Annotated in this window: 45 protein-coding genes; 11 read left to right on the top strand and 34 right to left on the bottom strand. The window is 36.5% G+C overall.

Annotation, left to right across the window (positions count from 1 at the left end):
• The first annotated feature begins 91 nt into the window (after positions 1 to 91).
• Both JF259_RS10525 and JF259_RS10520 read left to right on the top strand, forming a co-directional pair.
• Positions 92 to 586: an RNA polymerase sigma factor gene (locus tag JF259_RS10525; RefSeq protein WP_199115285.1), complete on the top strand. Its 495-nt coding sequence runs from the start codon at positions 92 to 94 to the stop codon at positions 584 to 586.
• 4 nt (positions 587 to 590) lie between these two features.
• Positions 591 to 1,226 carry a hypothetical protein gene (locus JF259_RS10520; protein WP_199115284.1) on the top strand — a complete coding sequence of 212 codons (636 nt, stop codon included), beginning with the start codon at positions 591 to 593 and terminating at the stop codon, positions 1,224 to 1,226.
• Here JF259_RS10520 and JF259_RS10515 read toward each other — a convergent pair.
• The 27 genes from JF259_RS10515 to JF259_RS10390 form a co-directional block, all read right to left on the bottom strand.
• Positions 1,223 to 1,804, bottom strand: a complete 582-nt coding sequence (locus JF259_RS10515) for a pseudouridine synthase (protein WP_199115283.1) — start codon at positions 1,802 to 1,804, stop codon at positions 1,223 to 1,225. The genes JF259_RS10520 and JF259_RS10515 overlap by 4 nt on opposite strands.
• A 1-nt stretch (position 1,805) precedes the next feature.
• Positions 1,806 to 4,112, bottom strand: a complete 2,307-nt coding sequence (locus tag JF259_RS10510) for a type IA DNA topoisomerase (protein WP_199115282.1) — start codon at positions 4,110 to 4,112, stop codon at positions 1,806 to 1,808.
• Positions 4,113 to 4,213: 101 nt separating this feature from the next.
• Positions 4,214 to 4,402 (bottom strand): hypothetical protein, encoded by a 189-nt coding sequence (locus JF259_RS10505; RefSeq protein ID WP_199115281.1) that lies wholly within the window; start codon positions 4,400 to 4,402, stop codon positions 4,214 to 4,216.
• 228 nt (positions 4,403 to 4,630) lie between these two features.
• Positions 4,631 to 5,896 (bottom strand): T9SS type A sorting domain-containing protein, encoded by a 1,266-nt coding sequence (locus tag JF259_RS10500; RefSeq protein ID WP_199115280.1) that lies wholly within the window; start codon positions 5,894 to 5,896, stop codon positions 4,631 to 4,633.
• A gap of 10 nt (positions 5,897 to 5,906) precedes the next feature.
• Positions 5,907 to 7,340 carry a cellulase family glycosylhydrolase gene (locus tag JF259_RS10495; protein ID WP_199115279.1) on the bottom strand — a complete coding sequence of 478 codons (1,434 nt, stop codon included), beginning with the start codon at positions 7,338 to 7,340 and terminating at the stop codon, positions 5,907 to 5,909.
• A gap of 15 nt (positions 7,341 to 7,355) precedes the next feature.
• A complete protein-coding gene (locus tag JF259_RS10490; RefSeq protein ID WP_199115278.1) occupies positions 7,356 to 7,700 on the bottom strand; it encodes a hypothetical protein in 345 nt (114 codons plus the stop codon).
• A 152-nt stretch (positions 7,701 to 7,852) separates the two neighbouring features.
• Complete coding sequence (locus JF259_RS10485; RefSeq protein WP_199115277.1) at positions 7,853 to 8,746, bottom strand: sugar phosphate isomerase/epimerase family protein; 894 nt, start codon at positions 8,744 to 8,746, stop codon at positions 7,853 to 7,855.
• A complete protein-coding gene (locus tag JF259_RS10480; protein ID WP_199115276.1) occupies positions 8,733 to 10,166 on the bottom strand; it encodes a sulfatase in 1,434 nt (477 codons plus the stop codon). Before JF259_RS10480 ends, JF259_RS10485 begins: the two co-directional genes overlap by 14 nt.
• Positions 10,163 to 10,291 carry a hypothetical protein gene (locus JF259_RS17705; RefSeq protein ID WP_262894900.1) on the bottom strand — a complete coding sequence of 43 codons (129 nt, stop codon included), beginning with the start codon at positions 10,289 to 10,291 and terminating at the stop codon, positions 10,163 to 10,165. Before JF259_RS17705 ends, JF259_RS10480 begins: the two co-directional genes overlap by 4 nt.
• A 129-nt stretch (positions 10,292 to 10,420) precedes the next feature.
• Positions 10,421 to 11,890: a sulfatase gene (locus tag JF259_RS10475; protein WP_199115275.1), complete on the bottom strand. Its 1,470-nt coding sequence runs from the start codon at positions 11,888 to 11,890 to the stop codon at positions 10,421 to 10,423.
• A gap of 27 nt (positions 11,891 to 11,917) precedes the next feature.
• On the bottom strand, positions 11,918 to 13,597 hold the full coding sequence (locus JF259_RS10470; protein ID WP_199115274.1) for a sulfatase-like hydrolase/transferase: 1,680 nt from the start codon (positions 13,595 to 13,597) through the stop codon (positions 11,918 to 11,920).
• 9 nt (positions 13,598 to 13,606) lie between these two features.
• A complete protein-coding gene (locus JF259_RS10465) occupies positions 13,607 to 14,449 on the bottom strand; it encodes an alpha/beta hydrolase (protein ID WP_199115273.1) in 843 nt (280 codons plus the stop codon).
• A gap of 8 nt (positions 14,450 to 14,457) precedes the next feature.
• Positions 14,458 to 15,885: a sulfatase gene (locus JF259_RS10460; protein ID WP_199115272.1), complete on the bottom strand. Its 1,428-nt coding sequence runs from the start codon at positions 15,883 to 15,885 to the stop codon at positions 14,458 to 14,460.
• Positions 15,882 to 16,982, bottom strand: a complete 1,101-nt coding sequence (locus JF259_RS10455) for an endo-1,4-beta-xylanase (RefSeq protein WP_199115271.1) — start codon at positions 16,980 to 16,982, stop codon at positions 15,882 to 15,884. The genes JF259_RS10460 and JF259_RS10455 overlap by 4 nt, the downstream gene beginning before the upstream one ends.
• 1 nt (position 16,983) lies before the next feature.
• On the bottom strand, positions 16,984 to 18,414 hold the full coding sequence (locus JF259_RS10450) for a sulfatase (RefSeq protein ID WP_199115270.1): 1,431 nt from the start codon (positions 18,412 to 18,414) through the stop codon (positions 16,984 to 16,986).
• A 43-nt stretch (positions 18,415 to 18,457) separates the two neighbouring features.
• Positions 18,458 to 20,029: a sulfatase gene (locus JF259_RS10445; RefSeq protein ID WP_199115269.1), complete on the bottom strand. Its 1,572-nt coding sequence runs from the start codon at positions 20,027 to 20,029 to the stop codon at positions 18,458 to 18,460.
• Positions 20,016 to 21,671 (bottom strand): sulfatase family protein, encoded by a 1,656-nt coding sequence (locus JF259_RS10440; protein ID WP_199115268.1) that lies wholly within the window; start codon positions 21,669 to 21,671, stop codon positions 20,016 to 20,018. Before JF259_RS10440 ends, JF259_RS10445 begins: the two co-directional genes overlap by 14 nt.
• Positions 21,672 to 21,675: 4 nt before the next feature.
• Positions 21,676 to 24,048, bottom strand: a complete 2,373-nt coding sequence (locus tag JF259_RS10435; RefSeq protein ID WP_199115267.1) for a glycoside hydrolase family 3 N-terminal domain-containing protein — start codon at positions 24,046 to 24,048, stop codon at positions 21,676 to 21,678.
• 8 nt (positions 24,049 to 24,056) lie between these two features.
• Positions 24,057 to 25,739 carry a RagB/SusD family nutrient uptake outer membrane protein gene (locus JF259_RS10430; RefSeq protein ID WP_199115266.1) on the bottom strand — a complete coding sequence of 561 codons (1,683 nt, stop codon included), beginning with the start codon at positions 25,737 to 25,739 and terminating at the stop codon, positions 24,057 to 24,059.
• Positions 25,740 to 25,751: 12 nt separating this feature from the next.
• Positions 25,752 to 28,928 (bottom strand): SusC/RagA family TonB-linked outer membrane protein, encoded by a 3,177-nt coding sequence (locus JF259_RS10425; RefSeq protein WP_199115265.1) that lies wholly within the window; start codon positions 28,926 to 28,928, stop codon positions 25,752 to 25,754.
• Positions 28,929 to 29,142: 214 nt separating this feature from the next.
• Entirely contained in the window at positions 29,143 to 32,958 is a 3,816-nt protein-coding gene (locus tag JF259_RS10420) for a hybrid sensor histidine kinase/response regulator transcription factor (protein WP_199115264.1), read from the bottom strand.
• Between the two features lie 378 nt (positions 32,959 to 33,336).
• Positions 33,337 to 34,527 (bottom strand): DUF1501 domain-containing protein, encoded by a 1,191-nt coding sequence (locus JF259_RS10415; RefSeq protein WP_199115263.1) that lies wholly within the window; start codon positions 34,525 to 34,527, stop codon positions 33,337 to 33,339.
• 10 nt (positions 34,528 to 34,537) lie between these two features.
• Positions 34,538 to 35,929, bottom strand: a complete 1,392-nt coding sequence (locus JF259_RS10410) for a DUF1800 domain-containing protein (RefSeq protein ID WP_199115262.1) — start codon at positions 35,927 to 35,929, stop codon at positions 34,538 to 34,540.
• A gap of 135 nt (positions 35,930 to 36,064) precedes the next feature.
• Entirely contained in the window at positions 36,065 to 36,961 is an 897-nt protein-coding gene (locus JF259_RS10405) for an endonuclease/exonuclease/phosphatase family protein (RefSeq protein ID WP_199115261.1), read from the bottom strand.
• Between the two features lie 105 nt (positions 36,962 to 37,066).
• The gene (recQ, locus tag JF259_RS10400) at positions 37,067 to 39,184 is read right to left on the bottom strand and encodes a DNA helicase RecQ (protein ID WP_199115260.1); all 2,118 of its coding nucleotides are present in this window, start codon (positions 39,182 to 39,184) and stop codon (positions 37,067 to 37,069) included.
• Positions 39,185 to 39,213: 29 nt separating this feature from the next.
• Positions 39,214 to 40,011, bottom strand: a complete 798-nt coding sequence (locus JF259_RS10395) for a lysophospholipid acyltransferase family protein (protein WP_199115259.1) — start codon at positions 40,009 to 40,011, stop codon at positions 39,214 to 39,216.
• Between the two features lie 51 nt (positions 40,012 to 40,062).
• Complete coding sequence (locus JF259_RS10390; RefSeq protein ID WP_199115258.1) at positions 40,063 to 40,704, bottom strand: NUDIX hydrolase; 642 nt, start codon at positions 40,702 to 40,704, stop codon at positions 40,063 to 40,065.
• Between the two features lie 46 nt (positions 40,705 to 40,750).
• Here JF259_RS10390 and JF259_RS10385 point away from each other — a divergent pair, with 46 nt between their 5' ends.
• Positions 40,751 to 41,464 (top strand): peptidylprolyl isomerase, encoded by a 714-nt coding sequence (locus tag JF259_RS10385; RefSeq protein WP_199115257.1) that lies wholly within the window; start codon positions 40,751 to 40,753, stop codon positions 41,462 to 41,464.
• 207 nt (positions 41,465 to 41,671) lie between these two features.
• On the opposite strand, the gene JF259_RS10380 is transcribed toward JF259_RS10385, so the two are convergent.
• Positions 41,672 to 42,283, bottom strand: coding sequence for a trimeric intracellular cation channel family protein (locus tag JF259_RS10380; protein ID WP_199115256.1), 612 nt, complete (start codon positions 42,281 to 42,283; stop codon positions 41,672 to 41,674).
• Positions 42,283 to 42,999, bottom strand: a complete 717-nt coding sequence (locus tag JF259_RS10375; protein WP_199115255.1) for an RDD family protein — start codon at positions 42,997 to 42,999, stop codon at positions 42,283 to 42,285. The genes JF259_RS10380 and JF259_RS10375 overlap by 1 nt, the downstream gene beginning before the upstream one ends.
• A 34-nt stretch (positions 43,000 to 43,033) precedes the next feature.
• Between JF259_RS10375 and JF259_RS10370 the strand changes: the two genes are divergently transcribed.
• Genes JF259_RS10370 through JF259_RS10345 form a run of 6 tightly spaced genes read left to right on the top strand, consistent with a single transcriptional unit; the run spans position 43,034 to position 49,164 of the window.
• On the top strand, positions 43,034 to 44,017 hold the full coding sequence (locus JF259_RS10370; RefSeq protein WP_199115254.1) for a stage II sporulation protein M: 984 nt from the start codon (positions 43,034 to 43,036) through the stop codon (positions 44,015 to 44,017).
• On the top strand, positions 44,001 to 44,873 hold the full coding sequence (locus JF259_RS10365) for a hypothetical protein (RefSeq protein WP_199115253.1): 873 nt from the start codon (positions 44,001 to 44,003) through the stop codon (positions 44,871 to 44,873). The genes JF259_RS10370 and JF259_RS10365 overlap by 17 nt, the downstream gene beginning before the upstream one ends.
• Positions 44,874 to 45,599: a DUF4129 domain-containing protein gene (locus JF259_RS10360; RefSeq protein WP_199115252.1), complete on the top strand. Its 726-nt coding sequence runs from the start codon at positions 44,874 to 44,876 to the stop codon at positions 45,597 to 45,599.
• A gap of 2 nt (positions 45,600 to 45,601) precedes the next feature.
• A complete protein-coding gene (locus JF259_RS10355) occupies positions 45,602 to 46,834 on the top strand; it encodes a DUF4350 domain-containing protein (RefSeq protein WP_199115251.1) in 1,233 nt (410 codons plus the stop codon).
• A complete protein-coding gene (locus tag JF259_RS10350) occupies positions 46,816 to 47,799 on the top strand; it encodes an AAA family ATPase (protein ID WP_199115250.1) in 984 nt (327 codons plus the stop codon). The genes JF259_RS10355 and JF259_RS10350 overlap by 19 nt, the downstream gene beginning before the upstream one ends.
• 33 nt (positions 47,800 to 47,832) lie before the next feature.
• Positions 47,833 to 49,164, top strand: coding sequence for a DUF58 domain-containing protein (locus tag JF259_RS10345; RefSeq protein ID WP_199115249.1), 1,332 nt, complete (start codon positions 47,833 to 47,835; stop codon positions 49,162 to 49,164).
• Positions 49,165 to 49,221: 57 nt separating this feature from the next.
• Here JF259_RS10345 and JF259_RS10340 read toward each other — a convergent pair whose 3' ends face one another.
• Positions 49,222 to 49,701, bottom strand: coding sequence for a Dps family protein (locus JF259_RS10340; protein ID WP_199115248.1), 480 nt, complete (start codon positions 49,699 to 49,701; stop codon positions 49,222 to 49,224).
• Positions 49,702 to 49,805: 104 nt separating this feature from the next.
• Between JF259_RS10340 and JF259_RS10335 the strand changes: the two genes are divergently transcribed.
• Entirely contained in the window at positions 49,806 to 50,765 is a 960-nt protein-coding gene (locus JF259_RS10335) for a LysR substrate-binding domain-containing protein (protein ID WP_199115247.1), read from the top strand.
• Between the two features lie 213 nt (positions 50,766 to 50,978).
• Here JF259_RS10335 and JF259_RS10330 read toward each other — a convergent pair whose 3' ends face one another.
• Both JF259_RS10330 and JF259_RS10325 read right to left on the bottom strand, forming a co-directional pair.
• Positions 50,979 to 51,878 (bottom strand): DUF6252 family protein, encoded by a 900-nt coding sequence (locus tag JF259_RS10330; protein WP_199115246.1) that lies wholly within the window; start codon positions 51,876 to 51,878, stop codon positions 50,979 to 50,981.
• 284 nt (positions 51,879 to 52,162) lie between these two features.
• Positions 52,163 to 52,657, bottom strand: coding sequence for an Lrp/AsnC family transcriptional regulator (locus tag JF259_RS10325; RefSeq protein WP_199115245.1), 495 nt, complete (start codon positions 52,655 to 52,657; stop codon positions 52,163 to 52,165).
• Between the two features lie 135 nt (positions 52,658 to 52,792).
• On the opposite strand from JF259_RS10325, the gene metE reads away from it, so the two are divergent.
• Positions 52,793 to 55,090 carry a 5-methyltetrahydropteroyltriglutamate--homocysteine S-methyltransferase gene (gene metE, locus JF259_RS10320; RefSeq protein WP_199115244.1) on the top strand — a complete coding sequence of 766 codons (2,298 nt, stop codon included), beginning with the start codon at positions 52,793 to 52,795 and terminating at the stop codon, positions 55,088 to 55,090.
• A gap of 149 nt (positions 55,091 to 55,239) precedes the next feature.
• On the opposite strand, the gene JF259_RS10315 is transcribed toward metE, so the two are convergent.
• Positions 55,240 to 56,580: an MFS transporter gene (locus tag JF259_RS10315; RefSeq protein ID WP_199115243.1), complete on the bottom strand. Its 1,341-nt coding sequence runs from the start codon at positions 56,578 to 56,580 to the stop codon at positions 55,240 to 55,242.
• Positions 56,581 to 56,643: 63 nt separating this feature from the next.
• Entirely contained in the window at positions 56,644 to 57,462 is an 819-nt protein-coding gene (locus JF259_RS10310) for a M48 family metallopeptidase (protein ID WP_199115242.1), read from the bottom strand.
• Positions 57,463 to 57,671: the final 209 nt, after the last annotated feature.

Genomic DNA, 57,671 nt, shown 5'->3' with positions numbered 1-57,671 from the left:
CAAGCTTTATTTAGCTTAAAATTTTATATTTACAATTGTTTGTAACATTTTAAACCACCAACATACTAACATTATAGCTAACCCAATTACATTGAACAAAGAACAGGAACATAATTTTATCGCTCTACTAGAAAAGCACCAGAATATTGTACATAAAGTATGTCGCTTATACACCAACAACCAAGACGCTCATAACGACTTATTTCAAGAAATAACCATCCAACTCTGGAAGGCTTTTCCTAAGTTTCGAGGAGACGCTAAATTTAGCACCTGGATGTACCGAGTTAGCTTAAATACAGCAATAACACTGTACAGAAAATCGAAACGTACAATAAGTACGCAAGATTTTAACGGTGTGGCATTTAAAATCAAAACTGAACAATATGACGACACAGAAGAACAACAACTTAAAACGCTTTACAAGGCAATCCATCAACTGAATGATATTGAAAAAGCCCTTGTTTTCTTGTATCTAGAAGACAAAGACTACAGAGAGATTAGTGAAACTCTGGGAATTAGCGAAGTCAATGCACGTGTAAAAATGAACAGAATTAAAACCAAGCTAAAAACCATACTAAACCCTTAATAACATGGATGAATTAGAGTTATTGAAAAAAGACTGGAACAAAGAAAATGGTGGCTTTACAAAAAAGACAACAGCCGAACTATACGCAATGTTGCACAAAAAATCGTCCTCCATTGTTAAAACACTATTTTACATAAGTGTAGCGGAATTATTATTTTGGATCGTTATCAATTCTATACCCTACATGACATCTGAGGAATACCAGAAAAAACTCAACACCATTTACGATAACGAATTCTTGTTTACCGGCCTAACCGTATTAAGTTACGGCATCATCCTTCTTTTTATATACCTGCTCTTTACATCTTATAGATCTATTTCTGTGACAGATAGTGCAAAAAAACTAATGGAAAGCATTTTAAAAACACGTAAGATCATAAAATACTATGTGTTATACAATCTTATTATGGCTGGTTTTTCGTTAATTATAGGTTTTTATTTTGCCTTTAAACACAACCCTGCCGTATCCGGAAAATTCAGTCATCTTGGTAACATGGAACTTATTGTCACAACAATAGTTATCATTGTATTTATCACGGTTTTCATCCTTGTTATCTGGTTTTTTTACAGGATCATCTACGGCCTACTACTAAAACGCCTCAACCGAAATTACAACGAACTAAAAAAACTAGAATTCTAACCAAGATTAGCAAAACCAGCAACCTCAACCACATCGCCCGGTTGCATTTCGCCTATCTTTATATTTCCAACCCGTACCCGCACTAAGCGTAAGGTTGGACATCCAACTGCCGAAGTCATTTTTCTCACCTGACGAAATTTACCTTCGTTGAGCGTTATGGACACCCAAGAAGTAGGACCATGCCTATCATCCCTGATCTTTTGCGGTCGCCCAGGCAAATCTGGCACGCCATTCAGCTTAACCACCGTACAAGGCTTGGTTAAATATTTCTTGCTATTAACACCGATTTCAACCCCGCTTTCCAGCTGCTTTACGGCTTCGTCCGAAATTCTACCGTCCACCTGTGCAAAATACTCCTTGTCCACTTTTTGACTGTTTACAAAATCACTTACCTTCCCATCTGTTGTCACTAGCAACAGTCCTTCCGACTTCTCGTCCAAGCGGCCAATTGCCATAGCTCCTTCAGGAAAATTCGCCAGACTCCCTAACAACTTTTTTGACCGCTGCTGTCTTGAATTTGTTTGAAACTGGCTCAAAAAGCCATAAGGTTTAAAAACAATATAGTGCTTATGTACCACTTTACTTAAGATCTTTTAATAGATTATAAACCAGATCTTTTGTTGCAACCCTATCTCCTATTTTTTGTCTTAAAGTTTCGAAAGCCACCTTAAAGTCGCAACCCAACTTATGGTCACTACACCCATAAGCCGCACGCCCCTTGACCACAGTTCCTTTCTTACATTTTGGACACGCTAAAATATCTGGAACAGCCTCAGTTTTTTTATGGGGTTGCTGTTTGGGCTCTAAAACAAGTTGAAAACTATCATTTAACCGCAATAAACCTTCTACAGTGCCAGAATCAGTTTTAAACCCCTTTAAATTAACGGTAGATCCTTTTTGCAGCAATCTCACAAACTGCTTTTCCGAAACCTTTTTTCCTTTAAATTTAAAAGGCAACACAAAACCACACCCCTGTGCATATTCCGTACAACCGTAAGCTGCCTTTCCTTTTATAAGATGTCCATTCTTGCATTTAGGACATGATTCAGATTCAATCCCTACCTTGCTCTTTACAGGCTTTTTAATAGCTTTTGATTCAACTAATGCTTTATGCGAAATATTAGCCCGTTTGGTCTCGCTTCTTACCTCATACACCAGAGCATCAACCATACGTTTCATATTCTTTATAAAAGCGCCTGCCTTAAAAGCTCCTTTCTCAATATCTTTCAATTGCTTTTCCCATAAACCAGTTAATTCGGCTGATTTTAGTAATTCATTTTGAATGGTATCTATCAGCTGAATACCGGTTTGTGTTGGTAATACCTGCTTTTTATTCCTCTTAATATATTTACGTTTAAATAAGGTTTCTATAATGCTTGCGCGGGTTGAAGGACGTCCGATGCCATTTTCTTTCATCAGTTCTCTTAAATCCTCATCATCTACCTGTTTTCCTGCTGTCTCCATAGCACGTAACAAGGATGCTTCTGTATATTGCTTTGGTGGTTTCGTTTCCTTTTCTAAAAATGACGGCTCATGTGGCCCTTTCTCTCCTTTTGTAAAAACAGGTAAGATACCTGATTCCTTTTCTTTCGTATTAGGTTTTTCAAAAACAATACGCCAGCCTTTATCCAATATTTCTTTACCAGTGGTTTTAAAAGACACATCGTCTGCAACCCCAACAACTGTGGTGTTAGCTACCGAGCAATCATCATAGAATACAGCAATAAAACGCCTCACGATAATATCATAGACCTGTTGCTGATTGTATTGCAGATTGGCCTGGATACCAGTTGGGATAATAGCATGGTGATCGGTTACTTTTTTATCGTTAAAAACCTTGGATGACTTTTTTATCTTTTTCCCTGAAGATAACAAAGGTGTCGTTAGAACCGAATATTTAGTTAATTTTTGAAGGATCCCCGGTACTTTAGGATAAATATCACTAGGCAAAAACGTTGTATCTACCCTCGGATAGGTCACAACCTTCATTTCGTATAGCTTTTGAACAATTTTAAGCGTTTCGTCGGCAGAAAACCCAAACTTTGTGTTACAGTATACTTGCAATCCAGTTAAGTCGAATAACTTAGGCGCATATTCCTTCCCTTTCTTTTTTGCAATGGACACGATCTCGAAATCGCACTTTTTCACTTTTTCAGCAAGCACCTCACCGTCTTCCTTTTTAAAAAAGCGCCCTTCTTCATAACTAAAAAGCGTATCTCGATACAGTGTTTGCAACTCCCAATATGGCTGGGGTTTAAAATTTTCAATCTCTTTAAACCTATTAACTACCATAGCTAAGGTAGGCGTTTGCACCCTTCCAACCGACAATACCTGTTTGTATCCCCCATGTTTAACAGTATAAAGCCTTGTTGCATTAATTCCCAATAACCAGTCGCCAATCGCCCTTGAAAAGCCTGCATAATACAAATTATCATAGTCTTCGGACGGTTTTAAACTCTCAAAGCCTTCTTTAATAGCCTCTGTAGTCAAAGAAGATATCCACAAACGCTTTACAACACCTTTATACCCTGCTTGATTTAACACCCAGCGCTGAATCAATTCTCCTTCTTGACCAGCATCCCCACAGTTTATAACCTCTTCGGCTTTATCAAAGAGGCCTTTTACAATTTTAAATTGCTTTTGGATTCCTGAATTAGCTACCACTTTCGTTTGAAACTTATCTGGCAACATAGGAAGGTTGTTTAAATCCCAGCTTTTCCAATAAGGCTTATAATCGTTCGGCTCGTAGAGTGTACATAAATGACCGAAGGTATATGTGACCGCATAACCGTTACCTTCGTAATATCCATCACGTTTGGTATTGGCCCCCAACACCGTAGCAATCTCACGCGCCACACTTGGCTTTTCTGCAATACATACCTTCACAATTACGAATTGGCTTTTAATTTTGGATGCAAAATAGGAATTTTACCAAATCTTGAAAAATGGACTTATTAGGAGTTATTAACTATCTTGTTATCTCATTTTTAACCACCACGACCACTATTCCCTTTCCAATTTAAATTTTGCCAAAGATAGATAGTAACCTGAAGACTCCTTTTGCTGCTCCAGAAATATATATTTTCTTTAAAAGCACACGCTTGAGGCAGAAGCACAAGATTTTCGTCTGTTTCATTTAGACCTTTTAGGTAAAAAAAAAAACGAAATTCTGTCATTTAGATTCCCGTTTTATTTATATATCCACATCCTTAAATCTTCGTATTCATGAATCTTCGATTCCCACAGTAATGACATTTTAGACGGAACACTGACAATGCGTATTAAGAAGCCCTTTTTGATTCAAAACCATAACATTAATGATGTCTTTGATTAGATTGGCTTTATAAACATATAGTCGATATGTTGTTTTTCTATACCCATATTACGTTCTTCAAGATAAATCACTAGTAAACAATAAGCTTTTTTACTTCTGTATTATTGTTTGCATCTTCAATATGTAACAAATACACTCCCTTCTTAATATTACTGATATTTAGCTGACCGTTATTAAGTTTAACTGTTTCCAAAACTTGCTTTCCTGAAATATCAAATAATTTTATTTTGGTAATTCTGTCTACAGCTTTAATATTTAATATCTCACTAGTTGGATTAGGATATAATGAAAACGTCAACTGATCTAACTTTTTCATGTTTAAAGTTGGTGAATTGTCAAAAACTATTCTAGAAATGGTAATTGGATTCAAATCTACAGCTGCACTTCCACTATTAGAGAATACTATTCTCCAATCTGTAATGTCTGCCGTCCATTCTGCTTTTCCACTTAAATCCATATCTATAGTTGAAGCTCCTAATGCTAAGGATTGATTTCCATAGGTTTGAGTAGCTGAAGCACCATCAACAAATTGAAATTTTATTTGATCTGCATTTGAAGTATTGTTATCTACTACAACATGCACATATTGATAACTTGAAGCATCAATACTAAAAAATTGTTGAGCAAACTTAGGTGCAGTATTTGTATCATCCCCGGTAAAAGATAGTTCTGATCCAGTATAAGAGACACTCCCTCCATTAAGCCCATCAAAACCACTAGCATTATCACTTGAAAAATCATAACTGGTTTTAGAAAGTATACCAGCATTAACGATCTCAATTTTTTTAATTATTACATTGCCATTTGTAGCACTATCGCCTGACAAGTTAGTTGATCCATCAGCTTGTCTAAAACGAATACCAACATATTCCATATTGGCAATATTATCGGTATCATTTAGGGTGCCATCTCCAGGGTCATTAGTGTAATTGTTCGATTGTAATTTGAACACATAGGTTGCCTCAACTCCAGAACCAGGTGAATTAGCTTGAATCATCCCTGTTTGATAACCCAAGAACTGTGTCCCCATATTTCCATTATTTTTATCAAAAAAACCTGAAAAACTTCCCACCTCCGCACTATTGTTTATAAGTGTTACAACCATATGCGTGCCATCAGACACTACAAAAGGATCTGCTGCTCGGGTAATGTCTACCCTTGGGACACCTGCATTAAACTCTAAAACCAAACCTTCGGCAGAAGGTGTTAAGGATGTACCACTCCCAGCTGCAACCCAACTACCTGGATTTGCAGACCCCGTAAAATCATACACTTTCTGTGCGTTTCCAATAAAAGCAAATGCAATAAATGCAAATAACAATGTATTTTTTTTCATAACTTAAAGTTTAAAGATTATTAATTAATAGTTTAGAATTCTTGTGTTGTCCATTTTTAAAAATGGTTTTTAATATATACATCCCGTTATTTACTTTAGGGAGTTTAATTGAGGGATCGCTATTATTGTAATCTAAAGGAAAGATTCTTCCGTTAATATCAACCAAAGCTATATGATCTATAGGTTTTCCAGTTTTTAGCTTTATAAAAGTGGAAGCTGGATTTGGAAAAAGCCTAAACCCTTTGCTAGTTTTAAAACGAGGTGTACCTAAACTGTTTCCTAATAAAGCATCCTTAACATCTTCTACCCAAGTTCGGTCACTTACTTTATAAATGGTTTTATTTGCCTCATCACCAGCATCCCAAGCGGTAAAGGCAAAACCTAAACTGATTGCTTTTTCGGCGAGATACTCATGGTATGCTACACGTGAAGCATTTTCTGGTCCACCAAAGCTTCCATAGGTCATGGTTGAATAATTATATCCGCCTTCGTTATCGGCTCCAAATTCTCCAAGAAATACTGGAATGTTTTTAGACTGTGACCAAGATTGTACGGCTCCAAAATTTGAGTCTATTTCAGATTTATCAGAAGTATTACCCCAATCGAAGTCATTATCATTCTCTCCAGAGGATGCTGTAAAAGCTCTAGGCCAATAATAGTGAAATGTTGCTATTAAATGGTTATCACTATTTATAACAGCATCATCTATTTGCAAAGGCGCTTCATAAGCATTTTTACTCCCTCCAGTAATGATAATATTTCTATCGACATTATTACTGCCAGAATTTCGGATAATATTTATAACATCCGCATTTAACACATCCATTTCTACATCGGTCAGGAAAAAATACGGCTCATTGACAATTTCAAAAAGCAAATTATAAGAGTAGTCCTTAAATCGTTCTGCAATTTGCGTCCAAATAGCCCTAAATTTCTCATTATCCGCTATACGCTTGGCTGAAGTTGGTTCAGTATAATACGCTGCCCATTTATCTTTTGAACTAAAAGTGTACAAAAACTCTTCTTTAAGAATTTTTCCATGAAAATCTAAAACTACAACGAGTCCTTCGTTTAACCCCCAATTAATAACTTCTTCAACTCTATCCAAATAAGTGCTATTAACTACGTAATCGGACATAGTACCTGTATACGAAGCCGAAGTACCCACCGTTTTAGAATATATACTGGTATCACCCGTCGTACGATCTCCAAAAAAATCCATAGGGATTCGAATGGTGGTAAATCCCGCCGCTGCCACATCCTGTATATAGGTAAGATCTAAGGCTGGCGCCCAATTGCCTTCAACAGGAGCACTTAAAACATTTCCCAGGTTTATACCTCTTCCCATTTTAGCAACCATTTGCTCTGGGGTCACCTGAGACATAGCATATTGAAAATTTAATACGATAAACGTCATAAATCCGGAAAATGTTAAGTACTTCATCTGATCGCTATTAATCTATTTTGTCACCTTTCCTTTTAACTCTCTTAGCACTTTTTTCTGCTCCTTTGTCAATACATTACCAAAGATTTGTTGGTAATATTTCTTATTGATTTCTTGATTTTTTTCCTTATTGAAGCCTTCCTTTTTAGCTACTCTCAAGGCTTTCAAACGTCCAATATGAATGTCCTTAATTTGATATTTTTGATTGTTTGTTAAGGCTAAGGATTGATTTACAGAAGCAATGTCTTTGTTTAATTTTTCCACCAAAACACCTGCCTTTTCGGCTAGTTTATCTGACTGCGCAGATGCTGCAAGGGCAAACCCGAAACACAATACACATAGTATTACAATTTTTCTCATATTCATTTAGTTTTGTTAGTGATACAAAAGCTCCAACCCGTTTTACGTTAAATAACACGGCTTTTGATATTGTAAAATTGAAAAAAGGAATACGGATTGAGGTTTAATTTCCGTCAAATAAAGTTTGCTTATCGTAAAAGCAGTAACTTAAATCAATTCTTAAGGTTAAATAATCTATATAAGCCCTTCAGGTTCTGTTCCAAGATAATTTCCGGATCACTACCTTTTACGTGTCCTAAAATACCAAAAGGCCCTGAATAATTTAGATCAAGTAATTGTTGTATCATTTCTTTTTCACAGTTACCCGCCCCTATAGTGATAATTTTAGGCCCTTCTTTTTTCATTCCGTTCAGGTTTACACACCATAAATAGGGCAATAGCATTTTTATATTTTCGGAATACGCATCCAACTGATCATGTGCGTGGTGAAAATTAAATACAACTCCTATATCTTCATCTGGGAGCGCCCTAATGATCTTTAATTGATTTACAGGATTTCCAAACCATCCTCCATGATTATAAAGTGCAATTTTGCAACCAATTTTTGAGGCTCTTACGGATAAATAAGAAATCATATCAACGGCTTGCTTTAAACGAACCTCTTCTGTTAGACTTTCAAAATAGGTAGGTTCGAAGCCGACCCATATTTGCGTTTTTAACCCCACCTTTACCAGGTTTTCAAAAACAGCCTCGCTTTCCGGTTTAAGCGCATTGGGGCGATCCTTATTTAAGTTAACATAGAGCCAAACTGCCCTGATAGTGATATTATGTGATTTAGCAAGTTTCCATTCGTATGCCATCGTAGAAATGTGTTTAGGCCTGTTTCCATAAGCATACTGATCATACCCTAAACGTTCCAACATGGCTATACGCTCGTCGGGCGTTCTGTCTTTTACATCAAAACCAACAATAGACCAAGGTATGAGATTGTCTTTCCTAAAAACATGTTTGTCTTTAACAAAATGATCTACAGGTGCTTTACAGCCAATACACCCCAAACACAAGCATAACATAATATAAACAGACTTCATCTTAGCGCTTTTCATAATCCGGATTCGGTCTTGGGCCTTCATATTCGGTTTCTCGTTTCCATCGTTCCAGTCTTTTTACCAATACCTGAAGGATTTCGGGTGCTTCAGTCGCAATGTTTTTGGTTTCATAAGGATCTTTATTTAAATTGTAAAGTGTATAAGTACCGGTATCGACATCTTCTGTTAATTTATACCCCTTCATTTGGATCACATTTACCCATTTAGAAGCAAACGTCTTTTGTTTTACATTGTAATTCGCATAATTAGTGTATTCCCATATTAAAGCGTCCCGACTGTTAGAGGTTGTATTACCCAAAAGCACCGGACTGATATCTTCTCCATCTAAAATATAATTTTCTGGTGCTTCAGCATTTACCAATCCTAAAAATGTAGGATACAGATCCACGTTAATAATTGGTTCTTCGGATACGGATCCCGGTTTAATTTTATGCTTCCACTTAAAAATATAAGGTACACGGATACCGCCTTCGAGCGTTTGCCCTTTTACACCACGATAAGGCTTGGTAAAAATATTGCTCTCCGTTTTATAATGTCCGTTATCGGAAGTGAACACTACTATGGTATTATCTTCGATATTTAGGTCTTTTAGTGCGTTCATCAATATTCCTACAATGTCATCCAATGCTTTTATCATTGCCAACACACTGATTTCGTCCTTTCCTACTTGATTATTTCCTTTATATCGGGCTTTGACATATTCCAAATCTTCCGGTTTTGGTTCCAGGGGTTTATGCACCAGATAGTACGGCACATAGGCAAAGAACGGTTGATCTTTTGCTGCTGAACGTTTTATAAAATCGATCGTTCTTTCTGTTACCAGATCTGACGCGTATAATGAGGAATCTAAATTCTTCTGTTCGGGTGAGGTTTTAAAATTATAATGCCCTAAGATCTCAAAGCCTTCATCAAACCCTTGATTCTTAATTTGTAATTGCTTTTTACCTAAATGCCACTTTCCAAAAGCAGCCGTTGCATAGCCATTGGCTTTCAGTGCTTCGGCGATAGTGACCTTTTCAAGTCCCAAGCCGCTTCCACTCCCTTTTACCGCATTGATAGCAGGAGGCAGATATTTCATTGCATGTAGGGTCTTTTTATCATTTATGTATCGATCGGCCACCCTGTATACTCTATGCCTGGGTATATACTGACCAGACAGGATAGTAGCTCTCGAAGGAGCACAGGTAGGGTCGGAAGCGTAGCCATTTGTAAAATGCATACCTTCCGCGTACAATTGGTCTATGTTAGGGGACTCTACAAAAGAATTACCATAACAATTCAGGGCATTAATCCCTAAATCGTCTGCCAGAATAAATAATATATTCGGTTGTTTATTGTCTTCTATCGAATCTTGCCCCAAAACTAAAGAGGATTGCATTATTACAAAGGAGGTGATTATAAATACTATTCTTTTCATGGTTGTTGTTTTTGAGGTTTCAGCCAAAACAGTTCTTTCCAAATTTTATCGCCTTGATTATCTAATTTTTTACCATCCGTACTTCTTCCATTTAAAATAATATCATTTAATGCTTTTGAAAGCATTTCCTTTATATGATCAAACGATGCATTATAAAACAGATTATTCTTCTCTGAGGGATCTTCTTTTATATTAAGTAAAAATCCTATTATTTTATCTTAACAATTAAACCATTACGACCATATAGCAATAGTTTAATCGCCTGTGATGTTGCTTTTGTAATTTGTATGTAAAATGCTATGTAATCGCGTGACCACAGACTTATATTCGGGATAACGCACCACATTTTCGTTTTCATCCATATCGTTTCTATGGTCATACAACATCGAGTCAATGACACTATCATCCTTGCTATTGATGTACTCTGTATAACAATAATCTTTTGTTTTTATGGTAAAACCGTTCCCTTTCTTAATTAAAATATGGTCTTTACCTCTTTGTTCGGGATGGTTTAATACGGGCACCAAACTTTGACCAGACAATTGCTCTTTTGGAGGCTCTAAACCGCAAAGCTCGGATAAGGTTGGATAGATATCAACCAGTTCGGTTAAGGCATGCGTAACGCCCCCTTTTATCTTAAATCTTGGATCATATATTATTAGTGGCACCCGGGTTGAAGTGGTATAATTAGTAAACTTAGCCCATTGGGTATGTTCCTGTAAATTATAGCCATGATCTGCTACCAATACCACGATGGTATTAGTATCAAGCTCCTGCACTTTTAATTCTTCCAGGATATTTCCAATAAGAGCATCCACATAGCTCACTGTTGCATAGTAACCGTGAATAAGATCTATGGCTAGCGAATCGCTCACCTGTCCCGTTTTCGGAATGTTAGAATAGGCTCTCATTTCCGGCCAATTGCTAATAGACATTTTAGGTGCATTTTTCGGAACGTAATTATTATAGGGTTGTTTAATACTATCCCTATTATAATAATCCCAATATGTTTTAGGGGCATTAAACGGTAAGTGGTTACTAATAAAACCAGCTGTCAAAAGGAATGGCTTTTCACTTCCCTTCAACCTCCTAATATCGCGAATTACCTTTTGGGCAAGCCTTCCATCAATATAAACCGAATCAGTCACCTTGGCATTTTCATAGGCCGGACCTGTATTGGTTTTCATATATATATCTTTATTGACAGGCTCCTGATAGTCTTTCCATAGCGATTGCCAGTAATCGGTCGGCGATAGTCCTTGATTGTTGGCATCAAAGGCATAAGGACGCCAGACCTCATCCCAGTCGGTTTCTCTGTCGTCTAAGTGATGGTAAATTTTGCCATTTGAAATGGTTGTATAACCGTGTTGCCTAAACAATTGAGGCAGTGTAATGGCCTGTGGTGTTTCCTTTTCTACAAATGTATTATAGTCGAGAAATCTATTTTTTGTGGGTAACATCCCCGTTAACATACTGGCTCTTGAAGCCCCGCAAACAGGCACATTGCAATACGCATTATCAAACTGGATGCCCATTGAAGCCAACTTGTCCATATTTGGCGAATGGATCTTATCCCTTCCATAGGTTCCTAACTCTGGACGCAGATCATCCATTAACAGTAATAAAACATTCGGTTTTATTTGTTCCGGAATCTTATTAGAGCAGTTAATATTAGCACAAGCCACGCACAATAACACAAGTAAGGCCAAACCTGGTCGAAACATATTATGTTTGTAATTTAAGGGGTTATTTTATTGCATTTGAAATACATCAATTTTACTCTCTATATACCCAATGCGCTGAGCCATAGCATAAACCGTTTGCCCTTTTTCAACAGAAAACGGCTCTGTATATAGTTTCCATTTACTATTGAAATCAAAATGTTCATTAGGATTGTCTGAAACCATATAAGCTATGGATGCGCCTCTGGTTGCACATGAAAGTGATACGGTTTTACCCTGAGACATTTCAATTACGTTAACCGTGACAGACTTAGTAATAGGTTGTTCAAAATCGGGCCACATCGTATTGATAAGCTGTGATTCCGGTATTAATCCAAGATCCGGCCGGTTAGTCATTTGGTCCTTTAGTGCCTGACGCATGGTTTTAAGTATGGAACCATAGACCGGATCATCAGCCAAATTTTCGATATTATACGGGTCATTGATACAATCGTACAGTTCTTCATTTGTTTTTGTTTCAAACCACAGGTGTTGGATAGAATCTAATTTCCTTTCATCTCTCAATCTTAAGAAAGTTGACATCATAGGTATCTGCTTTCTATACCCAACATCCTTGTATTTGATTAATTCAGGATAATCATTTCTCAGGTATAAAAATTGTTTATTCCTTATGGCTCTTATTCTATCTGTGTACTCATCAAACCTATCTGATGTTCCTAAAATATAATCTCTTTTATCAACCTGACATGCTCCTAAGAATGCTTTTCCTTCCATATAATCAGGAGGCTTAATACCAGCCAGACTCAACACAGTTGGCGCCAGATCCACAAAAGAGATCATACGATCCGTGCGACCGCTTTTGGTTTTTATCCCTTTAACCATAAACGGCACTTTTAACCCAGAATCATAAATTTCGCGTTTTTGTCTTGGCAACGGTCCGCCGTGATCACTATAAAAGAAAATAATGGTATTATCATACAGCCCGTCCTCTTTTAGTTGTTTGATAAAAGCACCTACTTCGGCATCCATTAATTCAATATTGCTGTAATGCCTCGCGACGGTTTCGCGAGTAGCGTCATTATCCGGAAAATAAGGCGGTACAGGAACGGTTTTCGGATCAACGGTTAAAGGTAGATCGCTTTTTTTCCATAGCTGACTTTCGTGCGTAGTGCCGATGTTAAAAACCGAAAAAAATGGTTTATCCTTTGGTGCCTGCCTCCAATGTGCTTTACTATTATTTTCGTCCCAGGCAGTGACAGGAGCTGCGAACTGATAATCGGTCTTTTGATTATTCGTACAGTAGTAACCTGCAGCGCGCATATATTCGGTAAAACACTTCACATATTCAGGAATAACAGCGGCATACTGTCGAATCGGATTTCCTGAAATATCATTTCTATCTACATGGTCTGCATAAGAACGGTTTCCCCAAGACATGACATCCTGCCCAGTTCGCATATGCATGGTGCCAATACTGGTTGGATACATACCTGTAATTATAGAAGAACGGGTTGGCGCACATACACCAACAACGGCAAAGGCATTATCAAAGACAAGACTTTCCTTAGCCAGCTTATCCAGATTAGGGGTTTTAGCTGTTTGATCACCATAAAATGACAGTGTCGGACTAATATCTTCTGTAACGATCCATAGTATGTTCGGTTGCTTTTTTAATTCTACTTTTTTCTCCTGGGATTGACAGGATATTAAGGTCATTAAGCTAACCAATAGATATATATGCTTTATCATTTTATACAATTAAATTGTTGGTTCTCCTTTTAAGTAACCCAATGACACCAAAAAAGCATCTACTTTCCTTAAAGTATCAATGAAATAATCGCCCTTATTAAAGAATGCATGTTCTGCTCCTTCATATAAAAACAGGTCGCATCTGCTCCCAACAGTTTTCATTTTATTTTCGTAAAGTCTGGATGATGCTACTGGAGTCGTTTTATCTTTTGTCCCAAAAAACACGATGGTTGGCGGAGCACCTTTGGTTACATTATGTAATGGTGAAATTTCAATGTAACGTCCATTCATTCTGGCATATCCAAATCCATTTTTACTATTGTCGTACACAGGATTAAATAATATCAGAGCGTTGGGTTTAGAGCTTATACTCAAGTCTTCACATGGACCTTCCAAACCGTCTATATTCCCGCATGCAGCAGCTAAATGTCCACCCGCCGATCCGCCGCCTGAGGCTATCATATTTGGATTAACAGATAGATCTTTAGCATGTTTTCTCACATATCGAATGGCCGATTTTGCGTCTTCAACAGCATCAAAAGGTGTGGTTCCATGAATATTTTTAAGCCTATAATCCGCAGAAATGGCGATCATACCCCTAGAAGCCAAGTATCTCGACTGCCTTTGAAAGGCTTTATAATTACCTCCATTCCACCCACCGCCATGAAAAAACACAATGCAATTATACATCTTGTTTTTATTGAAATTTAGGGGTTTATAAATATGCAAATTGAGTTTAACCGTATCTATCGATTTATATGTTATGGTTTCTGGTTGTATCTCTGAAATGAAAGATTGTCCATGTGTTGTATATCCCAATATACTTATGCAAACAATTAAAAACACTCTCATAATTTATATTATTTAAATTTAGCTTTCCAGTCGTTTAGATTATTCAACAATGTCTGGGCTAGTTTTGTTTTTTTATTAATCAAATTGTTAGATTCTGAAGGGTCTTCAGCTATGTCATACAACTCTACTCTTCCTTCTTCATACCAATTAATTAATTTGTAATCCCCTACTCTTATCGCAGAAGACTTTGTGTCCCCTGTATTGATCGGGCGTGCCTTTGAGGAATGCCAAAATACAGTTCTGTTATTCCATTGCGCTTTATTCTTGAGTACAGGAAGAAAGCTTTTACCATCTGTCTGTAAAGATTTCCCTGAAATCATATCGAGTAAAGTAGGGAATACATCCATTAGCATGACAATTGATTTATTGTCTATTCCCGGCCGAAAGTGATCTTTCCATTTTACAAACAATGGCACTCTAATACCGCCGTCGTACAACCAGCCCTTACCAGCCCGAAGCGGATAATTTGATGTTGCTAATTGACGCTTGTTAGTACCGTCATTCGACAGGCCTCCATGGTCCGACGAAAATACCACAATGGTTTTTTCTTCTAACCCCAATGTTTTTAGAAGCTGAAGTAACCGCCCTACATTAGCATCCATATTTTCCACCATAGCAGCATAAGTGGCATTATCCTGACGCATTTTGGTACGACCGGTTCCTTCCAAAATGTATTCAGGCTGATCACCATAATCGAAGGCATTGATTTCTTTTCTGTTGCGTTTAATATCGTCTTCTTTGGCTTCCAATGGCTGATGTACGGCATAAAAGGCCAACATTGCCATAAAAGGTTTGCTTTTATCCCTTTCTTGTATATATTCAATAACTTGATTTGTCAGTACATCTGTGAGATAATCACCTTCTTTACTAATCTCTTCTAAATCCTTGATAGGTGCTTTTTTGTTAATCCCTTTGTGTTTTGGTGTGTTAAATGGGTAAATAAAACTAATTGGAGAGCCCGCATGTCCTGCCGCAATACTGGTGTTAAACCCTAAGTCTTTAGGGTCTTCTCCTAAATGCCACTTACCAAAGTAAGCCGTTTGATAGCCTGCCGCATTGATGTGCTTAATGAAATTTTTATTATTGGGGATATTGGCCATCTCAAAACCATCATCCGGTACATCCCTATTCTGAACGGGGTAATTCCCTGTCATCATAGCAAAACGAGACGGTACGCAACGGGGATAATTGGCATAGGCATTGGTAAACCTAACGGATTGGTTTGCTAATGCATCGATATGAGGGGTTTGGTAAATTTTTGAACCATTAAGACTTAAATCGTGATATCCTAAATCGTCTACATGAATAATTAAGACATTCGGTTTTTGATTATTGATTTGTTTGTACGCAGGTTTATTTGCCTTACAGGAAATAAAAATGATAGTGAGTAAAAACCCAAAAACATAACGACTTATTATTTGTTTTAAAGCTTTCATGGATTACTGGCCTTTAATGCCCTTTGGATACTAAAATAAGACGCAGTGGGTTGGAATTTTTTATTATAAATAGATTGGAAATCACCTGTTCCCTTCTTGTGTCTCACTCCCAAATCCCATAGATTAAGGGATACTTCTCCTTGTTTACTTTTCTCAATAAGCAAATCAACTATTTTATCATATAATTTCTTTTGATTTTCCCGTTCGGTCTTTAATTCTTTTTTGAATTTGTCTTTTACAAGATAATCCAACTCTGTAACATGGAAAGCCAAATCATTTGCATGTGCCCAATCAATTAAATTAGCCATTTTTTGGATGGTAATATCCATATTATCAATAAAGTCCTGTTTCTTGGCTCCTAACTGAATATGTCCTTGCCAACCTATACCATCTACTCGATAGCCTTTAGATCGTAAATAGAATATGGTTTCTTTGACTTTATCCCATAATGTATCTTCCATTCCTGCATTTTGATTGTAAACTAATTTAATATTTGGAGCATATCTAGTAGCAAGTGCAAAGGCTTTCAAGATGTAAAGCGGATAACCATTTTCATCAAACCCCATTTTTAGCCAAGGGTTCTCCCATTGATCCACCCCCTCTTTAGGGCCAAACCAATCACCATTAGCTAATATAGTTTCATTAACAACATCCATATATTTAATACACTTTTCTACATTAAATCTTTTGGAAATAGCCAACATATACGCTTCCATGTTTTTTGTAAGTTCTTCGGCGGTTCTGTTATCAGCTTTGGCCCATTTTGATGCTTGTGGACTTACGGGTGAATGCATACGAACTATCAAATTGTTCTTATTGGCAAAATCAATAAATTCGTTGATTTTTTTCCAATTCCATTTACCTGGCTCTGGATGTATAGCACTTTGCTTGGCTGCATTGGCTGGTGTTAAGTACTTAAAATCCTTAAGAAATAGTTCTTCTTTTATCGTGTTTAGCTCTTCATAATTTAGTGTAGCACCAACAAGCAAATTACCTTGCTTTATCGACTTGTTAGAAGACTGCGCATAAAAATGCTTTGCATTAATTACAATTAGTATAAAAAAAACATAAAAAAAATATTCTCCAAATCCTTTCATTTTATTCCTTTTGCTTTATTTTTTCACATGTTTTATCTAAAATATTTAATCGTTCTGGAACCAAATAGTTTTTTTTCCAGTCTTTAAGTAATTCAAGCATTTGTGCCGCCTTCTCCGGTTCTTTATTTGAAAGATCATAAGCTTCGGACACATCGTCTTTTAGATTATATAGTTCAATTGCCTTACTGTCTAAAAACTGTATGAGTTTATAGTCTCCTGAGCGTACGGCTGCTGCCTTACTATCTCCTGTACTATGAGGTCTGGCCTTTCGGCTTATCCAAAATACCGTCCTGTCCGACCATGCGTCTTTACCTTCCAAAACCGATGCATAACTCTTACCATCTATTCCTTTCACTTCCTTCTGAATGGCTAAGTCCAGCAAGGTCGGAAACACATCCATTCCTAAAACAATAGATTCTTTTTCCTTACGAGGTTTTAATTTATCAGGCCATTTAATAAATAACGGCACTCTGATGCCGCCTTCATACAAATGCCCTTTACCCGCTTTTAATGGTAAATTGGTAGTAGCTAAATGACGCTCACCTGCATTGCCATCGTTAGACAAACCACCATGATCTGATGAAAACACAATAATCGTATTGTTATCTAGTCCCAGATCTTCTAAACATTTGAGCAGCTTGCCTACATTTTCATCCACATTTTCAACCATGCCTGCATAGGCCGGATCATCCTGACGCATCTTTCGGCGTCCGGTACCTTCTTTGATATATTCTGGCGTATCACCAAAATCGATAGTTTTTAATTGGGTCTTGTTTCGGGCTTCGTCTTCTGCTTTCGCTTCGATTGGGGTATGTACGGCATAGTATGCCAGAACGGCTAAAAAAGGTTGGTTTTTAGGGTTTTTCTTTATAAAACCTATCGTAGCCTCTGTTAACATATCGGAAGCATAATCACCCTTTTTGCCATCATCTTCAAGATCCTCTACCTGTTCCTTGTGTTTTTTTCCTTGTTTATTATAATTAAAAGGGTAAAATCTACTTCCTAACCCACCAGCTCTTCCCGCAGCGTAAGTGTTTTTAAAACCAAATGAATTTGGATGACTGTCACCATCTCCTAAATGCCATTTCCCAACATAAGAGGTATTGTATCCAGCTTTTACAAATTGTTTTATAAAATTCTTTTCTTCCGGAAGTCCTCCCAAATGCCCTTTATTTTCGTTTACAGGACAAGTACCTGTCATCATACCATATCGAGATGGTGTACAGCGGGGATAGCTACTATAGGCGTTGGTAAAGGTTACAGATGCTCCTGCCAACTTATCAATATTAGGCGTATTATACAATACGGATCCTGTGCAGCTTAGATCATGATATCCCAAATCGTCTGTATGGATAATGAGGATATTGGGTTTGTTTTGTGAAAAAACAAAAAACGAGACGCTGAAAGCAAGGAATAATGAAGCGTATTTCATCTATAATCTTAATTTAATATCTATATCTTAATACTTTTAGAGCTTATTGCTTGGTCAAATGTGATTTAAGTTTTGATTTCAACTCTCTAACAATGGCTTTATAGGCTTGTTCTTTTACATGATTTTTCGTCTCTAAAGTATCTAGCTCATAGTCGTAAAGTTCCCTCCCAATAATATTTTCATCCCTATAGGCCTTAAAACTTCTGTAATCATTATCATGCCATTCGGTATAACGATACCGATCCGTTCTAATACTATATCCCATACGTTTTCCTCTTGCATATTGATGGTAGGCATAATCCATAGGTATTGTAGTAACCGGATCATTGTCTAACAACGGAACTAGTGATTTCCCTTCGGTTTGGTTACTTTGCGGTACGTTGGCTAATTCAAAGACAGTAGGAAATAAATCCACTAAGTTTACTGGGTGGTGGTCTTTTATATTCTTTCCAACTCCTGGGCCTGCAAACATGAACGGAATACGTGTAGCCTGTTCAAAATTTGAATGTTTACACCATTCGGTGTGGTCTCCCAAATGCCAACCATGATCGCCCCAAAGTACAATGATAGTCTTATCCAAAATACCTTTGGTTTCTAAAGCATCCAGAAGTTTCCCTATTTGGGCATCTATATAAGAGGTGCAAGCCATATAACCGTGAATAAGCTCCCGCTGTTTTGCTTCGGGCAATTTATCCCCAATATTCAAATTGTTATCGATATCGCTAAAGGCCCTTAGCTCGCCAAACGAATGGTATGCTAACTTAGGGGTTCCCTCTGCCAACTCCTGAAATTTGGCCAGTTCTATTTTATCCCTGTCGTATAAGTCCCAGTATTTCTTGGGTGCTACAAACGGTAAGTGCGGTTTTTGATACCCCACGCCCAAGAACCATGGTTTTCCGGTAGCCTCCAAATCTTCTAACTGCTTGAGTGCTGTTTGCGTATAGAGTCCGTCCTGATAAGCTTCATCACTGACATTAGCATTCTCTGTACTAGGCTTTAAGCGTTTAAACACATAGGTACGAAGCTTACCTCCCCTTAAACCTTTGGCTTCACCCTCAGCCTGTAACAAAGTCATTTGCTTTTTAGTTTCCAGATCCTGATAATACTCGAATGCGGCATCCCCATATTTAGGATCGTAATTTTTAGGTAACTGATGAGGCTGACTCCAGCTTTTACCATCATGACCTGACGAAGAGGACCCCTTATGATAGATCTTACCAACAGCCGTTGTTTCGTACCCCTGTGATATCAGGTACTCGGGCATGGAGATCAAATCGGGAGCCGATTCTCTAAAATCGGTATGTAAATCCCAAACTCTTGTACGATCGGGATTGGTTCCTGTCATAACACTGGCCCGCGATGGCCCGCATACCGCATATTGTACATGCGCATTTGTAAAACTAATCCCGATTTTAGCTAATCGGTCGAAATTGGGCGTGATCATTTCCGAATGCCCATAATTAGATAGGAGTGGTTTTAGATCATCGACGGCTATAAATAGAATGTTCTTTTTATCCTTAGCTGATTTAGCGTCTGATGTCGTATTTGCTTGTTGCGCCTTACAGGTATAAAGCGCCAAACACATTATAATTGCCAGGTATTTAGTTATTCTCATTATTACCGTTTCTGTTTGTTAATACATCCTGCACTGAGGTTTCATCATCTTTTTTATCTACTATAGACCCAAAATCGGCATCCGTAATGGCTCTAAAATCGGCTAAAGGCCTATTATTTTCATACTTTATCATTAACGTTTTAAGTTCTTTTTTTAGTGAACCTATAACGTTGGCATACTGCGGATCATTAATTATATTATGCATTTGATGCGGATCTTTTTCCAAATCATATAATTCCCAAACATCAATATTATAATAAAAATGTGCCAAAGTGTACTTCTTCGTTCGAATACCATAATGTGGTTGTACATGGTGCCAATACGGAAATTCATAATAATGATAGTACATACCCTGCTGCCAGTCTTCCGGTGTATTGCCTTCCAATACAGGCTTAAAGCTTCGGCCTTGCATCTGTTGCGATGTTTTTATATTTGCTAGGTCAAGTAATGTGGGCGCAAAATCAATATTAGTGATGATGTCGCTATTAACACTTCCGGACTTAATAACCCCGGGGTATTTCATTATAAAAGGCATACGTAGGGATTCCTCATAAATAAACCGCTTATCAAAAAAGCCATGATCTCCCAGATAAAACCCTTGATCTGAGGTGAGTACAATAATGGTGTTATCTTCCAAATTATTAGCTTCAAGATACTTTAAAACACGCCCTATATTATCATCAACCGACTTAACACATGCCAGATAATCTTTAATATAGGTTTGGTATCGCCATTTTTTACCCTCTTCATCACCCATCCCTACCGGTTGTACCACTTCTCCGGGTTTTGCGCCGTAGAACGCCCAGGCAATTTTCTCCCTTCCGGTTAAGTTTTCGGGTTCTTTAAACTTCATATCACGACGGGAAAAATAATCCATGGTCATTTCGGTATCACCGGCAGTTAGCTCCCTACCGGCATAGTTGTCGTTAAAAGTCGTTGGATAAGGCATCTCCACATCTTCCCAAAGGTTTTCATATTTTTTATCGGGTTCCCAGGGACGATGGGGTGCTTTATACTGTAAGACCATCAAGAAAGGCGCCTCTTTTTTTCTTTCCTTGTCAAGCCAATTAAGCGCAAAATCAGTACTTAAATTAGTAGCATAACCTTTTTCTTTGACATCCACACCATTCTCGTTATAAACAGGATCCCAATAATGTCCTTGCTGACCAGCCGAATTATGGTATTTAAATACGTTGAATCCTTTGGGTTCCGTTCCTAGATGCCATTTGCCAAATAAGCTTGTCTGGTATCCTTGTTTTTGAAATTCCTGTGGAAAGGTCCATTGACTGTCATCAAACTTCCCACCACTTTCATTTTTATAATACCCGTTTTTATTGCTGTAATTTCCAGTTAAAATAGCTGCCCTACTAGGACCACAGATAGCGTTAGTACACAAGACATCCTGAAATAGCATTCCTTCTTGTGCCAACTTATCAATGTTTGGTGTTGGAGCTATATCTTTATATATTCCTCCATAAGCACTAATAGCTTGCGTGGCTAGATCATCTGCCATGATATAGATAACATTAGGGCGTTCTTCACTCAGCCCTTCTGTTCTATTATTTTCAACAACTTTATTTGATTCCTTGCACCCAAATACAAGCAACACACAGGCTAAAACGATATATATTGTCTTCTTCATTCTCTTATTTATTTTTATCAATGACAATAGCCTCTTTAACAGAAACGATAGCGGTTTTAAGATCTTTATCTCTTGAAGAGTTACCTGTCATAATGGTAAAATCACCTGGCTCTACTATAAAATTGTAATCATGGTCATACATGGCCAGACTTTCAGTAGTTATATCTATAGTTACTGTTTTTGATTCTCCGGGTTCCAGTGCCACACGTTTATATCCCTTTAATTCTTTTACCGGTCTGGTAAACGAACTAATATTATCCCGTATATACAGTTGCACCACTTCTTCTCCCGCAATCTCACCTGTATTAACCACATTTACACTTACTGTGATATTATCGTCTATTCCTGAAAAAGTTTCCTTGGAAAGACTAGGCTTGGAAAATTCAAACGTGGTATAACTCAAACCAAAACCAAAGGGATGTAAAGGCACTTTCTTTTCGGTATTGTACTTATGAATATAGGCTGTTGGTTTATGATTGTAAACCATCTGTAACTGCCCCACACTGCGAGGAATGGTTAACGGCAATTTACCTGATGGGTTCACCACACCAAAAATAACCTCAGCTGTAGCCTGTCCTGCAAAAGCACCGCTCTCCCATGTATTGACCACCGCTGAAGCTCGTTGCTCTAGCCAAGGTTCTGCTATGGGACTACCACTTACATATACTATAATGACAGGTTTACCTTGTTCCAGAATCTTATCGGTCAGTTTCATTTGGTTACCAGATAGCCTCAATGTGGCCCTGTCTATATTTTCTCCTGTTGTTTTCCGTTTCCAATCATGTCGAAATGAGTTTTCTCCTAAAGCCAACACACAAATATCTGCCTGCTTAGCCATTTGGGCGGCTTTTTCGATATTAGCTTCGGTAATTTCCTTAGATCGATCTCCAGAATCAAAATAATCTATTCTATAACCTTTTTTCTCACCTAGTGCAGTAACTCCTTCAAGCATGGTTATAATATTATCTTCAGGTTGTGGTGACACCCAGTCTCCCAAAGTAGTTTGGTTATTGGCATTAGGTCCTGTTATAAAAATGGTCTTACCTTTTCCGTTCGCTGATAAAGGCAGGAAATGGTCTTTGTTCGTTTGTAGTACAATGGAGCGTCTTGCTTGTTCCAATGCTATTTTTTGATGGGTTTCCGAAAAATTAATCGCTTTCGCTTTTTCGACATCCACAAAAGGGTTTTCAAACAGTCCCAACTTGAATTTAGCTTCTAAAATCTTACGACATGCATACTCCACCCGAGATTTATCCACCTTTCCTTCGTTAACCAGTTCAATTAACAGGGTATCGAAAACGGGGCCATGCATATTCATATCCATGCCTGCATTTACCGAAAATTCGATGGCCTGTTTGAAATCTTTGGCCACATGGTGCCAAATAGCGATTCTGGATATATCATTCCAGTCACTTACATAAAACCCCTTGAATCCCCAACGGTCACGCATCAGATCGTTCATCATAAACTTATCCATATGACCGGGCATTCCTGCTACTTCATTATGAGCGGCCATAATAGAAAACACATTGGCTTCCTGTACTGCTCTACGATAAGGTGGTAAAAAAATCTCAAATAAAGTACGTTTAGACACATCAGTTGGTGATGCATTTAATCCGTTAATTGAAGAACTTCCCGCAATAAGGTGTTTAGCACAAGTAATAACTGAATCGTCTCCAGTAAAATCATCAGATTGCAACCCCTTAATAGTGGCTATTCCCATGTTACCCACCAAATAAGGATCTTCTCCAAAGGTCTCCCCCGTTCTTCCCCAACGAGGATCCCTTAACACATCAATATTTGGTGTAAAGGACCAATGCATGCCATTGGCTCGCATCTCCAAAGCGGTTTGCCTGCTTCCTTCTTTTATGAGATTATCGTCAAATGTGGCTGCCTGACTTATTGGTGAGGGGTAAATAGTTGATCCACTTACCAAACCATTGCCATGAATAGCATCAATACCTATTAACAAGGGTATTTTTAAAGGTGCTTCTTGAGCCAGCTTTTGCAATGCATTTGCTTCCTCTGGAGTTACCACATGCAAAAACGACCCTATTTTCCCTTCTTTCGTAAGTTCTGCAACATCCTTACTAAGCATTCCTGGATAAAATCCTAAGGCATCATTTTTTTCCAAATCGGCTGCAGTAATATTGTTTTCTGCATGCTTCATATGCTCCAGTCCAACATATTGACACATCTGATATACCTTATCTTCTAAGGTCATACGTGACATCAGGTCTTCTATTCTTTCTTCTACAGAAACTGAAGCATCCAAATAAATAGGATGTTCATTATCAGACACCTCATTAATACCTTCCTTGCAGGAAAATGTAAACAACAATAATCCTGAAACAAGTACACGATTCATATACTTCATAAAGCTGACTATTCGTTTATTAAATTATTTCCAGATAGTTCAGACAACGGTATAGGTAAGAGCATCTCAGACTCAATATTATCGAAAATAAAATCTCTATTGCCTTCCGAAGTATAAAAATTTACTGCTGCATTATGATGATCGACTTGTTCTTGAAAACGCCCTAGACCACGTCTTCTCATATCAAACCATTCATGCCCTTCACCATTCAACTCATACTCCCGTTCTTTCATAATACGCTCTCTAAAAGTTTCCTGATCGGGTACTGAGGTAGCATCCCAATCTGCTGGCTCTTGTGTATTACCCGTACTTGTATTCCTCGCTCTAGACAATACCTGGTTAACGAAAGCATACGCTGTAGATGGCCCATTAATCTCATTTTCAACCTCTGCTCTTAATAGTAACACATCTGCATAACGCATCATGATGTGGTTCTTAATGGTAGTAGTTCCATTGTATGTTAAGTCCTTATATTTATTAAGATGTGCATAAGCGTTATTACCCTTATTAACACGGGGAAATATGTTTACATTCCGGTTATTATTCGTTCTGGTGTAATTATTATAAATGTAAGTCTCGTTTATCCTTGGGTCTGCAATAGCATCATCCAAGGTGATTATGTTAGATGCTTTCCCTGCCGGAATAAAGTCTGCTCCTGAATAATCGATGCCTGAGTATTGTATAACATGGTCACTGAACATTTCTTTGTTCGGACGGATACGACCAAATGTGGTGGTTCCTTCTGCAACTATCGGATGATTCGCCAGCACCACATCCCTAATGATATCGTTTGTCCTAGTTGCTCCTGTATTACCATACTGTAATTCAAAAATAGATTCCGAGGTATTTCTGCTACTCACGCCTTCCTTAAACAAGTCGGCATAGGTATTGGTAAGTTCGTAACCTCCATTAGCAATTACAAAATCCAATTCAGTTTTTGCTTCTTGCCAGAAATCAGAGATATTAGCGGCTGAAATTTCGGATTCCGTTACGGAATTAAATCCTGTGGGTTGTACGGAAGCGTCATTCTCTCCTGCCAGTGTTATGTATACTTTAGCCAAATATGCATTTGCAGCATATTTCAATGGTCTGCCTGACATATATTCTCCCCTATCGGGTAAAAGTGTCGTCGCCTTTTTTAAGTCGTCTATAATAAGATTGTAAAGTTCCTCTTTGCTGCTTTTGGCTATATGAATGTCATCTTTGGTTGTAGGCTTTAATCGAATAGGAACTTCCTCAAACATTCTAACCAGATCGAAATACACCACGGCTCTCATGAAATATGCCTGCCCCAGACTTGTTGCTTCATTCTTTAATCCACTACCTTCAACATTAATAATTACTAAATTGATCTGATTAATGGTTTGCCACATACCAGCCCAAAGCTTATCAAGATTGATGTTGGTATTGGTTACATCCAACTTATTTGCATCATCGTTAGCCCCTTGTTTTGACTGGTATTTACCAGAGTGTGGCCATAATAACAAGCGCATTCTCGCACCGTAGTAATCGTATCCCTGTAATTGGGCGTACATCCCATTAATGGCGGTTTCAACCCCTTCTTCGGTAGAAAAAACCTGTACTTCAGAAAATTTATTTTCCGGAAGATCAACCAACTGGTCTTCACAACTTATAAAAGAAGCTGTTACAAGTAGTACAAACAATCCTATTATTTTATTATAGTTTTTCATAGTTCTTAATTTTTAAAATGTAACATTTAAACCGACAGTGAATGTTCTTTGATTAGGAAAGGATCCTGAATCAATACCAGCGCGTAATGGATCGTAAGCAAAGCTGTTTACCTCGGGATCAAACCCGGAGTAATCTGTTAGCAACCATAAGTTTTGGCCTGAAAGTGTTAACTTCATACTATCGATAAAATTGATATCTTTAACAGGAATATTATAACCTAGTGTGACATAACTTAATCTTAAAAAACCGCCATCTTCTACCATTCTATCATTAAAGTCTGTGGTATAATTAACACCTAAACCACCAACTCCCACGTAAGGGTAATTACCGTTGGGATTGTTGACCGGATGAAACGCATCGGTATAAGCAATGGTTTGTACATTTTTTGTTAAATGATTCGCATATCCTAACTCAAATAAGTTCGCATTGGCAATATTATTCCCATATACCCCATTAAAGAGAAAGCTTAAAGAAAGATTCTTGTATTCAAATGAAGAGCCAAAAGCATAAGTAAAATCAGGATTCGGATTTCCAATAATAGTCTTATCTGCATCGGTGATATCGCCATCACCATTCTGATCCACAAAATACACGTCACCAACTCTAAGGTCGGTACCTCCATATTTTAATGGTTCTCCACTAGCCGTATTGATCAGATCTGCATCAGATCTTATGATACCCCTTGTTTCAAGCCCATAAAAGAGTCCGATTTCTTCATCTTCAATAAAAATATTCGCCGGTTGCTTAAAGTGTGTTCCTCCCGAAACATTGTTTCCCACAAAGGCTACAACATCTCCTAGGGCACCATATCTTTGAGCCGGCGTACCTATAGTAACAACCTTACTCTTGTTTAAAGATATGTTTCCAAAAACATTCCATTTGGTATTCTCATTACTAATTATGTCACCACTTAAAGAAACTTCTACGCCCCTATTCTCTATATCTCCCTGATTGGCTGTTATGAAACTAAAGCCAGCTGTAGGTCCAACCGGAACGCGTAGTAACAGATCTGAGCTTGTTTTAAGATAGGTATCAACCGTACCTGTTAAGCGCTCATTAAAGAATCCAAAATCCAGACCGGCATTGTATTGCACAGCAGACTCCCATACCAAATCGGGATTGGCCAGGTTTTGTGGTACTACAGCGATTAAAGAGCCATTACCATCTGCATCGGCCAAAGCCTCTTCTGTTCTTCCAAATGGTGTTAAAAAGCTGTAAGAAGGTATGTTTTGGTTACCTACCTCACCGTAACCTAATCTAAGTTTTAGATTCGAAATGGTTTTTTGATTCCTTAGGAACGGTTCATTTATTGCCTGCCAGGCAAAAGAGAAGGCCGGGAAATATCCCCACCGGTTTCCTTCGGCAAACTTACTACTTCCGTCTGCCCTAAAGGTTCCTGTAAACAAATATCGGTTGAACAATGTATAATTTAGACGGCCTATATAAGACAAGATCGTTGGATATTCACTATCAAGGATCAAAGGTGTATTTACTCCTGCAAATGATATACCATCAGCTCGCAGTGATTTGTCTGCAAAATCGGAAGCAGAATAGCGTGTCTTTTGTATGCTTGTCTTATCTATAAGATAACCAACAGTAGCATTCACTTTATGATTCTTGTTAAAAGTCTTTCTGTACATTAAAGTATTATCAATGTTATAACGGAATCTGTTTAATGTTCCAATACCTGCTATACCATTCGGTGCTGCTCCTTTAAATAGGGCTGTCCCGTACCAAAAACTTCGTTCCTTTTTTCTGTAATCTCCTCCAAAACGGAACCGGTAGGTAAGTGATTTCGATATTTTGTAATCCAGATTCAACGATCCCAATAATCGTATTTCAGTGGCATCGTCGTCATAATCGCTTGCCCAAGCTCTTGGTCCATCCAACAGGTCTTCCACATCACCATTATCCAAATTGTTCTCTGAAAAGTTTAAAATAGGTGCAGCCAACAAGACCTGACGTACCATACTGGTATTTGTACTTCCGTTTTCATCTGTTCCTTTGGATGAATTCAATTCGGTATAAGTTGTTGCTATTTTGGCTGTTAATGTTATGCGGTCTGTAAGATCCTGATTTATATTTAAATTAAAATCAATGGATTCGGCCAAGGCATTAGGAAAGGATCCCTGGTTACTAAGCATCCCTCCGGAGATATAGTAACTTCCTTTATCGCCGCCTCCAGAAATGGACAATCTATTTCTTTTTATGATAGGGTTTCTATAGGTATCCTCTCCCCAATGCACCCCTTCTATTTGAGTTGGTGTGTCACCAGTGGTAAAAATCGTCCCATTGGGGTTGATCGTATAACGTAGCTCTTGTCCCAAGGTCTCCCTTATATCGTTTTGATAGTTGGCATAACTTTCGGTATCCAACACGTCAATATCCCTAACAACACTTCCTGTGCTTACGGAACTGGTGAAATTAAATTTAGCTTTACCTTTTTTACCTTTTTTACCTTTTTTAGTCGTTATGATTATAACACCATTGGCTGCTCTAGAACCATAGATAGCCGTTGCAGAAGCATCTTTCAACACTTCAACGCTTTCAATATCCTGAGGGTTAATCCCAGAAATCCCCCCTTGCTGTGAAGCATAACCACTAATCGGATTGTCGGTATCTTCAGTAGCCGTATCCATAATAATACCATCAACCACATACAAAGGTTCCGAGTTTCCAGTTAAACTACTTGTTCCACGAATCTTTATGGATACCGATGCCCCTGGTTCGGAGCCATTGGCACTTACCTGCACCCCAGCTGCGCGTCCTCTTATAAGGTTCTCTATTCCATTGGATTGTTCTGCTACTTCCGCTGTCGGTTTGATAGAGGTTACGGCTCCTGTTAGATCCTTTTTATTGACTGATCCGTATCCGATAACCACTACTTCATCCAAGGTCTCCTGATCTGATTCTAAAATGATATTGACCGTCGTTTGATTTGTTATGGTTATCTCTTGAGATACAAATCCCAAAAAACTAACTTTTAAAACTGCTGGTGTTGTATTCACATCAATTGTAAAAGTGCCATCAAAATCTGTAACAGCCCCCTTAGTCGTTCCTTTAATAATAATTGAAGCTCCTGGTAACGGTAGGTTTTGATCATCGGTGACCGTACCCTTTAATGTTTGTTGAGCCAAAAGAACAACAGGCATTAAAAATAGAATTAGTAAAAATTTAATCTGTTTCATGTCAATGCTTAAATTAGTTTTGATTAGTTATTGCTAAGTTATCCAACAACCATTTTCAAGTGGTATCAAAAAACATCACAAAAGGTTTGATAATCATCAAAATGCTAAAAATCAATTAATTAAATAAATTATTCCTACCTTATTTAATGTAAAAATGCCGCATTATTTTTTATGATCTACAAACCGAAAGTCAAAAACAGTGTATTTAGTAGATCTAATTTTGCTTAAGACTATCTAAAAATCCACTGGGGGTCATTTTATAAAACTTCTTAAAAGAAGTACTAAAATATTTGGGATTTGAAAAACCGGAGCGATAGGCTACTTCTTTAATACTACACTCGCCTTCGATTAAAAGTTTTTTAGCAAATTTTAGTTTGGTATGAATGATAAAATCCTGAGGTGATAAATCGACAAGGTTTTTTAGTTTCATGTATAAGGAGGTTCTGCTCATACTGAAACAACCGGACAGGTCGTGTACGGAAAAAGATTCGTTCTCAATATTTTCGATAACCGTATTCTCTAAATTCTCGAGAAATTCCTGATCGTTCTTATTTCGAAATAATAAGGCATTATCGGTTTCATTGTCATGGATATATTTTTCACGAAGTTGTTTCTGCCACTTCAACGTATTGATCATTTTAGCCAATAGGAACTTAATATCTATTGGTTTTTCAATGTATTCGGATATGCCGGTTTCAATGCTTTCCAGCTTTTGTGCTGAATTTTGCAAGACGGTTAGCATGAATACAGGGATATGGTTAAGATTGATATCTTCCTTTAGCCTCCTGGCCATTTGCATACCGTCCATTTCAGGCATGATCAGGTCTGTTAAAATCATATCTGGAAAAACCTGTAACGCCATGTCAAGTCCTTCTTTACCGTTACTTGCTTCGAACACCTGAAAATATACGCCTAAGGTATTCACCAATACCTCCCGTAATTCGTCATTATCCTCTACTACTAATATCTTGCTATCACTAAATGCATCCAATTCTGAGCGATCTTCCGTCTCTACTTCTAATTCCTTAACAGTGCTGTCCTTAGAAAATATTTTTTTATCGTACTCAAATTTTAAGTTTTTCAATACTACTCTAAATGTGGTTCCTTTATTCTCTTCACTCGAGAAACTTATAGAGCCTCCAGTTTTTTCCAAAAGCTTTTTAATCATCATTAGACCTAAACCTGTCCCTGGGCGCTGACTGTTAATGACATTTCTAGCCCGGTAATAACGTTTAAGTATAAACTTTTGTTGATCTTTTGGAATACCAATACCTTCGTCCATGACCTCAATCCTTAATTCTCGCATATTCGTTTTCGTAAGATTGATAATTATTCTCCCGTTTTCTAAAGAATATTTTATGGCATTGGAAATAAGATTTAGAATAATTTTGTCTAAAATATCCTTATCAAAATAGAACGAGGAGCCTTCCCACTCGTTATTTACTATAATCTTTAAATTATTCTGACTTGTTAAAGGCTCAAAGTTATTAATGCGTTTCTTGATATAACTATCGAGGTTGATCTCGGAAATGTCTATAGAAAGATTATCTTCTGAAGTTACTTTTTGGAAGTTTAGCATCTGTTCAAAAAGCGAGTTAATGCGTTTAACTGTGGTCTTTATCCTTTTCTTCGAATCTTCGGCAGTTCCTACATGCTCCGTAATATTATCTAAAGAGGATATTAAAATGGTTAAAGGTGTTTTTATTTCGTGGGTAATGTTATTAAAGAAATTTATCTGTTCATCGGCATTCTTTTTCTTTACAATAACACTGGTAAAATGAACTATAGTCAGTATTATTAGTACCAAACCAATTGCGTAAAGCACGAAAGCCGTGTTAGTAGCCCACCAAGGCGACAAAACCGTTATCGCTATATTTCTTTCTTCTCCTGGAATACCATATTTATTAAAGGCTTTTACTCTAAATGTGTACGTATCTGGGCTCAAATTAGTATAGGCCGCATAATTTGACAATCCCGGCTCCGACCAGTCGCTGTCGAACCCTTCTAACTTGTAAGCATATTTAATTTTAGACGATGCATTGTGCTGTATACCCGTAAAATCAATTTCTACAGAATTTTCACTATGTTTTAAAATAACTGCATCGGTTACATTAATATGCTTTTTTAAAGGTCCTTCTCCCGGTTTTACTGACTTATTAAATAATTTAAAGGCATCAAAAACAATCTTCGGCTTATAGTTATCTCCCTTAATAGCATTTGGATTAAACAGCGTAACCCCATTAACTCCTCCAAAAGCAAACAAGCTGTCTGTAAGCTTTCTATAACTTCCATAATTGAATTCCGTACTGGCCAAACCATCGCCTTTACTATCAAAAACATTGATTATAGTATCGTTCTTCTTAAATACAACATTTACCAGCCCTTTGGTTGTACTCGCCCAAATACTAGAATCGGAAGCAGTTATAACACCCTGAACAATATCCGAAGGCATTCCCGAATACATGGTTAGTTTACTAACGGTTTCGTTTTTCGGATTATAGAACACCAATCCCTCTCCATTGGTAGCAAGAACCAACTGATTCGTATTTATTTCGGCAACGCCATTAACCGTAGAATATGCCAATGTATCAACTCCTGGTTCCAAGGGCTCTATTAACCCAAACACTTTGGTTTCATGATTGATCTTATATACACCAAACCTTCCTGAGACCAATATATCTGCGCCTTCGGTTTCACAAATCGATCTTACATTCTGAATGGGATACGATTCTATTGTATTCGTGCCGTTTATTACAGATAGATTCCCTTCAATGCCTCCTACCCAAATGTTACCTTTCGAATCCTTATGAACCGCATATACTTTTTTTACCAGATCGGCATCCTCAACAAAATCAGGATTAAAATCCACACTTTGAAGGGTATTAATATTTATCTTAAATAGCCCATGGTTATAAGTCCCAACCCACATAAATGCATTATCGGGCTCAAGGGCCATAACAATATCCTGTATTTCCTGTTTTTGTTTTGATAAATTAGGAATATGAGACCATTTATTGGTTTTTCTATGCCATACACTCACTCCCTTTTTGGTTCCAAACCACAAGTTTTTATTAGCATCTTCGGCTATGGCCTTTGTGAAATTGGAAACAATACTGTTCTTATCATTAAAGCGATGTTGAATATTTGTAAATGGTAACCGATTAGAATCAAAATAATTGATCCCGCCACCATAGGTTGCAATCCATAAAATATTTTCTTCACCCAATAAAATATCATAAATACCATTACTTGATAAGGCATTCTGATTGTTGGCGTCTTCTTTAAAATGACCAATAACCGAATAGGCAGCATCCATCTGATATAAACCACTCCCATCGGTCGCAATATAAATACCTTGTGATTTGTTTTTTATAACATCTGTTATGGGGTACTGGATCTTTACCTTTAAATGTATTGGAATGGCTTCCTTTAGACCAGCATCTAACCTAAAAAGAGCTCCCGTTTTGGTTCCAACAATAACGTCGTTGTCTACAGTGGTAATAAGGCTAATATTACTCTGATCCTTATCAATGTTGATCTCTTGTAATGTATCGTCGTTAGGGCTATATACAAACAGTCCTTTGTTGGTTCCGAAAATAACCCTGTCGTAGTAAGGCTTTACAGCCTGAATATTAGTAACGCTAATCGTTTTAACCAACTCCTTTGAAAGGCCATCTACATTATATTTCCATACGCCATGATAGCCTCCAACCCAAATATTGCCCTGGTTATCCTCTGTTATACTATTAATTAAAGAAGGATTTATGTCTCCATTACTTTTAACGGACTTGAACACATCGAGGTTAGCATCATAAACACATACTCCCCTTTCAAGTCCTATCCAAACCTGCTGCTTTGAATCGACAAATATTTCGGTCGTTCGGTTATTAAACAGTTCCGGCAAACCGTTGTAGGTATTATATATTCTATAGAACTTTGAATTGTGTTTTAAAACACCTTCTTCCGAAGCAATCCATAGGTTACCAATAGTATCCTGAGCCACTGCATAGGTAATACTTTGTGTGGACACGTTCTCGCCTTTTAACAGCTGAAAAACAACATTACTTTGTGAAAAAGAAGCATTGAAAATCAAGAAGCTAATGAAGCACCATATGGATATTCTAACATTCAATATTGCTATTGTTAATTTTGATTTAAGTCTAAATTTAACAAAAACAGCATACACTCTTTTATTCTGTATCAATAATTTTCAAATTTGAGCATATACAGCATGTCCGTTAGTGAAGACAAATCCAACAAACAAGTTAATTAACTTACCTTAACTTTGATTTCGTCATGAATCGCTAACAGGTCTTAATACAAAGCTAAGTAGTAATATCCGAAAAGAGGTTTGCTAATGGTTTGTTCTAGGGTAACAAATCGTCAAATACAAGACTGAAGCAGTACTTTAAATGAATTTTAACTTGCTAAAAGATTTATTAAGTATGCTTTGATCGTTCACTTCTAGCCATCTATCCAAAATGGTGGCATAAACCGATCTAAAATCAATACTGTACTGCACATCGCCGTTGGTATCTAAATGTAAAAGATCGGGATCTTCGTTATAAAATCCCGGCTTATTGAGGTGCTTCCCAATAATGAAAATATTATTGGCAGCACCGTGATCGGTACCAATAGCCGCATTTTGTTTTAATCGGCGACCAAACTCCGAAAAGGTTAAGATTAAAGTATCTTTAAACGTATTGTTCTGTTCCAGATCTTCTATAAACACTTCTATACCTGAGCTAAACACATCTAACAACCTGCTTTGCTTGTTCAATTGACCGGCATGGGTATCAAAGCCCCCCATAGAAACATAATAGACTTTACTATGCAACCCCGAATTAATAAACTCTGCGGTTGTTTTTAACTGGTTTCCAAAAGGATTATTAGGATATTCCTGACTGGTTTTAAATGTTCTCGAGGTCTCATAAATATATTTAGCTGACGATTTAGCCGCTATCATGGTTTTATATAAATATCCCAAATTATGCTCGCTTAAATGCGTATCTGTCTGAGATGCCAGTATTCTTTCGAAATACGGAGTTCTCGTGTTATTATACAGAATAGCTGGGTTCTTAGTGGCTATTCCGTTAAGTTTTTCTCCCTTTAATATCAATGAAAGGCTGTCATCTATCTCAATTCCTCCATAATTGTGTTTCTCATAAAGATCCAAATAGCGCCCCATCCAGCCGGTAGTAAGATATTCATTATGATCACTGGCAGTTTGCCAAATATCTGTCGATCTAAAATGCGAGCGGTTTGGATTTGGGTATCCAACATTATTTATAACTGTAAGATAGCCCTTGTCGTATATCCTTTTTAGTGGTAACAGCTTATTATGAAACCCCAAGTCATCAGTAACCTTTATAAGCTGTTGCTTTGGAATGGCTATTTGTGGTCGGTTTTTATAATAAATATCGTTGGTGTATGGAATAATGGTATTTAGCCCGTCGTTACCTCCTGCCAATTGGATAATAACCAACTTTTTATGTCCCATTACCTGACTCGTAACAGACTCAAAAGCCTTAACAAAACTTGGCACCAAACACAAACTGCTTACCAGAGTAGCATGTTTAATAAAATCACGTCGTTTCATAATTGTATATTTAACAAAGTTGATATTCCGGTATAGACATGAGTTGAATACAATAGGCGCGTTTATCAGAGACTTCCAAACTAGACATAAAGTGCTCCGTATCTTTATCTACAGAAGCTATGATCAAAAGATCCTTCAATGCTTCAAAAGAAACTCCTTCGTATTTGGAATCAAAAATTCCCCAAGACTTAGTAGTCTTGATGAATCTTTTTCTATTTGCCTTTTCCCTGTAAAAATCTTCAAAATCATCTTCAAGCTCGCCTTTAACATCCATATCAATAATGGCATCGTTTAAAAGGATGGATGCCAATTTAAGTCTTAGCATCAATGTATTGGGGTCAATCCAGCTCTTATCGCCTTTCCATCCAGCAACATTCGGTGGATAAAGTAATACCTGCCCCATAAGTTTCTGTAAATAGATAAGCTGCTGCTTTTGATGGTATGCAACAGGTACTACCTTATGAATACCAACCAATAACTCTATTGGAGACTTGATTTTGGCTCCGATGTTCTTTTCCTCATAAAACCAACCTCTAGTAAAAAGGTATTCCATAAGGTTCTTAATATCATAATCTGCGTAAAATATATTAGTCAACTCCTCTACATGATCTATATCCTTCACGGGATTTACAAAATATCGATATAGTTTTTCACAAATAAATCGGGCACATTGCTTTTGTTCTAAAATAATATCTATAATATCTTCTCCATTAAAGTTTCCCGTTTTACCGAAAAACTGTTTTTCACCGTTATCATGCTTAAAACGCCTGAGAAAAAAATCACCATTCAATCTGAATGACCAACCTGTAAAGGCTCTTGCTGCCTCCTTAATATCATTTTCTGTGTAGTTACCGATGCCCAAGGTAAACAACTCCATTAGCTCACGAGCAAAATTTTCATTAGGACTCTCTTTTACATTCTGTCTGTTATTAAGGTATTTACTCATCGATGCCGATTGCGCTACTTCTTTTACTAAGTCCCTAAAATTCCCAAGAGCATTACTCCTCAAGAGATTGTTGTAACGTTGCATATACCATATATTGTTATCCCTACACACAAAAACATTAGCCCAAAAAAGCGTCATTTTTTCTGCTAAAACTGCATTAGATGTAGTTAATCTTTCTATCCAAGCCACATTGAAGTTAATTAACTTTTTTTGACTTTTAGTGACCAGTGCTTTTACAGATTTAGTTGTTTCTCTGTTTTTAAGTTGACGATATTCTAAATTCATCAGTGCTTCTAACTCGGAAAGATCGATCCTTAAATGCTCAACATTACTGCTATCCTTAATCAATTGCCTTACCACCTCATGCCTTGATTTTAAAGATAAGCTTTCCAGGGTTTGAGTTTCTATACCAAACCCTGCTCTGAAATAAAGGTGTTGAATGTGTCTTGCCTTCATATTTTATAATTTAGCAACCAATTATAGTATAGAGACTTCAAAATGTAATAAAAGTTTAATTTACTCCTATGATATAAAGGCGCTTAAACTGCAGTTGATATCTTGTAGTTTCTTTTGTTCTACAACTTTAAAGTATTATGGATTTTCTAACCGGAACGTAGCCATCAACGGATAATGATCTGAAAGACCCTCTGTTGCTCCAGAATTAAATACTTCAACGTTTACGCATGACTTTGATAAAATAGGACTTGTAAAAATATAGTCGATCCGTTGTTTTTGCTGATCGATTTTCTCTTTACTGCGATCAGGACTTACAAGAACAGGCGTAGGGAAAGTATATCGCTCATCAATGGACACAAAGTCTTTAGTCACATCTATAGCTGGCAAGGAAATAAAACGTGATATAACAGCATAGTCGTAAGCTCCTAAACGCAAATTAGAATATTTATCATCTTTACTGCCCCGGTATTGTTCCAGTAACGTTTTATTCCCCCTTAATGATGACTCATCAAATGGTGAATGCGCATTAAAATCACCCAGAATAACATAATTATCACCGCCATGTAATGTTATCCGATCGGTTATATTATAAGCTTCTTTGAGCCTAAAATCACTATCTGCAGGTGACAGATGCACCACAAAAAAATCTATACCAAAGGTTTCACAATGTAACATCCCGTGCCAAAACCCCTCTAGTATGCGTTGTTTAAGGGTAATTGGCTGTTTGGAGGTAATCCCAACTGGATACCCTTTCGACTTCAATATTTTCACATACGGATGTCCCCATTTTTTTGCATCAGCTTTTAGTTTATCTTCATTATAGCCACATAACTCTTGTAAGGCCAGTACATCCTGATCCTTTTCATTTATCCAGGCAATCCATGCTGCTTTTCGTTCTGTATCTTTACCCCAGTCAAAACCATTCCAAATGTTATAAGTCATTACTTTCAGGGTCGACACGTCATTTTGGGAATGTCCGAGAGACACATTCAAAATTAAAACAAGCAACAATTTGTATAACTTCCGATTCATAAAAACATAAGTATTAGGTGTATCAAGCAACTAATTTAGCTATTTCCATACAATTTGAACTGAGCCACAAAAAAACTTAATGAATTCAACTACACTAAATTGCTCCTATTCCCCCTTATCGATCATGCTCAATACCAAACGAATTTTAAAATAATCCATGGACTCATTAAAGTATTCAAAATAAGGCCGCAAGGCTTTAGGAGACTCTAAGGCTTCTTTTGCTTTCTTAACAGCTTCTACGTCACTTTTAGAGACAAAATCGAAGATATTAATAGCTTTTCCATCACTATATAGTTTTGCTATATGGGAATATATGGTCTGAGACTTCAATTTTCGTTCGGCTGAAATCTCTTCGATTGTCAACCCCGACTTATAAAGTTCGTAGGTTACTAAGTGGGTATCTGTTTTTTTAGGCTTTTTAACCTTTGCTCCCATAAAATCCAAAATCTCTGCAATAAAGGCATCGCCATACACTTCTAGTTTTCGCTGTCCTACCCCACTAATAGTTAAAAAGTCGTCTTCACTGATAGGGCGTTCCCGTTCGATTTCCTTTAGAGTTGCATCACTAAACACCAAATAAGCTGGAATCCCTTCCTCTAAAGCAATATTGTAGCGCAGCAGACGTAAACGCTCGAACAAGGTATTCGTTTTTGTCCGCTTAGGCTGTTCTCCTCTTTCTTTAATTTTCTTAACTTCTGTATAATCTACAGGTTTGGTTAACGCAACTTTAGCGCCATTAAATAATACTTTCTTTGCGAATTCAGTTAACAACAAGGCATTATGTTTGTGAAATGCGATTTCACAATAGCCTTGGTTTATAAGCTGTATAATGTATTGCTGCCAATCTTTCCAGGCAATATCACGACCAACACCAAACGTTTTTAGGTTGTCATAACCTTTTTCCATAACAGCCGCATTATGAGAACCCCTCAGTACATCAATCACCATACCCGAAGCTTCAGATCCTTTCAAACGGTAAATGGCCGACAATATTTTTTGGGCGACAATGGTACCGTCAAAAAACTGTGGTGGATTTTTACAAACATCACAGTTGCCGCAATTTTCCTCCAGTAATTCTCCAAAGTATCCTAACAGAATTTTACGGCGGCAGGTAGTGGCCTCAGTAAATTGCTGCATACGCTCTAACTTTGCTATTTGAACTGTTTCATTGGAAGCACCACTTGCAAAATTACGAAGTTGTATCACATCAGCATAACTATGAAACAATAAGGCATTGGCCTTTAAACCATCACGGCCAGAGCGTCCTATTTCCTGATAATAGCCTTCGATGTTCTTGGGTAAATTATAGTGAATTACCCAGCGTACGTTAGACTTATCTATTCCCATTCCAAATGCAATGGTCGCACATACAATTTGTGTTTTATCAAAAATAAAATCCTCCTGTACTTTGCTACGCTCTTCAAAATCCAACCCGGCATGGTAGGAAGCTGCATTTATACCATTAGCCTTTAACTTCTTCGCCACTTGCTCGGTAGTCTTTCTGCTTAAACAATAAATAATACCTGATTCATTAGGTCTTTTATTGACAAATCTTACAATTTGAGCCAATCGGTTATTAGCTGGCCGCACTTCCAATTCTATATTCTTCCTATCGAAAGAAGCAATAAATTGTTTTGCCCTTGGTATTTTTAATTGTTGCAAAATATCCTCTCGTGTCGCTTTATCTGCCGTAGCCGTTAAAGCAACAACCGGTGTATTGGGCAGGGAGCCCTTTAAAAAGCCCAATTGCTGATAGGAAGGCCTAAAGTCGTGCCCCCAGGAAGAAATACAATGGGCTTCATCAATAGCAATGCAGCTAACGTACTTTTCGTTTAATACATGTTGTAATCCCGACAAGCTTTCTGGCGCTACATAAAGTAATTTTAATCCGCCTGTAACAGCACGTTCTATAATGGCTTGCTGCTCTTCATTTTTCTGGCTACTATTAAAAAAGGCTGCGGGAATACCATTGGCATTAAGGCCATCTACCTGATCTTTCATTAAAGCGATAAGAGGAGAAATAACCAAGGTTACTCCTTTAAACAACAAGGCGGGTAATTGAAAACAAATGGATTTACCTCCCCCAGTGGGCATGATCACCAAGCAATCCGCTTTAGCGAGGAGCGTTTCTATAATAGCTTGCTGATGCCCCCGAAAACTATCGTAACCAAAATACGTTTTTAAGGTTGTATACAGCTCTGTCTGATGTTCTATTTTAGACATAAAAAGACTTATAAATTAATAGCCTTAACCTACCACTCTCGTTTTTTATTAAGTGCTTCTTGTTCCTCAAGCGCTTTTTGGGAAATTACCTTTAAAAAGGACGGATGCTGTTCTATGGCATACTCTATTCTTTTTACGATCTCTTCGGTGGTTTCATTATCATAATCAATTTGCAACGGTTCCTTTATTTCAAAAGATTGTAATATATTTTTCTTTTTAACTCTCAACCCTTTTTTGTCAAAAGACCTACGAAATCCATCTATAACAATTGGAACAACTACTGGTTTGTACCGTTTTATAATATGCGCCGTTCCCTTTCTAATGGGCTTAAACGGTGTTGTTGTCCCTTGCGGAAATGTAATAACCCAACCATCATCAAGGGCTTTGCCTATGTTGGAAATATCACTCATCCTTACTTGTCTGTTAACATCTTTGCCTTCAGAACGCCAAGTACGCTCAATACTCACCGACCCAACATAAGCCAATATTTTTGGAAGTAAACCGGCTTTCATGGTTTCTTTGGCTGCTACATAATAAATATTTAACTTCGGGTGCCATAAATAGCCAACATTCTTGATAGAATCTACGCGACCGCTTAAACTTGCATTGAAAACATGAAACATGGCTACCACGTCGGCAAAATAGGTTTGGTGGTTTGAAATAAAAAGGACATTGGTATCTGGTAAATCCTTTATGATTTCAGAGCCTTCTATTTGCAGCTCGTTAAAGCCCCTAAAACGTTGGTGTGTTAGAGCTCCTAAAATTCTGATTAGCCATTTTTTAATAAAAAGTATATGCCCAAATGGATTTCTTTTGAATAATCCCATAAATCTCGCTTCAATTTGGTTAGTGCCACAAATGTAATAAATATGAAAAACCTAAAGCGCCTGTTTTAACAAGTCTTTAATTTCACTCAATATCATAGCCGTTGCTCCCCAAACCACATATCCATTCAAATTAAATGCGGGCACCTCAACATCAACACTATACGATGTGGTTACGTGTTTTGTTATTAAGCGTTCATGTTCTAAAAAATGTTCCAATGTTATTTCTAAAACAGCTTCTACTTCGTCCTCCTGCCTAAAAAACCGGGGAACATCCTTTATGACCCCAATAAAAGGGTGTACAAAAAAATTACTAGGTGGGATATAAACTTTTGAGAGCGCTTTAATTACGCTAATTTTCTTTTCTGGGACACCTACTTCTTCAAAAGTTTCCCTTACTGCTGTTGCCTCAATAGAGACATCTTGTGTTTCCAGCTTACCGCCCGGAAAACCAATTTGAGCAGAATGAACCCCTTTATAGGTTTTACGGAGTATTAAAACAAACTTGGTTTGCGCATTCGAATCGGGATAAAACAAAGCTAAAACGCCCGCCCTTTTTGCATTGGGAACTGCTTTTTGATGGTGCTTTAGCAGCTCCTTGCGAAATGGCGGAACCATTTTATAGTGTGATACTTCGCCCGGAAGCGGTATATTTTTTATTTTTGGCAACGATTTTAAAAATTCATTGAAGTCCATATTTCCTAGTACCTTTATGGCTTTTAATCATTAAAGTATCGAATCAATGCAACTCAAATACGTTTTTTTTCTTTTTATCTTGTTTTTAAACTGTGAAGATAAACAATCCGATAAAAAGAAAAGCTTAAAACCTAAAACGCCAACAAAAGCGAAGGTTATAAAAGAAGAAACTGAGCGTGATACGCTAACAGGGCTTAATAGGGAGTTTCCGCATCTTGATTCTAAAAACGCTATGGAATTCTTTTTAGATTATGAAAAGCACAATAAAGAAAATAAAGTGCGTATTACAACCGATTTTGGCATTATAGAAATTCTTTTGTTTAATGAAACAAAGTTTCATCGTGCCAATTTTATTTTTCTAACAAAGCAAAAGTATTTTAACGGCACACAATTCTATAGGGTTATTAACAACTTTGTTGTTCAGGCAGGTAATGGAGACGACAAAAAAACTGCTGTTAAACGCACACATATTGGAAAATACCTGCTCCCAACGGACACTAACCGCGGTTTTAAACACGACAGAGGTGTAATATCAATGCCCAGTAGTGAAATTGACAACCCCTATAAACTGGCTTCTCCCTATGAGTTCTTTATTGTACAACAAAAAGGTGGCGCCCACTTTTTAGATGGTGACTACACTATTTTCGGAAAAGTAACCAAGGGTATGGAGGTCGTTGATAAAATAGCTGCCGTGAAAACGGACGACGCCGATTGGCCCTTAAAGAATGTTTATATTAGAAATGTAGAGATCATTGAATAGGGAGCGTGCGAATGTAAAATTTTTATAGACTAAAGCGAGAAGTGCTAAAGTGTATCGTTTCCACTAAACTTAATACCAACTTCAGTTCGATTAATAAATCTGCCCTGAATAATGTAACAAACTAATAGTCAATTCAGAAGCGATATTGTTACTAGTTTAACTTTCAGAAATATAACAATCGCGTTGTCAATAAAGCGTAATCACAACCTACCCTCTATCTCGATAAATATTAGGCAAAGCTATCTTAAACCTTACGGCTAACAATCTTATTACAATGGTTACCAGTCCGGATATAACAAATACCATATTTTTTTCGATTGGCAATCCACCTAATAAAAAATAGGATATACCCCCAAGTATACAAGCTGTTGCATAGATAGTTTCCCTTCTAAAAATCACAGGGATTTCATTACATAAAATATCACGGAGAACACCACCAAAACAAGCCGTCATAGTCCCCAGAGCGATGCAAATTATTGGATGTAAATCGGCATTTACACCTTTTTCCACACCAATTAAAGTATATAGACCAATACCAATAGTATCGAATAATAGCAACGATGTTCGCAAATAATCTAATTTGCTTCTAAAAAGAATAGCAAAAATTGCCGACACGATTATCACATAGGTATAGGTAATATCCTTCATCCAGCCAACTGGTGTATTACCAATAAGCAAATCTCTTAAAGTGCCTCCTCCCACCGAGGTTACAAAAGCAATGATTAAAATCCCGAATAAATCCATTCTTTTGTCGAACGCTACCAACACGCCCGAAATAGCAAAAGCAATAGTTCCTAAAATATCAATGGTGTATAGCATTACATGTGTTGGGTATAGTAATTATAATCTTTAATTACCGTGTTAACGAAATCTATTGGTTTCTCTTGGGTTTCTATCTGCATGACCTCCACAAGTCTTTTATGTAGTGATAGTACAATATGATGTTGCCCTTTAAAAACTGCAGTTTTATATAAGGATTTTACAGTTTGCATTTCCGAATCCTTTAATAAAGTTACCTGACTATAGGTTGGGATATAATCTACGGAGATTTCCTTTAAGATAGTATCGTTAATAGACACTCTTTTCTTTTCAGATATTACCGAAGTACCTGCAGCTATATCTCCAACACGTTGTCCTTTACCCCTTATTAAAATCGTTAATATTGCTACACCGCCACTTGTTAAGGTTACATCTACAATGCGCATAATCCACCTTAAAAAGTAACTTGCAAACGAAGGTTTGGATCCGTCTAGTTTTACAACCCTAAGCTGCATTAGCTTCTTACCGATTGTTTGTCCGTTAAAAAAGGTTTCCAACAAAACATAATACAAAAAGGCCGGTAATGAAACTAACAAATAAATAGCCCATGTATCCCTCATGTCCAGATCCATAAACAATAACAACATAATGACTCCAATCAAATAAATATAAATAACAAAGCTATCTATAATGTACGCCAGCATTCTATCCCCAAGACTAGCAATGTTTTGATGGATACTTACATTTTGCGCTGTTTCTATTTGAAATTCTTTCATATTTTCTTTTCTTTGAAAGCAAATACTACTCTGGATGCGTGAGGCTGCTTTCGTGAAGCAAAATAAAGATAAATGGTTAATATTTGAAAATGTTCTTTCAAATAAAACACATGTTGCTCCCGATGAATTATCAAGCCTATATATTGAAATAACAGATCACTTAAGCTACGCAAAAACCTTTTACCCCAATAGTAATACAGAAGCATATTTAAATCAACTGGCTTCACAAGCACATCAAAGCATCTACAAAACCCAAAAAGAGCCAAAGAACAGAATAGTGTCATTCTTTAAATTAGAATTCCCTTATATGTTCTACCACCACCACAGAGAGTTACTAATTGCCTTTTTGGTTTTTGCCCTTTTTGTTATTGTTGGTGTGTTTTCGGCTGCAAACGAAGGTGATTTTGTTCGTTCTTTTTTAGGAGACGGCTATGTAAACATGACACTTGATAATATTAAAAAGGGGGATCCCATGGCGGTATATAAAGAACAGGCTGCCTTTAACATGTTCTTGGGTATAACCCTTAATAACATAAAAGTGGCATTAATGGCCTTTGCTTATGGCATTTTACTAGGTATCGGTTCACTTTATATTATGCTCCAAAATGGTATTATGCTAGGTAGTTTCCAGTATTTTTTCTTTGAAAAGGATTTGCTCTGGGAATCGGCCCGAACCATTTGGATTCATGGTACTATTGAAATATCGGTTATTATTATTGCAGGATGTGCTGGTTTGGTACTTGGTAACGGTTTGCTATTTACAGGCACATATACACGAATGGAAGCCTTTAAGCGTGGTGTGAAAAATGGATTGAAAATTTTAATGAGTACTATTCCCTTTTTTATTATTGCAGGTTTTTTGGAAGGTTTTGTTACAAGACATACCGAAATGCCCGATTGGCTGGCTATTTTTATCATAATTAGCTCACTGGCATTAATTCTGTTTTATTACGTAATCTATCCAATACAATTGCATAAAAAAACACTTAACCCCCCAACAGATGAAATCATTTATTGAATTTAAGAAACAGCGCGAATTAGGAGATATTATAACCGATACATTCGGTTTTATTAGAATGGAGTTAAAACCCTTTTTAAAAACAGTTTTAAAAATATCTGGACCCTATCTGGTAATTTTTTTATTAGCTATGGCTGCTTATACCTATACCGTTGGCGATATATTTAACTTAAGCGATTTTAACAATCAAACCGACAATATTCTACTATTGTTTTTTGTTATTATGCTGTTTCTTGTTTCAGCTATATTGGCGTATACTTTTGCTGCTTCTGCCATCTTACACTACATAGAATCGTACATTAACAATAACGGCAATGTTAATATTGAGGATGTAAAGCACAATACAAATAATACGATCTGGAGTTTTCTTGGGTTGAATGTTTTAAAATGGCTAACACTTATTGTATCTGCTTTCTTTTGCTTTTTTCCTATCTTTTACTTCATGGTACCTATGACTGTGGTTTTATGTCTGTTTGTTTTTGAAAAAAAAGATATAGGCAGTTCTTTTAGCGATAGTTTTAAGCTCATAAAAGACGAATTCTGGATAACTTTCGTCACCATTTTTGTTTTAGGTTTAATTGTTATGGTTGCTGGCTATGCCTTTAGCTTACCTGCAAGTATTTACAGTTTTATAAAGCTTGGCGTGTTTTCTGGAGAAGTAGATCCAACTACAATGTCTTCCTCGTTTGTAGATCCTATTTTAATTCTCTTAAACATAATTAGTTACTTGTTTCAATTTGTATTAAATTTTATTTCGGTTGTAGGTGCTGCTTTTATTTATTTTAACCTAAACGAACGGAAAAACTTTACAGGCACCTTAGAGCGCATACAATCTATTGGTAAAACCGAGGACTAAATGCGAAGCTTTTGTTTACTTCTATTTATTTTGATTTTTAGTGCATTTAGCTTTGCACAACAGGATTCTTTAGTTTTAAAATATGATGATTCAAATCTAAAAGTACAGGAAATAAGCTTAGACGATCTGGCGGATTATAAAGCCCAAAAGGCCTTTAATTATTCTGAAACAGAAAGCAAAAACACTATACTTGATAACATATACAATTGGCTTTATAATGTGCTTCTAAAAATGTTAGAAGCTGTTTTTGGTGTTGGCCATGCTACTGGTATCGTAAAATTTATTCTTAAGTTTATGCCTTACTTGTTATTGGGCGTACTTGTTTTTATTCTAATCAAATTCTTTTTAAAAGTGAGCTCCAGAAACATCATACAGAATCCTCCTAAAAAGGCGAGCATTCAATTTACCGAGGACGAAATCATTATAAAGGACAAGGACATACAAACACTTATCGATCAAGCAATAACAGAAAGCAACTACCGCCTAGCCATTCGCTATTTGTATTTACTGGCTTTAAGGCAACTTGACGAAAGTAAACGGATATCTTGGGAACAACAAAAAACCAACGAAGACTATATTAAAGAATTAAAAGCCCACATTGTTAAAAATCAATTTATAACCATTACCCGTATTTACGATTATGTTTGGTATGGTGAATTTCCAATTGATGCCTTGAAGTTTGAAACACTACGACCAGCATTTTCCAACTTGATTAAATCTGTTTAGCATTGGATAAAAAAGGTAAAATATACATCGTACTCACTATAATAGCACTATTAGGTATTGTAGTATTTGAAAGTACAAAACCACAAGCCTTAAATTGGTATCCAAGCTATACCAAACACCACAAAATTCCGTTTGGCACCTTTATTCTTCATGAACAATTAGAACGTTTATTCTCTAAACACAATATAATAGATGTAGAACGTCCACCCTACGAATACCTAAACTCCAACGATTCTATTACTGGAACTTACTTGTTTATTAATAACCAGATCGGGTTTGATAAAGCCGAACTCGACAAATTGTTAGACTGGACATCCAAGGGCAATACACTTTTTATTGCCTCTGAGACTATCAATAAAACCTTGTTAGACACTATTAATGCTAACAATTCCGTAATTAGTAGTTTGAATAATTTTGACAATGTTTACCAGTTCAAACTTAAAAATAAAGCACTAAAAAAGAACGATTCATACACATTCGACAAGGCTGATTTTATTAATTATTTCAATAAAGTGGACACCTTAAACACGTCCGTGATAAGTGTAGTAAATAATGCAGCCGATGAAGATTTACAAACTACCAAAGACTATATTAATACGATAAAACATCCATTTGGAAATGGGCACATCATATTAAGCACGTTACCACAGGCTTTTACCAATTATTTTTTGCTTACAAATCCCAACCAAAATTACACGGCAGGCCTGCTATCTTATATCCCCGCTTCCCAACCCATATATGTTGATGCTTATTATAAATCTGGGAAAACATTTTATAGCTCCCCCATGCACGTTTTTCTAAACACTAAAGAACTAAAATGGGCCTATTACATCATGCTCATTAGTGTTTTTATATATGTCGTTTTTGAAGGCAAACGTAAACAACGTGCTATCCCCGTTATTAAACCTTTAAAAAATCAGACGCTGGATTTTACAAGAACCATTGCTAATATGTATTATGAAAAGCAAAATCATTATGAGATAGCACAGCATAAAATTCAGTTATTTTTAGATTATATTCGTACGCAGCTGTATTTAGACACCAATGTTATTGATACGTCTTTTGTAAAAAAGCTGGCAGACAGAACCAACAATAGTGTAAAGGACACACAGCAACTTTTTAAAGGCATTGAAAACATCAACAATAAAACGACCCTAACCAAAAACGAACTAGAAGCCCTCAATACGCGCATTGAATCATTTAAATCCAATAACTCATGGAAGAAGACATTTTAGATTTTAATAATAGAATTCATTTAGAAGACTTAAAACATACAACTAAAGCCATTAAAGCTGAATTAAGCAAAATAATTGTAGGTCAAGAACATTTCGTTGAATTACTTATTGTGGCACTTTTAGCAGACGGTCATGTACTTATAGAAGGCGTTCCTGGGATAGCAAAAACGATAACGGCCAAATTATTTTCCAAAGTTTTAAAGACCGATTTTAGTCGTATACAATTTACTCCAGATCTTATGCCCAGTGACATTCTGGGTACTTCGATCCTAAACATGAAAACCTCTGATTTCGAATTCAAAAAAGGCCCAATTTTTTCAAATATCATTCTAATTGATGAAATAAACAGAGCGCCCGCCAAAACGCAGGCAGCCCTATTTGAGACTATGGAAGAACGCCAAGCAACCATTGACGGGATTACCTACGAATTTGAACCGCCATTTATGGTTTTGGCTACACAAAATCCTATTGAACAGGAAGGTACTTATGCCTTGCCCGAAGCACAGCTTGATCGCTTTCTGTTTAAGATTAAGGTTGATTACCCCTCATTGGAAGACGAAATAAAAATTATTGAAACCCACCATAAACGAAAAGGTGAAGCTCCACAATCGTATATCAATCCATTACTAAGTCCAGATAGCCTCATTGATTATCGCAACAAAGTACAGGACATTACAGTTGAAGAAAAAATTATTAAATACATAGCAGAAATCGTTACGAAAACAAGAAATCACCCCCATTTATATTTAGGGGCTTCCCCTAGGGCTTCGATTGCTATATTAAATGCAGCCAAGGCTTTCGCCGCTATTAACGGCCGTGATTTTGTAATTCCTGAAGATGTAAAAAAAGCATTGTATCCCGTATTAAATCACCGTCTCATTCTGACGCCCGAGCGGGAAATGGAAGGTATGAATACCGACATAGTTATTAATATGGTCGTACAATCGGTTGAAGTACCTCGTTAACCTATTAAAAAAGTCTAGCATGCCTCATTAAATATGAAGTTTATAAAATCGTTATATATAAATAAAGGGTTCTATACCTATATGGCAATTGTATCGGTATGTTTTTTACTGTCATACTGGATACCTCTGTTATACCCATTGGCTTGGATAGGCATCCTCTTTATCTTTATACTATGCTGTACCGATTTACTGCTTCTTTACAGGTCTAAAAATGCCATACTTGCAAGACGCTTATTACCAGACAAGTTTTCTAATAGTGACGAAAACCCAGTTCCTATTACCATAACAAACAAATACCCGTTTCGGGTATTATTGGAAGTCATTGACGAATTGCCCGTTCAGTTTCAAAAACGTGACTTCTTATATACAACCACTTTAACTCCCAATGAGGTGCATGACTTTAGCTATCAAGTTCGACCACTTGAGCGGGGAGAATACTTCTTTGGCTACCTAAATGTTTTTGTATCGACCAAGCTCAAAATCATAAAACGTAAATACCAATTTCAAAATAGGCAAATGGTTGCTGTATACCCTTCGTTTATTCAAATGCAGAAATACGACTTTCTGTCCATTGGAAACCATTTGACCGAACTGGGACTCAAAAAAATTCGTAGAATAGGACATACATCTGAATTTGAACAAATAAAAGATTACGTTCAGGGCGATGATTTTAGAACGATAAACTGGAAAGCAACGGCCAAAACCGGGCATTTAATGGTTAACCAATACCAAGATGAAAAATCACAGCCTATATATTCTATTATCGATACAGGTCGTGTTATGAAAATGCCTTTTAATGGTTTGAAATTATTAGATTACGCCATCAATGCATCCCTTGCTTTTAGTAATGTGGGGTTAAAGAAACAGGATAAGATTGGATTGATAACATTTTCGAAATCAATTGAAAGTCTTCTCCCTGCAACTCAAAAGCTAAGTCAATTAAACATGATTTTAGAGCGTTTGTATAACATATCGACCCAATTTCATGACAGCGATTACAACTTGTTATATAGTCAGTTAAAACGAAAAGTAACACACCGAAGCTTGCTACTGCTTTATACTAATTTTGAGCATATTAGCGCCCTAAGGCGACAGCTTCCTTATTTGCTGGCCATTTCTAAAAAGCATATGTTGGTCGTTATATTTTTTGAAAATACAGAGCTAGACAAGCTTATAAAGGCAAATGCAGAAGATTTACAGGGTATATACCACCAAACGATAGCAGAAAAGTTTGCGTTCGAAAAGCGTTTAATGGTAAAAGAACTTAAAAATTATGGCATTCAAAGTATTATTACCGCTCCCGAAAATCTCACCATTAATGTTATTAATAAATACCTCGAAATAAAATCTAGAGGTCTATTATAACAATAAAGGCCTTCAAACCTAGATTCAAAGACCTTTCTCATTACTACTAACCAACCTTTAGACTGTTTCACCAAGCCAAGCTTTCATCATCCAAACGGTTTTTTCCTGTTCCGTAATAAAATCACTCATCATTGCGTTTGTCCCCTCGTCGTTTGCATCTCCAGATTTATCTAAAATACCCCTTTCAATTTTTAATAATTCCTTTAACGAATCAACAATCAATTTTACTGCTTTTTCATCTTGAGAAATAGCTTTTCCAACAGGCACTTGAGCTGTTGCCATATAGTCTTCGAAAGTATGCAACGGTGTCACTCCTAATGTTAAAATACGTTCGGCTATTTCATCCACCTTTACATTGGCATCGGTATACAATTCTTCAAACTTAACATGCAAATCAAAGAATCGTTTCCCTTTAATGTTCCAATGAATTCCTCTTAAATTCTGATAATATATCTGAAAATTCGCCAAAAGATGATTTAAATCGTTAGCTAATTCCTTTGCCTGTTGTGTATCTAAACCTATACTATTTAATGTCATGTCATATTGTTTTTTATTTCTTACAAATTTAATTTATAATTAACGGCACAAACTATAAGTTTTATTGATAGTTTTTATATTTTTATAACCTAAATTGATTACACATGACAATTACACAATTATATTATGTCTTGGCTGTTGCCGAAAATCAAAATTTCACGAAAGCAGCTGAAAAATGTTTTGTTACGCAACCAACCCTAAGTATGCAAATTCAAAAATTGGAAGAACAGCTCGACGTACAAATTTTTGACAGAACCAAAAAACCGATCGAACTTACAGAGGTAGGTAAAAAGATTGTAACGCAGGCCAGAAACATAGTTAATGAGTCGTACAGAATCCAAGATATTGTAGACCAACAAAAAGGATTTATAGGAGGCGAGTTTAAATTAGGTATTATTCCTACTGTAATGCCAACACTCCTACCTATGTTTTTAAAGAACTTTATAAAAAAGCATCCTAAAGTAAAGCTAAAAATAGAAGAACTAACGACCGAAGAGATTATTTCCAGAATTAAAGAAGGTCATCTTGATGCTGCCATTGCTGCCACTCCCCTTGAAGATGAAAATATAAAAGAGCGCGTACTTTACTACGAACCATTTGTTTGTTATATTCCACAAAACCACAGACTTTATTCCAATAACAAAATTGATGTATCCGATTTGGATATTAACGACATGTTACTTTTAGAAGATGGCCACTGTTTTAGGGACGGTGTTATTAATTTATGTAAAGCACTTAAGAACAATACCGATGAAAGCTTTCAACTAGAAAGTGGTAGTATAGAAACGCTTATTAAACTATCCAATGAAGGCTTAGGCATGACCTTGTTACCTTTTTTACATACATTAGATATTAATGAAAAAGAGAAAGAAAGTTTACATTACTTTAACGAACCCATTCCAGCAAGGGAAGTAAGTATTATTTACCACAAAAGCGAATTAAAAATACAGATTATTGAGGCCCTACAAGATATTATATCAGGAATTATTAGAGGGGCTATAGCCTTTCAAAATGTTAATATAATTAGTCCTATAGCTAAATCTAAACCACACCCTAAAAAATAAGCCATTATTTTAAGTGGCTTATTGGCTTTTATTTTAAGTAAGTAAATAACTAAGAGACTGTTTAAAATTCGTTTTTGAAATTTGTTATAGATCATTTTTTTGCCAATTAAGGCTTTAAAACCGGAGTTTAGCAACGCTAAATGAGGATTTTCATAACGAAAAGTTGTGAAAAAAGGGGCATAACAAAACCAAAAGGTGGAATTTAAACAGTCTCTAAATATATGTCACTTCAAAACTTCCTTCTGTTATTTCATAACTTGCTCCTTCAGAAATCAAAGGGCTGGCTGTAAAATAAAAGGTGCCAGAAATTTTTTTGTTAGCAACATCATGCTCCGTAATAACTAATTTACCTCCATCTTCAGACACTACAGCTTCTGTTAAAGACAAACTATATTGTCCCATAGGTGGCTCTAACGTAGCAAAACTATATTCTCCTGCAGTAATATTGGCATCTACAGTTATAGTTATTGATTGTAAATTATTCTTAGTTGCCGAAATCATAATAGTTGATGTTCCGGACAACGATAATAATGCGCCTTGAACGCCGTCTTCTTCAAAAATAACCCCATCAACTTTAGCAGAAAATGTGTTATCTCCCGAATTCGGTAAGACATCAGTTCCATATGAAATTTGATTAAAAACACCTTTTGTAAATTCTTTATTTTCCCCTGTTGTACTATACCCTGTAAAGAAAAAGGATCCTGAAATTGTTTTATTGACTTCATCAATTTCTGTAATGGTAACCTCACCATGTGAAGTAATAAAATCACTTGCCGAAATCCATACTTCTCCTACAGAGCTATTTATATATGTTACCGCACTAACTTTGACTTGATCAACAGCTACTCCTAATTGATAAGTCCCTGTTGTATTCGCAAAAACTGTTAATGTCAACACTTCCCCATTCGCAGCCCTTAATCCATTAATATTTATTACATCACTAAGTACTGTTGCGGTCGTTGTTTCAAAAGCGACTCTTTTACTATCAAACTCTACTTGTAAAACTCCTGGAGCTACACTTATAATTTTGTCATCGCCCTCATAAGGTTCAATGTTACAAGAAGTTAACAAAAAGGTAAAGAGAAGAACAAAACTGACTTTAAAAGCTTTCATTAATATAATATTTTTTCGAAGTAAAAATACTACTTATTTATTTTTCAGACACTCTAAATAAAAGAATTATTTCGATTAAAAGGTAACACAAATATGATTTCAAATCCTTTATACATACAGAACTCATCTTGACTTTTTTGATTGAAGTGAAAATTAGCTATTTTGAGCTTGATAGAAGGCATTTTTAAGTTGCATAGCAGGGCTACGGAATGAGAAAATGACGAAAAGCAGGCTCAAAAGGGCAATTTTTTAACCAATTGGAAAAAGTCAAGATGAGTTCACAATCAGTATTCATCAATAGGGATCGCATAAGAATTTTTAATTTCCCCCATAACAAAAGTACTATGGGCACTTCCTATATTCTGTATACTCCCTAAGCGATCCAAAACAAAGTTTTGGTAGTCCTTCATATTATGTACCAATATTTTAAGAAAAAAATCGTAATCACCAGAAATATTATAACATTCAACAACTTCAGGTAAAGCTAGTATGTCTTTTACAAATTGATTACCAATATCTCGCGTATGCTCTTTAAGTGTTATATTGCAAAAAACCATCAATTCCTTGTTCAGCTTTTCGGCATCCAAAACAGCTACATAGTTTTTTATATAACCATGTCTTTCTAATTTTTTAACACGTTCAAACACTGGTGTCGGTGATAAATTCACCCTAGCCGCCAGCTCCTTAGTTGTTAAACTGGACTTGGTTTGCAATATTTTCAAGATACGAATATCAATAGTATCCAACTGCATTGTAGAATTATTATCTGTCAAACTCATTATTAGATTAAGTAAAATATTATTATTCCGCAATAATACTAATAAACAGATAATATGTCCAAATGCACAAGCAAATTCTATTTTTTTATTCCTTAAATGTAGTTTTGAACAGTATTTAAACCTAAAAAATAAATTATGAAAACTACCTCTTTAGGGCATCCAAGAATTGGAAGCAAACGAGAACTTAAAAAGGCCTGCGAAGCGTTTTGGTCTGGAAAAATGAATCAAGAAGAATTAATAAAAGTAGGCCAAGACATAAAAAGACAAAATTGGACACTACAAAAAGAATTAGGTATCGATATAATTCCATCTAATGATTTTTCATTTTACGATCAAATTCTGGATAGCTGCTTAACTTTTGGTTGCATCCCTGTGCGTTATAAAGAAATCAACAAAAATAACTTTCTTGAACTGTACTTTGCCATGGCCAGGGGGCTTCAAAAAGATGGCATAGATGTAACAGCTATGGAAATGACAAAATGGTTTGATACCAATTACCATTACATTGTTCCTGAATTTGAGAAAGAACAAACATTCGAGTTCTTTTCTAAAAAGATTATAAATGAGTTCAAAGAAGCTCTAGAATTAGGTATTACAACAAAACCCGTATTAATTGGACCTGTTACATTCTTACTCTTGGGAAAAGAAAAAGAATCGGGGTTTCACAGACTTGAATTACTAGAAAGGCTATTGCCTGTTTATTTTGAGGTTATTGCGGAATTAACAAAACTTAAAGTAGAATACATACAATTTGACGAACCTTGCTTAGCACTTAATCTCAATAGTAAAGAGCAACATGCTATAAAATTGACATATGAACAAATAAACACCAAATTTCCCGAACTTAAAATACACCTAGCCAACTATTTTGATTGTTATGGCGATAATTTAGATGTTGCACTTAAGCTTCCTGTAGATACGTTACATTTAGATTTGGTAAGATGCCCGCTTCAACTTGATGATGTTTTAGAATCTAAACACTTCAACCCTTACACCAATTTATCTTTAGGACTTATCGACGGAAGAAACATTTGGAAAAACGATTTTGAAGCCTCCTTAAAAACCATTGAAAAAGCCTCCAGAAAAATAAATCCTGAAAAATTATGGATATCTACCTCTTGCTCATTATTGCACGTTCCATATGATTTAGATTTAGAAACAAACATGCTTCCTGAAATAAAAGAATGGCTGGCATTTTCGAAACAGAAACTTCAAGAGGTTGTAACCTTAAAAAAGCTTTCTTCATCTAAAAAAGATATTCACCTCCCCCTTTTAGAAGAGAATAAACGATGTAATCTTGCAAGAAAAAAATCTAAACTAATACATAACCAACAGGTAAAAGAACGTATTTTAAACCTTAAGGATTCTGATAGCCATAGAGAAAATAACTTCTCTATTAGGCAATCCAAACAAAAAAAGGCACTTAACCTTCCCTTATACCCAACAACAACCATTGGTTCATTCCCACAAACCAATGAAGTTAGGAGTTGGCGGTTAAAATATAAAAAAGGGCTTGTATCTCAAGAAGAATATGATACTTTCATTGCCAATGAAACAAAAGCCTGCGTTCGTTTTCAGGAAGAGGTTGGATTGGATGTACTGGTTCATGGTGAATTTGAACGCAACGATATGGTTGAGTATTTTGGGGAAAAGCTAAAAGGATTTGCCTTTAGTGATTTCGGATGGGTACAAAGTTATGGCAGCAGGTGTGTTAAACCCCCTATTTTATACGGTGATGTTTACAGAAGCGCTCCGATGACTGTAAAATGGTCTAAATACGCTCAATCTCTTACAAGTACCCCTTTAAAAGGCATGTTAACTGGTCCCGTTACAATTTTGCAATGGTCATTTGTAAGAAACGACCAACCTAGATCAACAACCTGTAACCAAATAGCATTGGCTATAAGAGACGAGGTCATTGATCTTGAGAAAAACGGTTTAAAAATAATACAGATAGATGAACCAGCAATTCGTGAAGGCCTACCTTTAAGGAAAGAAGATTGGCCGCATTACTTATATTGGGCAGTAAAAGCCTTTAGAATTTCAGCAAGTGGCGTAAAGGACGAAACCCAAATCCATACACATATGTGTTATTCCGAATTTAACGATATCATTGCCAGCATAGCAGATATGGATGCCGATGTTATAACCATTGAGACATCACGTTCTGAAATGGAACTACTGGATGCCTTTGTGAATTTTAAATACCCTAATGAGATAGGCCCAGGAGTTTATGATATCCATTCACCCCGAGTTCCTTCGTTAGATGAAATAGAACATTTACTTATTAAAGCAAAAGATGTATTGCCAAAAGAGCACATTTGGGTAAATCCAGATTGTGGTCTAAAAACCCGTGATTGGCCTGAAACAAAAAAAGCATTGCAAAGTATTGTAAAATCAGCTATTAAACTACGGGAAAAAGAAACCAAATAGGTTGAAATAATAAACTTACCCTAAGTTTTTGCTTTTAACCGAAAATGAGATGAAATTTGTTCAAATAAGGCATTTTTTGTTTGGATGAGAAAGGGTAAATTTAATCCTGTTCTTAAAAGAAATTCTATTGATTAAGTCTGAATTTTATATTAAAATTCAGGCTTTTCTTTTTCTTTAGGAACTCTAAACAAAAGAATTATTCCGGTTAAAAAGAATAAAAACAAAAATAAAATGGCATTTCTCATGCTCCCAGTAATTTGAGCAATAAAACCATATAAAAAAGTCCCAATTATAATTCCTATTTTTTCTGCTACATCATAAAAACTAAAAAACGAAGTCGTATCGGTAGTCTTAGGCAAAAATTTAGAATATGTAGATCTTGATAAAGCTTGGATGCCTCCCATAACAATGCCAACTAAGCCAGCGGCAATATAAAAATCCATAGGTGTTATTAGAAAATAAGCATATACACAAATCGTAGCCCAGATTACATTTATTACTATAAGTGTTTTTATGTTTCCAAAAACTTTTGAAGCTCTGGCCGTTACAGTAGCGCCTATAATCGCTACAACTTGTATAACCAAAATACTAACAATAAGCCCAGTAGTACGTTCTATGTCAGTCCCCCAAGCTATTTCTTCTTCCCCAAAATAGGTAGCAATAAGCATTACCGTTTGCACAGCCATACTATAAACAAAAAAAGCTCCTAAATAACGCTTTAATTTCATATTTTCTCCTAACTGATTCCAAACTAATTTCAGTTCTTTAAAACCATTTAGGATAATATTTTCCCTAGGGCCTTCTCTTTCCCTTCTATTGCCAACGGGTAAATAAAAAAATGTATACTGACTAAAAACGATCCACCAAATACCTACCGATACAAACGAATATTTCATGGCTTTAATTTCGGCCGCTCCATTTGCATCTGTGGTTATACCAAAAAAATCCGGTTTCATAACCATAGCCAAATTGAACAGCAAAAGAAGAACACTACCAACATACCCTAAAGAAAAACCTTTAGCACTTATTTTATCTTGTTGTTCTGGAAATGCAATATCTGGTAGGTACGAATTATTAATAGCAAAGCTCACCCAAAAACCTACCAAACCAAAAAAATAACACAGTAAACTAAATATAATATGATCCAAAGAGAACCAATACAAACCAATACACGATATACCGCCCAAATAGCAGAAGAATTTCATAAACATTCGTTTATTTCCCAAATAATCGGCTATACCAGAAATTAACGGTGTTACCAATGCTATAAAAACAAAAGCCAATGAGGTTGTATAACTTATAAGCGGTGCTCTTGAAATTTCACCACCAAAAACATTAACTTTTTCTATATCGCCCATTCTAAACAGAGCCCCATAAAAAATTGGAAATATGGCAGAAGAAATCACTAAGCTATAAACAGAATTAGCCCAGTCATAAAAAGCCCAAGCATTAAGAAGTTTTTTGCTCCCTTTTATAAGTTGTTCTTTCATAAAAAAAGCCGCTCTTTTATGAGCAGCTCGTAAAGTAACTAAATATTTTTATTTACAGCTAATTTATTTTCTAAACGATGTAACTCCAAATTTCCTTGCCTCCGCCTTTGCTTGTGGTGCTAAGGCTTTAAGGTTCGCAATACGTGTGTCATTAGAAGGATGTGTACTTAATATTTCAGGAGGTGCTTGCCCTCCACTGTTAGCCTTCATACGCTTCCAAAGTTCGGCTGCTTCATCTGGGTTGTAACCGGCTATGGCCATTAAATAGAGTCCAATTTTATCGGCTTCGGTCTCATGAGCCCTACTAAACGGCAACATAACCCCTACTTGCGAACCAACACCATAATACTGATTAAATGCATTTCTTGATTTTTCATCCTTAATAGCCACATTTCCTGCCACTGCTAAGCCTTGCTGTACCAAACCTGCACTCATACGTTGTTGACCGTGGTTAGCCAACGCATGCGCAACTTCATGTCCCATAATTGCGGCTACTCCAGTTTCTCCTGCTGCTATAGGCAGAATCCCTGTATAGAATACTATTTTCCCTCCGGGCATACACCAAGCATTAACCGTTTTGTCATCCACCAAATTATATTCCCATTTATAATCTTTCAAATAACCTTCATTACCATTGGCGTTTAACCAACGCTCTGCAGCTACAGCTATACGCTCACCTACCCGGGTAATCATAGCTGCATCACTGGTTCCTTTTACGACTTTGTTATCCGACAAAAACTTATCATACTCTTGAAAAGCCGTTGGAAATAATTGAGAATTAGGCACCAAGGCCATAGTTTTCTTTCCTGTAAAGGGATTGGTTGCACACGATAATATAATACCTGCAGCCCCTAAAGCTACTAATGCTTGTTTAAGTTTCATAGTAATCATTTTATTTTTTATAAAAGTACAAAAATCGTACCTTTTAAATTTTAGACACAGCTCTGTTTTTAATAGTCACTTAAAAAATACATTAGTGTCCGATAAAGTTTTTTAAAAGCGGGATTTCCATAGTTGGATTTCCCGCTTTGCTTTATATCTTGTTTTACCACAAAACCAGATATGAATAAAAGTACAAACTTTAGCGGACA

Origin of the sequence: Snuella sedimenti (assembly GCF_016428595.1) — a bacterium.
Classification (GTDB): Bacteria; Bacteroidota; Bacteroidia; order Flavobacteriales; family Flavobacteriaceae; genus Snuella; species Snuella sedimenti.
This window is presented reverse-complemented; position numbering and strand designations above follow the sequence as displayed.

Excerpts from the sequence above, each read along its gene's own strand:
- JF259_RS10520 (WP_199115284.1), top strand. The coding sequence starts at position 591 with ATGGATGAATTAGAGTTATTGAAAAAAGACTGGAACAAAGAAAATGGT.
- JF259_RS10505 (WP_199115281.1), bottom strand. The coding sequence starts at position 4,402 with ATGACAGAATTTCGTTTTTTTTTTTACCTAAAAGGTCTAAATGAAACA.
- JF259_RS10500 (WP_199115280.1), bottom strand. The coding sequence starts at position 5,896 with ATGAAAAAAAATACATTGTTATTTGCATTTATTGCATTTGCTTTTATT.
- JF259_RS10495 (WP_199115279.1), bottom strand. The coding sequence starts at position 7,340 with ATGAAGTACTTAACATTTTCCGGATTTATGACGTTTATCGTATTAAAT.
- JF259_RS10490 (WP_199115278.1), bottom strand. The coding sequence starts at position 7,700 with ATGAGAAAAATTGTAATACTATGTGTATTGTGTTTCGGGTTTGCCCTT.
- JF259_RS10485 (WP_199115277.1), bottom strand. The coding sequence starts at position 8,746 with ATGAAAAGCGCTAAGATGAAGTCTGTTTATATTATGTTATGCTTGTGT.
- JF259_RS10480 (WP_199115276.1), bottom strand. The coding sequence starts at position 10,166 with ATGAAAAGAATAGTATTTATAATCACCTCCTTTGTAATAATGCAATCC.
- JF259_RS17705 (WP_262894900.1), bottom strand. The coding sequence starts at position 10,291 with ATGCTTTCAAAAGCATTAAATGATATTATTTTAAATGGAAGAAGTACG.
- JF259_RS10475 (WP_199115275.1), bottom strand. The coding sequence starts at position 11,890 with ATGTTTCGACCAGGTTTGGCCTTACTTGTGTTATTGTGCGTGGCTTGT.
- JF259_RS10470 (WP_199115274.1), bottom strand. The coding sequence starts at position 13,597 with ATGATAAAGCATATATATCTATTGGTTAGCTTAATGACCTTAATATCC.
- JF259_RS10465 (WP_199115273.1), bottom strand. The coding sequence starts at position 14,449 with ATGAGAGTGTTTTTAATTGTTTGCATAAGTATATTGGGATATACAACA.
- JF259_RS10460 (WP_199115272.1), bottom strand. The coding sequence starts at position 15,885 with ATGAAAGCTTTAAAACAAATAATAAGTCGTTATGTTTTTGGGTTTTTA.
- JF259_RS10455 (WP_199115271.1), bottom strand. The coding sequence starts at position 16,982 with ATGAAAGGATTTGGAGAATATTTTTTTTATGTTTTTTTTATACTAATT.
- JF259_RS10450 (WP_199115270.1), bottom strand. The coding sequence starts at position 18,414 with ATGAAATACGCTTCATTATTCCTTGCTTTCAGCGTCTCGTTTTTTGTT.
- JF259_RS10445 (WP_199115269.1), bottom strand. The coding sequence starts at position 20,029 with ATGAGAATAACTAAATACCTGGCAATTATAATGTGTTTGGCGCTTTAT.
- JF259_RS10440 (WP_199115268.1), bottom strand. The coding sequence starts at position 21,671 with ATGAAGAAGACAATATATATCGTTTTAGCCTGTGTGTTGCTTGTATTT.
- JF259_RS10435 (WP_199115267.1), bottom strand. The coding sequence starts at position 24,048 with ATGAAGTATATGAATCGTGTACTTGTTTCAGGATTATTGTTGTTTACA.
- JF259_RS10430 (WP_199115266.1), bottom strand. The coding sequence starts at position 25,739 with ATGAAAAACTATAATAAAATAATAGGATTGTTTGTACTACTTGTAACA.
- JF259_RS10425 (WP_199115265.1), bottom strand. The coding sequence starts at position 28,928 with ATGAAACAGATTAAATTTTTACTAATTCTATTTTTAATGCCTGTTGTT.
- JF259_RS10415 (WP_199115263.1), bottom strand. The coding sequence starts at position 34,527 with ATGAAACGACGTGATTTTATTAAACATGCTACTCTGGTAAGCAGTTTG.
- JF259_RS10410 (WP_199115262.1), bottom strand. The coding sequence starts at position 35,929 with ATGAAGGCAAGACACATTCAACACCTTTATTTCAGAGCAGGGTTTGGT.
- JF259_RS10405 (WP_199115261.1), bottom strand. The coding sequence starts at position 36,961 with ATGAATCGGAAGTTATACAAATTGTTGCTTGTTTTAATTTTGAATGTG.
- recQ (WP_199115260.1), bottom strand. The coding sequence starts at position 39,184 with ATGTCTAAAATAGAACATCAGACAGAGCTGTATACAACCTTAAAAACG.
- JF259_RS10395 (WP_199115259.1), bottom strand. The coding sequence starts at position 40,011 with ATGGGATTATTCAAAAGAAATCCATTTGGGCATATACTTTTTATTAAA.
- JF259_RS10390 (WP_199115258.1), bottom strand. The coding sequence starts at position 40,704 with ATGGACTTCAATGAATTTTTAAAATCGTTGCCAAAAATAAAAAATATA.
- JF259_RS10385 (WP_199115257.1), top strand. The coding sequence starts at position 40,751 with ATGCAACTCAAATACGTTTTTTTTCTTTTTATCTTGTTTTTAAACTGT.
- JF259_RS10380 (WP_199115256.1), bottom strand. The coding sequence starts at position 42,283 with ATGCTATACACCATTGATATTTTAGGAACTATTGCTTTTGCTATTTCG.
- JF259_RS10375 (WP_199115255.1), bottom strand. The coding sequence starts at position 42,999 with ATGAAAGAATTTCAAATAGAAACAGCGCAAAATGTAAGTATCCATCAA.
- JF259_RS10370 (WP_199115254.1), top strand. The coding sequence starts at position 43,034 with ATGCGTGAGGCTGCTTTCGTGAAGCAAAATAAAGATAAATGGTTAATA.
- JF259_RS10365 (WP_199115253.1), top strand. The coding sequence starts at position 44,001 with ATGAAATCATTTATTGAATTTAAGAAACAGCGCGAATTAGGAGATATT.
- JF259_RS10360 (WP_199115252.1), top strand. The coding sequence starts at position 44,874 with ATGCGAAGCTTTTGTTTACTTCTATTTATTTTGATTTTTAGTGCATTT.
- JF259_RS10350 (WP_199115250.1), top strand. The coding sequence starts at position 46,816 with ATGGAAGAAGACATTTTAGATTTTAATAATAGAATTCATTTAGAAGAC.
- JF259_RS10345 (WP_199115249.1), top strand. The coding sequence starts at position 47,833 with ATGAAGTTTATAAAATCGTTATATATAAATAAAGGGTTCTATACCTAT.
- JF259_RS10340 (WP_199115248.1), bottom strand. The coding sequence starts at position 49,701 with ATGACATTAAATAGTATAGGTTTAGATACACAACAGGCAAAGGAATTA.
- JF259_RS10335 (WP_199115247.1), top strand. The coding sequence starts at position 49,806 with ATGACAATTACACAATTATATTATGTCTTGGCTGTTGCCGAAAATCAA.
- JF259_RS10330 (WP_199115246.1), bottom strand. The coding sequence starts at position 51,878 with ATGAAAGCTTTTAAAGTCAGTTTTGTTCTTCTCTTTACCTTTTTGTTA.
- JF259_RS10325 (WP_199115245.1), bottom strand. The coding sequence starts at position 52,657 with ATGAGTTTGACAGATAATAATTCTACAATGCAGTTGGATACTATTGAT.
- metE (WP_199115244.1), top strand. The coding sequence starts at position 52,793 with ATGAAAACTACCTCTTTAGGGCATCCAAGAATTGGAAGCAAACGAGAA.
- JF259_RS10315 (WP_199115243.1), bottom strand. The coding sequence starts at position 56,580 with ATGAAAGAACAACTTATAAAAGGGAGCAAAAAACTTCTTAATGCTTGG.
- JF259_RS10310 (WP_199115242.1), bottom strand. The coding sequence starts at position 57,462 with ATGAAACTTAAACAAGCATTAGTAGCTTTAGGGGCTGCAGGTATTATA.